This window comes from Saccharopolyspora sp. NPDC050642, from assembly GCF_040654735.1.
GTDB classification, from domain to species: Bacteria; Actinomycetota; Actinomycetes; order Mycobacteriales; family Pseudonocardiaceae; genus Saccharopolyspora; species Saccharopolyspora elongata.
The window spans coordinates 1-57,671 of record NZ_JBFAIN010000007.1; the positions used below are offsets into that span (position 1 = coordinate 1).

The window sequence follows — 57,671 nt, forward strand, 5'->3', positions numbered from 1 at the left end:
CATACATAAGTCAGGGCACCCACAGTCCAGGGAGCCTCTGAGGTTCCGCCACCCGCACCGCCACGCAAAACGAGGTTGGAAAAACCTCAATGGAAATCGAACCTCTGATTTCCATTGAAATTGCGGACATCCGGGTCCTGGAGGATCCGGGGGCGTCAGCGGTGGAGGGTCTCGTGGGGGAGAATCCCAAGAACGTCCCGGCGCCTCGCCAGAGGGCGCTGATGCCGGTGCTTCGTACCGCATCCCCGAGCAGCTTGCCCGCTCCGCGACACGCCACGATCACCGTCCCCACGAGACGACCGGCCGACTTTTCCGGCCAGAGAGGCGAAGAATGCGCATCGACCTCAGCGGGAAGACCGCACTCGTCACCGGTTCCTCGGCGGGGATCGGTTTCTCGATCGCACGCGGCCTCGCCGGCGCGGGCGCCGATGTCGTCGTCAACGGCCGTTCGGAGAAGACCGTCACCGCCGCCGTCGACAAGATTCGGCAGGAGGTCCCGGACGCGGCCGTGCGCGCGGCCGTCGCCGATGTCGCCACCGACGACGGTGCGAACCGAGTCGTGGACCTGGCGGGCGGCGTCGACATCTTGGTCAACAACCTCGGGATCTTCGGCGCCACCCCGGCGCTCGAGATCACCGATGACGACTGGCGGCGCTACTTCGAGGTCAACGTCCTCGCATCGGCGCGGCTGACCCGCCTGCTGCTGCCCGCGATGATGGAACGCGGCTGGGGACGCGTGCTCAACATCGCCAGCGATTCCGCCGTGGTCATCCCCGAGGAGATGATCCACTACGGCACGAGCAAGACCGCGCTGCTCGCGGCTTCCCGCGGCTTCGCGAAGGCCGCCGCCGGCACCGGGGTCACCGTCAACTCGGTCATCGCCGGACCGACCCACACCGGTGGCGTGGAGGACTTCGTCTACCAGCTCGTCGACCGGGCCCTCCCCTGGGATGAAGCGCAGCGCGAGTTCATGCGCACCAACCGACCGCAGTCGCTCCTGCAGAGGCTCATCGAGCCCGAGGAGATCGCCAACATGGTCGTCTACCTGGCCTCACCGCTCGCATCGGCCACGACAGGCGGCGCGGTGCGCGTGGACGGCGGCTACGTCGATTCGATCCTGCCCTGACTGTTCGACCTGGAGCGCCTTCTCCACCGCGGTGTCGAGCATCCCGTGCAACGCGGCAAGCGTGCGCCAGCCGTGGGCGCTCACTTCGACGGCTCGTCGGCGATTCCCACGAGCACCTCCTGTCGGTTGACCTGCGGCACCAAGCTTGCACCCTTATGAGGCGTCTGCAACTATCTCCCACATCACAATGACTGCACATTGAACTAGCACGCGTCTGCAATTATTGTCGACGCTCGTAAGATTCAGACGCAGTCATAACGGAAGGCCGTGCACATGCCTCTCGCGCTCCTGGCCCTCGCCATCGGCGCCTTCGGGATCGGCACCACCGAATTCGTGATCATGGGCGTGCTTCCGCAGGTCGCCGGCGAGTTCGGCGTCAGCATCCCCGCCGCGGGCTGGCTGGTGTCCGGCTACGCGCTCGGCGTCGTCATCGGCGCACCGATCCTCACCGTCCTGGGCACCAAGGTCTCCCGCAAGAAGATGCTCCTGTTCCTGATGGGCATCTTCATCGCGGGCAACGCGCTCTCCGCCGCCGCTCCCACCTTCGGCGTCATGCTCGTCGGCCGGGTCGTCGCCTCGTTCGCCCACGGCGCGTTCTTCGGCATCGGTTCCGTCGTCGCCGCCAACCTCGTCGCCCCCGAGAAGAAGGCCTCGGCCATCTCGCTGATGTTCATGGGGCTGACCATCGCCAACATCATCGGCGTCCCCGGCGGCACCTACGTCGGGCAGGCCGCCGGCTGGCGGGTCACCTTCGGCATCGTCGCCCTGCTCGGCGTGATCGGATTCCTCGGCGTCGCCATGCTCGTCCCGGAGCAGGGCAAGCCCGAGGCCGCGAGGATCCGCACCGAGTTCGCCGCGTTCCGCAACGTGCAGGTCTGGCTCGCGATGGCGATGACCGTCCTCGGGTACGGCGGCGTGTTCGCCGCGATCACCTACATCGCGCCGATGATGACCGATGTCGCAGGCTACTCCGAGGGCGGCGTGACCTGGCTGCTCGTGCTGTTCGGCATCGGCATGTTCCTGGGCAACCTGCTGGGCGGCAAGTTCGCCGACAAGGCCCTGATGCCCATGCTCTTCGCCACGCTCGCCGCCCTCGCGGTCGCCTTGCTGCTGTTCACCGTGACGGCGCACAGCCAGGTCCTCGCCGCGATCACCCTGCCCATCATCGGCGCCTTGGGCTTCGCCACCGTGCCACCGCTGCAGAAGTGGGTCCTCGACCAGGCATCCGCCGCCCCGACCCTGGCTTCCGCCGCCAACATCGGCGCCTTCAACCTCGGCAACGCCCTCGCCGCCTGGCTCGGCGGTGTCGTGATCGCCGCCGGATTCGGCTACACCTCGCCCAACTGGGTCGGAGCGATGCTCGCCGGCACCGCGCTGCTGCTGTCCTTCCTCGCGGCCTTCCTCGATCGCCGCAGCCGGGCGACCGGTCCCAGCACCGCGCCCAGGCCCGCCGAGCCGGTGGCCGCCTGATCCCGCTCCGCGGCAGGGACGCAAATCCGCAACCCCCACAAGGAGTTCCACAGCTCGACAACGGCGCCGAGATCTCACAACCCGGCTTCGGCGCCTTCCCGGACACCCTCGACTGACCACCCACCGCGCAGGTCGCGCGGGCTGATCTTCCTCGCCCGTGCGACCTTTCCTCGCACCGCGCGGTTCCCCGCGGTCTTCTGGGCGGCTTCGCGCGCGGGAGGGCGGATCAACGCAGCGGGTCGTACGGCGCCAGGTCGATCCCCGGGTCGACCTGGCGGGCCAGCCGCGCCGCGACCGAACCCGCGTACGGGCCGATCGTCAGGCCCGAGGCACCCAGGCCGTTGATCACGACCAGCCCGGCGACCTGCGGAACCGCGCCGAGCAGTGGCCGGATGTCGGGTCCCGTCGGGCGGAACCCGATGCGGGTCTCCACGTGCGTCGCATCGGCCAGCCCGGGGGCCACCGACAGCGCTTCGCCGAGCACCTCCGCCATCCCGGCCGCGGTCACCCGGTGGTCGAAGCCGGCCTCGTCCTCGCGGGTCGCGCCGACCACGACCCGCGAGTCGTCGAAGGCCAGGATGTAGTGGCGCGACTGCGGCAGCACGACCGGCCAGTTCGCGGTTTCCACGCCTGGCAGCCGCAGGTGCATGATCTGGCCGCGCTGCGGCATTACCCGCACCTGGACACCGATCGGTTCGAGTAGCCGCGGCGACCAAGCACCGGCCGCCGCGATCACGGCGTCCCCGCCGATGAACTCGTCGTCGACCCGCACCCCGCGGACCGCGCTGTCGGCGACGATCGCAGCCGTGCCGTTGATGATCCGTGCGCCGCGCCGGGCGGCGGCGCGGCGCATCGCGTCGCGGACCATGCGGCCGTCCAGGCGCGCTGCGCCGGGGATGTGGATCGCCTTGCCGTCGTGTTCGAGCGGCGGGAACAGCTCGCGGGCCCGGCGACCGCTGATCAACTCCACTTCGCCGGCCATCTGGGCCTCCGCGGCGCGCTCGGCCACCCGCTGAAACGTCTCGTCCGATTCGTCTTCGGATACCAGCCGCAGCGAGCCGACCCGCCGGTACCCGAGCTCGGTCTCGCCGTCGGCGGCCAACGCCGCCAGCAGCTCCGGGTAGTGCTCCGCCCCGGCGACCGAGATCCGGTACCAGTCCGGATCATCCACTTTGGACGACCACGGGCAGACGATGCCCGCACCGGCCGACGTCGCGCGGCCCGGGGCCGGCGAGTCCACCAGGACCACCTCCACCCCGGCCCGGGCCAGCTCGTATCCGGCTGCCGCACCGGCGATGCCGCTTCCGACGACCACCACCCGCATTTCCCGCTCCTCCCGGTTCGACCGACTTCTCCTCATCGCACACCGCCCATGCGCCGCTGCACCCAGGGCGCGATCAGGTGCATGACGACCCCGGCGGCCATCACCGCCGCGCCGACCCCCGCGAAGTAACCGACCTCGGTCTCCGCGCGGTAGAGCTGCACCAGCTGCGCGTTGATGCCCGCCGCCGCGGCGGAGGCCAAGAACCACAGACTCATCATCTGGGCCAGGAACGCCCGCGGGGCGAGCTTGGTGGTGGCCGAAAGGCCCACCGGCGACAGGCACATCGACCCGCAGATCACCACGAAGTAGCTCGCGACGAGCCACCACGGGCTGGCGAGCGCGTCCACGCCGCCCAGCAGACCGGGCCCGGCCATCAGCACGAACGACGCCCCGCCGAGCAGCAGCCCGGTGGCGAACTTGCGCGGCATGGTGGGCTGCCGGTCCCCCAGCCTGATCCACAGCCAGGCGAAGGTCGGGGCCAGCACGAGCGTGGCGATCGGGTTCAGCGACTGGAACCACGAGGACGGCACCGCGAATCCGAAGATCTCCAGGTCGGTTCGCGTGTCGGCGAACTGCGCGAGCACCGAGCCGGACTGCTCGTTGACCACCCAGTAGCACACCGCGCCGATGAACAGCGGGATGTAGGCGATCAACCGGGACCGCTCGACGGCATCGGTCCTCGGGCTGCGCAACATCATGATCGTGTAAGCCGCCGGCAGCAGCACCGCGAGCACCGAGACGGCGTTGATCAGCACCTGGACGGTCAAGAACCCGGTGGCACCGAGGATCACGACGACCACCGCCAACACCGCAACGCCCACGGCTGCGCGCATCGCCACCTGGCGCCGCTCACCGGCGCGGAGCGGATTCGTCGGCACGTCCCCGGCCTGGCCCAGCCGCACCCGCCCCCGGACGTACACCACCAGGCCCGCCGCCATCCCGACGGCCGCGAGGCCGAAGCCGAGGTGGTAGTCGACCTGCTGCCCGAGCGTGCCCACGAGGTACGGCGCGATGAAAGCGCCCAGGTTGATGCCCATGTAGAAGAGGGAGAACCCGGCGTCGCGGCGGTTGTCCGCCGGCGTGTACAGCTCCCCCACCATGCTGGACGCGTTCGGCTTCAACAGCCCGGTCCCGACCACGATCAGCAGCATCGACACCAGCAGCGCGGGCAACCCGCCGGGCACCGCCAGCGCCAAGTGGCCGCACATGATCAGCAGGCCGCCAAGCAGGACCGCGCGGCGCATGCCCAGCAACCGGTCCGCCAGCCAGCCGCCGAGGATGCCGGACATGAACACCAGGGCGCCGTAGACCGACACCAGCGCCGACGAGGTCGGTTTGTCCAGCCCGAGCCCGCCATCGGAGGTCTGGTCGTACAGGTAGTACAGCAGGATCGCGGACATCCCGTAGTAGGAGAACCGCTCCCACATCTCCAGGAAGAACAACGTGGCCAGGCCGCGGGGGGTGGCCGAAGAAACCTCGGTCGCTCGTGGGGATCTCCGTCTGCTCGCTCATGGCCGCCTTTCGATGGATGGCGTGCACCGGCGGGAGAAGCGCGGTCAGCGAGTCGTGCCGTCGGGTCGCCGCAGCAGCGGGCGGTCGACCGTCCAGAGCACCTCCGCGATCGCGGTGCCGCGGTTGTGGATGGCGTGCGGAATCCTGGACTTGAAGTGGATCGAGTCGCCGGCGCCGAGCACCTCGGTCCCGTCCGGCAGCAAGAACGCCAGCTCGCCGCGCAGCACGTAGCAGAACTCCTCGCCGTCGTGCTGGGTGACCGGTGACGGCTCGGCGGTCGGGTGCACCACGGTGACCATCGCTTCGAGGCGCTGGTCGGGCAGGTCCGCGGTCAGCACGCGGTGCTCCCGCTCGCCCATCACCACCCGCGTGGCGTGCGGGTCGTCGTGCCGGGCGATCGAGTACTCGCGCCGGCCTCGGCGACCGGCCGCGCCGAGCAGCTCGACCGCGTCCACCTCCAGCGCGCCGGCCAACGCGAAGAGCGAGGTCAACGAGATCGAGTTGATGCCGCGCTCGGCCAGCGAGAGGAAACCCGGCGACAGTCCGCAGCGTTCCGCCAGGTCCCGCAACGTCAGACCGCGCTCGGTGCGGATCCGCTTGATCGCCGCCCCCACCAGCCGGGTCGGGCCATCGGCGGCGGGTTCGGCCGGAGGAGCGCTGTCGGCCACGGTTCCTGCCCCCTTCCCTCGGGTACTGGCATTTAGTCACACCAAACAGAGGCAGTCAATACTGAACAGCGAACTCCGCGACCAGCCCCGGCAGAGCCTCTACCAGCGCGGCTCCAGCTACGAATCCGATGTGGACAGTCCAGCGCGACTCGCGGCAGCGGACCGGACGCGGTAGTGGGCTCGAACCGGCGCCGTGCACGGGAGATGAGGGATATCCCCGTCCTGCTGGATTTGCATTCTTTCTCCCGGGCTTGACCGGGATGATGCTGTTATGACGACTGAAATCGCGCGCAGGTTCACCTGGCTGGGCAGGCTGCTGCCCGGCTGGTTGCGCGCGCCCGGCCGCAGCACCGTCAGGTACCGCTACGAGCTGGAACGAGAGCTGCACGACGGGCCGGCGGCGGGCCTGTCGGCACTGGCCCTCCAGCTCGGGCTGATCTCCGCCACGGCCGGCGACCCGCAGCTCTCCGCCCGCATCGACGCACTCCGGGACACCGTCTGCCTGCTCGTCGAACGCATGCGCCTGCTCGGCGCGACCATCCACCCACCAGCACTCGCCGCCGGTCTTGAACCGACGTGGACGTCCGTCGCCGAGCACGGCGACCTACGCCTACGGCTCGACCTGCCGGGGCACGATCTCGGCACGCAGCTCTCCGGCCGGACGGGTCTCCTCGTCGCCGATCACCTGCGTACGCTGGAACCCGGCACCACCGTGCAGGTGCGAGTGCGAGGCAAGAGGCTCGTGCGCGTGCACATCACCGAACAGCGGCCGGGTTGGGAGCAGCGCCGGCATTTCCGGGCGGTACTGGGATGAAGGCCGCCATCGCCGAAGACGGCGCGCTGCTCCGGGAAGACGTGCCCCTGGAGGCAGGTCGCCGAATGCTGAACCTGTTGGTGAGCAAGGGAATCAGACCCCACCGCGGTGTCCACCGCACGTAACCGAAGGGCTGCCTGAAGCGATCGGGCGGCCCTTCGAAGCGACGGCCGGCGAGGGGCAACGATGCGGCCGGGACGTTGCCCGAAAGTCGCGGATTCCTGCCCGTTCGCCGACTTCGCGGCCCGGCCGGTTCGTCCCCGCCCGCCGCACGGGCGAAGCTGATACCGGTCGGTGAAGTTCGGGAGGCTCAGGAGAATGGTTCTAGGTTCCAGCCGCGATCTGGTGCGAACCCAGACCGAGGACAAGGTCGTCCGGCTGGTGAACGTGGAGCGGGCGAAGCGGCGGCTCGGCCCGTTGCACGTCGACGAGCGGTTGCGCCGCGCCGCGCGCGGGCACAGCGCCGACATGGCGCGGCGCGGCTTCTTCGCGCACCAGGCGACGCGCGGCCCGTCGCCGTTCGAACGGATGCTGGCCGCGGGTTTCGAAGACCCCGGCGGCGAGAACATCGCCGCCGGTCAGGAAACGCCCGCCGCGGTGGTGCACGCCTGGATGCAGAGCATCCCGCACCGCGCGAACATCCTGAACGCGGACTTCCAGTTCATCGGCGTGGGGCTGCACGTCGACGCCACCGGCCCGTGGTGGACGCAGAACTTCGGCTACTGACGACCTCAGGCCGCGGGCAGCGGGAGACGCACCTCGAAGCAGCAGCCGCCCGGAACGTTGCGCACCGACACGTTCCCGTTGTGCGCCTGCACGAGACCCTGCACGATGGCCAGGCCGAGGCCGCCGCCGCTGCTGCCGCGCGTCCTCCGGTCCTCCCCGCGCCACCCCATGTCGAACACCGAGGCCAGGTCGCCTTCCGGGATTCCCCCGCACTCGTCGCTCACCGCGACGGCCGCCCAGCCCGCGACCGCGCGGATGTCCACGGTCACCGTCGAACCCTCCGGGGCGTACCGGATCGCGTTCCCCAGCAGGTTGTTGAACACCCGCGTGAAGGCGCGGTCGTCCACGTTGACCACGATCGGCTCGATCGTCCTCGCCCGCAGGCTGATCCCCCGGTCACCGGCCACCACTTCGAGCGCCGCCACCTCGTCGCTGATGAGGTCGTCCAGCGCCACCATCCGCGGTGCCAGGCGCAGCGTCCCGGACTGGATCCGGGAGAGCTCGAACAGGTCGTCCACCATCTCCGACAGGACCTCGGTGTCGCCGCGGATCTTCCTGCAGTAGTCCGGCAGGTCGTCCACCACACCGTCCTCAATGGACTCCGTCACGGCGCGCAGCCGCGCCAGCGGGCTGCGCAGGTCGTGCGAGATCCAGGCGACCAGCCGCCGCCGGGACGCGTCCATCGCCTGTTCTCGGCGCCGCGACTCGGCGAGCTTGTCGCTGGTGGTCCGGAGCTCCTGCGCGAGCTCGGCGAACTCGGCGCTCGGCAGGTCCGCCGGCTGCTGGAACCGATACCGCTGACCGAGCGAGCGCGTGGCGTCGGTCAGCTGCCGGCTGCCGTTCATCACCGACCGGCCGAGCACCAGTCCGACGCCGATGGCCACCGCCCCGGCGATGAGGACGACCGCGAGGAGCAGGTCGGCGGGCAGCTGCGCCGACCGCGCGACGAGCACCACGGTGAGGGCGCTCGTGTTGATCGCGTACACGGTGATGATGATCACCGCCACCAGCGAATATCCCACCGGGTACTTGCGGAGCAGCCGCAGGACCACCATGCCGACGAGGCCCACGCCGACCGATTCGCACACCGCGATGAACGCGACCAGCAGCGGCGTCATGCTGATCCGGCGCCGGTCTCGGGGAGGTCGAGCCGGTAGCCGACGCCCCAGACGGTCTTCAGCAGCGCGGGGCGGGACGGGTCGTCCTCGATCTTCTCCCGCAGCCGCCGGACGTGCACGGTGACCGTGGAGGCGTCGCCGAAGTTGTGCGCCCAGACCTCGCGCATCAGCTCGTCCCGCCGCACCACCCGGCCAGCGTTGCGGATCATGAAGACCAGCAGCTCGAATTCCTTGATCGGCATGTTCAGCTCGCGTCCGGCCTTGCTGACCACCCGCGCCGACCGGTCCACCAGGAGGTCGCCGACGCGCAGCACGCCGTCGACCCGGGCCGGCGGCATGGCGATCGTCCGGCGCAGCACGGACTGGACCCGCAGCACCAGCTCGCGCGGGCTGAACGGCTTGGTGAGGTAGTCGTCGGCGCCGGATTCCAGGCCCCGCAGCCGGTGCTCCTCCTCCCCCAGCGAGGTCAGCATGATGACCGGCACCTGGTTGGACGCGCGCAGCTCGCGCAAGACCTGGATGCCGTCGAGCCCCGGCAGCATCACGTCGAGCACTACGAGGTCCGGCGTCATCTGCCGCGCCAGCTCCAGCCCCATCGCGCCGTCCGAAGCGTGCACCGGGGTGTAGCCGGACCGGCGCAGGTAGCCGGTGACCACCTGGGCAACCGTCGGATCGTCCTCCACGACCAGGATCCGCGGCTCTCGCCCCCGGAATCGGTGATCCGCGCCAAGATCAGCCTGCGTCATCGTCGAAACCTGCTTCTTGCCGTTTTCATGCCACCCTAGTCCGAACCACCGAGCCGCGTGCAGGCGGTCGAAGTGCGCCGTGCCGCGAGATGCCTGCGCTCCCGCAACCGGAAACCGCGGTCGAGCATGGGCGCGCTCGTACGAGCGACCGCGAAAGTCGTTCTCCCGCACGGACGACGTCCGTGCGCATCGCGGCATCTCAGGATCGCTCAGATCACGCCCGTCCGCACACAGTAGGCCACCAGCTGCGGCCGGTTGCGCAGCTTGAGCCGACTCGTCATGGCGTGGATGACGTTCTTCACCGTGCGCTCCGAGTAGCAGAGCTTCTTGCCGATCTCCTCGGAATCCCAGCCTTCCGCCAGCAGCCGCAACACGCCGATCTCCCGGGAGGTGAAGCCTGCGGAGTTCAGGCCGCGCGGCTCCAGGACCTCGTGGTTGAGGTTCTCCACCTGCCGCAGCAACTCGCCCAGCAGGTTGGCCGGCAGCACACCACCTCCCTCGGCCACGACGCGGATCGCCTCGGCCAGCCGCTCGCCCGTGGCGACGCCGCGGTGCAGCACCGCGACCACGCGGCACTCGACCACCCGCAGCAGCACGGTGCGCTCCAACTGCCTGGCCACCAGCACCGCGGGCGCCGTCGATTCCGAGGCCGCCTTGCTCATGCTGGCGAGGACTTCCGGGGTCACCCGGTCCGCGGCGAACACGAGCACGTCGACGTCGGCGGGAAACGCGTCCGCCGCGACGAACACGTCCGCAGTGCCCAGGAGCATTCCGGTCAGCCCGGTCAAGGTGATGGGGTCCTGCGCCCACACCGCGACCCGAACCTGCTCGCCGGGCTCCCGCGCTGCCGAGTTCACCGTGTGCGTTGCCGATTCGACCTCAGTCATCATCGCGCTCTTCCTCCGACCTGCATTTCGAGCGTGCTGTTCGACGCGACGCCCGATCTTCCGTTCCGCCCCGGCGCTCTCGGCGGCACAACGCGCGAGCCACATGATTCGAGTGTCCGGCGCCGGGAGGGCCGATCACGGCCTCGGGGCGGGCTCGCGGGAATCCCCTCACCGGGTTTCCCCGACGACCGCGCCGATCCACTTGTCCCAAGGCGACACCGCATCTCCTGCGACGCCGCGAACGAACGTCCTTGGGGTACATGACGAATCCGCAATGCATTGTGGGTGAAACTCATTTCGAGACAAGGAATTCGCCCGTCCACGTCAGGACCCGACCAGTTCATCAACACAGCTTTGCGCCTGATGTCCACTTCGGACCCGATCAAGCCGCGGACCGACCGCGCAGCGCGGCGCCCCGCAGGCTTCCGGCCGAGTTCGCGGCCGCCACGAGCGCTACGCGGGAGCGGCAACCGGTCTTGGCGAACAACCGGGTGAGCTGGCTCTCCACGGTCTTCTCGCTCAACCCGAGCGCCGAGCCGATCCGCCGGTTGGTGAGCCCCATGCCGATCAGCTCGACGATGCGGGACTCCGTGGCCGACCAGGATTGCGCGGCGGACGGGGGCTGCGCCGGGGCCGCCGCCAGCGGCGAACCACCGGTTTCGCGGAGCAGCGCCGGTTTCGGGAACTCGGCGGACGGGCCCGCCAGGCACCGGACCGCGGCGCGCTCCTCGGCCACCGCGGAGACCGCGAGCGCCGGGCACAGGCAGCACAGCCGCCCCCGAACATCCCCCACCAGCAAGCCGTTCTCGACGAGCCGGTCCACGGTCCGGCCGCACTCGGCGACGTCCTCGCCCAGCGCGTCCGCGACCGCAGGCAGGTCATCGATGCCGAACGCGCCGAGCCAGGCCGTCGTGGCGAGCAGCCGCGGGCCGAGGCTGCCGAGCCGCCGGGCGCGCAGCAGCAGGTCGTGGTCGTAGGGCAGGCAGATGGATGCCTGGTCATCGAGGCGGAGGCGGTCGCCATCGGTGACGAGCCGTCCCCTGTCCCGCAGCGCCTCGACCGTCGCCAGCACCGTGCCGGGGTTGCCGTACAGCGGCCCGAGCGCCGCGCGCAGAGCCGTGTGAACGCTCTCGTCCAGATCATCGCCCACGAGAGCCTCGATGTGCTCGTCGGCGAGCGGATCCAGGTCGATCACCTCGTCCGCCAGGTCGAGCATCTCGGCGGATACCGACGCCGCCGCGTCGTCCGGCCGGATCGACGCGACGACCAGGCAACCGGGGCGGCGGGCCGCCTGCAGCAGCGGGACGGGATCGGCGATGTCCAGCACGTCGTCGACGAGCACCACGACGGGACCGCGGCTGCTGATCCGGCCGAACACCCAGTTCAGCTCGGCCGCCACGGCGGGGAACCGCGCGGCCGGCTCCTCCGCCTGGTGCTGCTGGAACCGGGCCAGCGCGCTGATCGCGTCGACCAGCCCGCAGTCGCCGAACCGGTCGAAGTCCTGCCGGAGCGCGTCGACGACCGCGCCGACCCCGTACCGGTCGGTGCCGGTTTCCGCTGCTGTTGCGCGGGATCGGCCGCGCACCTGCGCCACCCGCGTGCCCCTGGCACGCCAGCGGCGGCCCGCCGCGTCCAGCAGTCGCGTCTTCCCGATGCCGGCATCGCCGCGGACGATCAGCAGGCGACCGCCGGGCGCGCTGGTCCGCAATGCGGACCGCAGCGCCGCCAGCGCGTCATCCCTGCCCTCGATCGCCATCTGTTCCCGCCCCATTGCCGTCCGTCCCCGTTCCCGGCGCGTCGCGCCAGACTCGATGCACTTGCCGCGTCGGAGCGGACGCTAGCGCCGGACGGGCCGGGAAACGGGACGTGGAAAGGCTCCTGAACGACAGAATTCAGAAATGCGCAAGGATTCCGAACCAGTGGATGACCTGGCAAGAAAAGCTTAAGAATCTCCTCACGACTTGGAACTCGATGCGCCGGGGCAGGCTGGCAATACTGGGATTCGTGCTGAACTCCCGACGGACGATTCCCACGCCGAACCGGACGATCCCGACCCTGCCCGAGGCCGCGGTCCGGCGGACACCCCGCGCCGCCAACGCTGCCCGAGAAGCCGGGCCGGATGCCCGTTCGTCCGGCCGCGAGGAACTGATCGCCCGCGTGCTCGACGCCTGCACGAGCCGCCCGGGGCGGCCGCTGGTCGTGATCACCGGCCCGGCCGGGATCGGCCGCAGCCGGGTGCTGGCGGAGCTGCGGGCGCGGCTGTCCGAGCTGGACGTCTCCACTGCGGACGTCAGGGTTTCCGCCGGGGATCGCGATTTCCCCGGTCTCGTGGGCAGGATCGCCGACGAGCTGGGCGCGCCGCCGGTCCGCGGCGAGTCCGGCGCGGCCGCGGTGCGGCGGCTGTCGGCCGCCCCGATCCGAGGAGGCCGGCTCGTCGTCCTCATCGACGACGCACACCGGCTCGACCCCGAATGCCTCCCCACCGCGCTCGACGCGCTGGCCGGCGACCGGATCACGTTCGTCTGCACCGCCACCACGCCCAACGACGGCAGCGGCGCCGACCTGGCGTCGCTGCGCGCCCGCGGCCTGGTGCACGAGGAACGGCTCCGGCCGCTGCCGGTGTCCGCAGTGGACCAGATTCTCACTTCGCTCCTCGGGGCCAAGCCCGCGCCAGGGCTGGCCGCCGAACTCCGCGACGCATGCCGGGGCGTGCCCGCCCTGGTGCACGCCGCCATCGAGGGCTACCTGGCGGCCGACCGGCTGCGGGTCGTCGACCGCCGGGCGCACCTGATCGGCACCGGTGCGCCCCGGCTGCCGATCACCCACCCGCTGTTCGCGGCCCTGCGCGATCCGGCGATCTGGCCCGTGGCCAAGGCCCTGTCGGTGCTGCACCCGCTGGGCGAGGCGGCCCCGGCGTTGATCGCCGCGACGGCCGGGATCGGTGAAGACGAGGTCCTCGACGTCCTTCGCGAGCTGCGCGCGTCGGGAGTGGTCGCGTTCCGGAACGGGTGGCGGTTCCGCGTGCCGATGCTCGCCGCGTTGCTGACCGCGTGCCTCGGCCCCTACGAGCGGAGCAGGAGCGCGCAGCTGGCCGTGACCGCGATTTGGGAACGTGCCGCGACCTGCCCCGATGACGGCTACCTGCCGGATCGGATCGTGGACGCGGGCAGGCTGGTGGACGCCGAGCGGGCGGCGGCGGAGCTGCTGGCCCACGGCGAGGCGGCACCGGAGGACGCTCGCGCCGTCCGGTGGCGGTGGGCGGCGTGCGGGCTGATCGCCGATCCCGCCCGCCGCGCCGCGGCGCTGCACCGGCATTCCGTCCTCTGCGCCCAACACCAGAGGTTGGCCCCCGCCGCCGAGGCGGCCGAGGCGGCGCTGCGCGACCACCAGGACTGGCTCACGACGGATTCCTTGCAGGAGCTGCAGATCATCGCCACCGCCGGGCTCGCGAGCAACGGGAACACGGCCGCGCTACGCGACATCGCCGCGACCGGATGGCACTCGGGTGGCGACGCGACCCGGCTCGTGACCCGCGCCGCCGCGCTCTGCCTGCTCGACCGCTGGTCCGACGCGCGCGACGAACTCCTCGCCGGGCACGGCACGTGGCACGCGGGCGGCACCGGCCCGGCCGCTTTCGGGCAGGCTCTCACCGAGGCCGCGGTGGCGGTCGCGGGCGGGACGGCACCGACGGCCGCCCCACCCGCCGTCGAAGCGACCCGGACCCTGCTCCAGGCGCTCGGCTTGGGCTCCCCCGACGCTCCGGCGGATGGCGGGGCGGTCCGTGCCGCCAGGTCCGGGCAGTGGGACCGCTCGCTGGACCTCGCCCGGTCGGCCATCGCCACCGCGTCCCTCCACGGCGATCCGCCCGGGCAGGCCGCGATGTTCCGGGAGATGGCGACCATCCTCACCGCGCGCGGCCGGCTGAACCGGGCCCGGGCCGCCATCGAGGACGCCCGCTCCCGGCACCTGCTGCTGCCGCACCGGTTGGCCCTCCCGGAAGCGTTGCTGGACCTGACGATCGGCGAGCACCAGCAGTCGCGCGCCGTCGTCGAGCAAGCGCTCACCGCGGCCGCCGAAACCGGTGCCATCGCCGGTACCGAGGAGTTGTGGCTGCACATCGCCGAGCTGGAATCGCGGCGCGGGAACCAGGACGCGGCGAAGCTGTGCGCGGAACGGATCGAGCAGATCGCGGACGAGCTCGGCACCCCAGAGGCCCACCAGAACCGGCTGCTCGCACGGGTATTCGTCGAGGGCGCCTCCGACGCCGCGGCAGAAGTGCTGCAACTCGCGGCGGAGCAGGACCGGCCCTTCGCGTTCGCGACCACCGTCACCGCCGTGGCGGAACGCGGGTTCGCCGACCGGAAGCTCCTGCTCGCGGCGTACGAGGCATTCGGCGAGCTCGGCGCCCTGATCCCCCGCGCGCGGCTGCGGTTGCTGATGCGGACGCGCAACGTGGCCGTCCCCGGTCGCAACGCGACGGTCGCGGAGAACGAGCGGCTGCTGGCCACCCTGATCACCGAGGGCCTGACCAATTCGCAGGTCGCCACCGTGCTGGGAACCAGCGAGAAGAGCGTGGAAGGGCGACTGACCAGGTTCTTCCAGCGCACGGGTTACCGGTCGCGCGCCGAACTCGCGACCGCGACGCTCCGCGGCTGCGCCTGACCGGCGGCTCAGCGGATCAGGGGCAGCCGGACGTCGAAGCAGCAACCGCCGGGCACGTTGCGCACCGACACGTGGCCGCCGTGGGCTTGCACCAGCCCGTGCACGATGGTCAGCCCGAAACCGCCACCCCCGGCCGCCCCGGTCTTCGCCTTGCGGCCACGCCATCCCATGTCGAAGACCGAACCGAGGTCCTGCGGCGGGATCCCGCCGCACTCGTCCGACACCGACACCACCGCCCAGCCGTTCACCGCGCGGACGTCGACCACCACCGTCGTCCGCTCCGGGCTGTACCGGATCGCGTTCGACAGCAGGTTGTTGAACACCCGGGTCATGGACCGGTCGTCCACCCGGACGGTGACCGGTTCGACCGTCCTGGCGCGCAGCCGGATCCCGCGGCCGGCGGCCAGCACGTCGAGCCCGGCCGCCTCGTCGCTGACGAGATCGTCGAGGGCCACCTCCCGCGGGTTCAGGCGCAGCGTCCCGGTCTGGATCTGGGAGAGCTGGAAGAGGTCGTCCACCATCGCGGTGAGGTGCTCGGTATCCGAGCGGATCCTCCCGAGGTAGTCGTCCAGGTCGCCGACCACACCGTCCTCGATGGACTCCGCCACGGCCCGCAGCCTCGCCAGCGGGCTGCGCAAGTCGTGCGAGATCCAGGCGACCAGCTGCCGCCGAGACTGCTCGACCGTCCGTTCCCGCCGCCTGGACTCCGCCAGCTTGTCGCTGGTGACCCGCAATTCCCGCGCCAGCTCGGCGAACTCCGCGCTCGGCGGGTCCTCCGGCAGCCGGAACCGCTCGGCCACGCCGAAGGTGCGGGTGGCGTCGGCCAGCTGCCTGCTGCCCTTCATCACGGACCGGCCGAGCAGCAGGCCGATCCCGAGCGAAACCGCGCCGGCGACGAAGTTGACCAGCAGCGTCACCACCACCGGCACTTCGGCGGACTGCGTCACGAGGACGACTGTGATGGTGCTCGCGTTGGTCCCGCAGACGGTGATCACGATGACCGCGATCAGCGAGTTCCCGACCGGGGACCGGCGGAGCAAGCGCAGCACCACGGCGCCGACGAGTCCCACGCCCACCGACTCGCACACCGCGATCAGCAGGATCAGCGACGGATTCACCGCAGGCCGCCCGCGGGGCCGGGCGGGCCGACCCGGTGGCCGATGACCGCCCGCGGCACGAGCTCACGAGAGCCTGAGCGTGACCGATCATCCTCGGCCGGCTCCTGCCCCGCGCCCGAAACGGCGACCGGCGGGAAGCCGGTCCGTCCCGGGCGGCCGGTGAGCACCTGAGCGACCACGAGGTCGTCCAGGATCCTCTGCCTTTCCTGGTGGGGGCGGGGATCCGCGGCGTGATCCGTCTGCGTCATGTTCCGAACCTGCTTCAGAGCGTTGATCGGTCCACAATAGTCACCGATCAACACGACCCGGAAACGCTCTTGCCGTTGTGGCAAGTTCGACCCGCAGCGGGGCGGTTCACGCCGTCACGATCGAATCGGGCGAGGACGGCCCGTCAGCGGCCGGTCGTCTCGGCCAGCGCGGTGTCGAGGATCGCCAGGCCGCGATCGATCTCGGCGTCGGTGGCGGTCAGCGGCGGCGCGATCCGGAACGTCCCGCCCATGCCGGGCAGCTGCACGATGTTCATGTGCAGCCCGAGCTCGGTGCAACGCCGGGTGACGGCGGCGCCGAGCTTGTCGGCGTCCTCGCCGCCCGGCCCGTCGACCAGCTCCAACCCGACCAGCAGGCCGCGCCCGCGCACGTCGCCGATCACCGGATGCCGCGCAGCGAGCTCCTCCAGTCCGCCGCTCAGCCGCACGCCGAGCTCGCGGGCGCGCACGTCGAGGCGGTCGCGGCTGAGCACGTCCAGGACGGTGTTGCCGACGGCCGCCGGAAGCGGGTCGTTGACGTGCGTGGTGAAGAACAGGAATCCGCGGTCGTGGGCTTGCTGTTCGATCTCGGCGCTGGTCAGCACCGCCGCGAGAGGCAGCCCGGCGCCGAGTGTCTTGGACAGGACCAGGATGTCCGGGACGACGCCGTCTCGCTCGAACGCGTACCAGTCACCGGTACGGCACAGCCCGGTCTGGGCCTCGTCCAGGATCAGCAGCATGCCCCGCTCGCGGCACTTGTCCCGCAGCGCCGCCAAGTAGCCCGGCGGGAGGTCGATGACGCCGCCCGAGCTCAGCACGGGCTCGACCAGGCAGGCCGCGAGGCTGCCGACCGACTGGGCGTCGATCAGCTCGAAGCCGAGGTCGAGCTGCCGGCGCCAGTCCAGGTTCCCGTCGGCGTCGACGATTCCCGGCCGGAACCGGTCGGGGACCGGCAGGGCGAAGTTCCCCGGGGCGGTAGGCCCGTACCCGACCCGTCCGGCGCTGTAGGTGGCGTTCGCCGCGGCCTGGGTCATCCCGTGCCAGGACCGGGCGAACGAAACGACCTCGTGCCCGCCGGTGACGAGCTTGGCCATCCGCAACGCGGCCTCGTTCGCCTCGGCACCGGTGGTCAGGAACATCGCCTTGTCCAGCGGCTCCGGCAACGTCCCCGCGAGCCGCTCGGCGAGGTCGAGCACCGGGCGGCTCAGCATCCCGCTGTAGAGGTGGTCGAGCCGGGCGACCTGCTCGCGAACGGTCGCGACGATCTCCGGGTGGGCGTGGCCGAGGATCGCGCTCATCTGCCCCGACGTGAAGTCGAGCAGCTCGCGCCCGTCCTCGGTGAACACCGAACTCCCCTCGGCGCGGGCGATGATCCCGGGGCTGAAGGCGCCGCGCCCCGAGTAGCGGACCAGGTGGCGTTCGGGTTCGGTGCCCGCGATGTCGTCCAGCATGGCCCCGACGCTACGAAGGGACGTAGCTTCGCGTCCATCACACGATTTCGACGATGCTGTTCGATGGAACTGCACAATGGTGGCATGCTCAACCCGTGGCGCCTGCGCCTGCTCGGGCTGCTCGACAGCCTCGGCACCGTCCGAGCGGTGGCCGAGACGCTGCACATGAGCCCGTCGACCGTGTCCCAGCAGCTCGCCGTCCTCGAAACCGAAACGCGCAGCCGGCTCATCGAGCGGTCCGGGCGCCGGGTGCGGCTGACCCGGACCGGGATCGCCCTCGCCCGCCGGGGCCGCGAGATCCTGGCCCAGATGGCCGAGGCGGAGGCCGAGCTGCGCGCCCTCAACGACGAGCCGATCGGCACCGTCCGGCTCGGGGTGTTCCAGAGCGCGATCTACACGCTCGCCGTGCCGGCGGCGGCCCGGCTGGCGGACTCGCACCCGCACCTGCACGTGGAGCTGATCGAGTCCGAACCGCACGAGAGCGGGGCCGCGCTGCGCACCGGCGAGGTGGACGTGATCGTGACGACCACGGACTACGTCAAGTTCCCGTGGGACCGGGACCTCGAAGTCGTCCCGCTGGGGACCGATCCGGTGGTGCTGGTCCTGCCGCCGGACCATCCGCTCGCGCGGCGCCGGGTGATCGACCTCGCCGCATGCGCGGAGGAGACCTGGGCGTGCGACCGGCCGGGCTCGTACATGGCGGAGCTGACCCAGCGGCTGTGCCACGAGTCCGGCTTCGAACCCCGGGTGGCCTGCCGGTTCAGCAACTACCTGCTGCTGCTCCAGCACGTCGAGTCCGGCCGGTCGGTGGCGCTGCTGCCCGCGCTGGCAGTTCCGCCCGGCACCCCGGTCGTCACCCGCGAGCTCAGCACGCCGGTGCACCGCAACGTCGCGATCGTGCGGCGCCGGGAGGCGGGGCTGCGCGCGGCCGTGGACGCCGTCGTCGAGACGCTGCTCGACCACCCGGACATCCCGGCCCTGTCCGCCCCCGTCTCCGCCGGACACCGGTGACGCCCCGCTTCGGCCTCCCCATCCCGCAATTTCCATTGAAATTGAATCTTCGATTTCAATGGAAATTGCGGAAAAACAGGGCTCCTCCGCGAACTCCTGGTCCATTGTGGATGATTGGCTCGAACCCGACGAGGTCTTCGCCGATCTCGGCAAGGGTGGCATCGGCCCTCGCGCTACCGCAGGCCCGGGCGATATGTGCGGCCCGACGACGGCGGCTACTGCGCGATACGCGCGAAGGTGTCGAGCTGGGCAGCGTTCAAGTACTGCTCCAGCAGCTGGCCGATGAGCGGGGCAGCTCTCGCAGGCAGCGAAGAGCTCGTGCCGGACCTGATGGCCTGCACGTGGGTCCGCAACTCGTCCGCGACGCGCTGCCTGCGCTCGTCGGTGGCGTCCGGAGGCATTTCGGCCAGGCATCTGAGCGCATCCAGGAACTCCGTGCTCTGCGCGTGCTCGCCCACGGCCGCAAGCTCCTCGCGACGCGCACGGACGCCGGGCAGGTGCCCCATCAGCGTGGCGACGTCGAGGTCCAGTCTCGTCGCATCGGGAGGGAGGCGGGCGACGTCGTGCAGCCGGGCGAGGTCGCCGTGGACGTCGGCCGGGATGTCGGGGCTGCGCCCTTCCACGCGCAGGGCGCGCACGAGATCGCGTTGCGCCTTCAACCGCTCGATCTGCGAGTCGATGCCGGCTTCGACTCGCTCGAGAATCGTCGCGCTCGTGTCCGTCGACTCATCGTCCAGCATGGCCGGCACATCGGCGAGGCTCACCCCGAGCTCGGCGAGATGCCGGATGCGCAGAAGCCGTACCAGGTGGACCGCGGTGTATCGCCGGTAGCCGTTCGAGGACCTGCGCGGCTCGGGGAGCAGACCGATCTGGTGGTAATGCCGCAGTGTCCGCACGGTCACACCGGCAAGATCCGCGAGTTCCTGCGACCTCATGGGAGGCCCTCCGCTCCAGTCAGCCAATTTGACTCCGACGCTACGTCGCAGTTTTTCCTCGGTCCAGGCATCACGCGCGATGACGTGAGCACGGACCGAGGAGACGACATGAACCACGCACCGCCGACCCGCGACGGCAACATCGACGAACGCGGCAAGATCCCGCAGGCGTTGTCGTACGTCCAGGCGTATCGGGACCGGCAGCAGGTGTGGCGCACGATCCTGGCGATGGTGGCCGGCCTTGGCGCGCTGCTCGCCGTGCTCTTCGCCGCGGTCGTGCCGGTCGGAACCGCGCTCGACCGCCTCCTCGGCGTGACACCGTTCGATCCGGCTGCGCCCTCGTTCACCATCGGGTTCTGGATCGCCGGAAACCTCCTGCTCGCCGCGCTGAGCCCAACGGCGGGGTTGCTGCAGTGGTCGATCTACCGGCAGAAGCCTCGATGGCTGTCGTCGTTGGCGGGTGGCTTCCGGTGGCGGGTTCTCGGGCGTGCCGCTGTCGTCATCGTCCCGTTGTGGGCCGCGTACATGGTCGTTCTGCAGTTCGTCATGCCGACCGGACCGATCCGGCTGACCGCGACGACGATCGCGCTCTCCGCCGTCGCGATGATCACCGTGCCCCTGCAGTCCGCAGGTGAGGAGTACCTCTTCCGCGGCCTGCTCTCCCGCGCGATCGGTGCGCGCTTCCGCCGCCCGGCCACCGCGTTCACCGTTGCCACCGCCGTCACCGCTGTGCTGTTCGGTGCGATCCACGGCGCCGCGAACGGCTGGACCCTCGCCTACTACATCATCTGCGGGGTGGCCCTCTCTGTGGTGGTGCAGCGCACCGGTGGCCTCGAAGTCGCCGTCCTCGTCCATGCGGTGAACAACACGATGCTGCTCGTCCCGACGATCCTGGCCGATCGCCTGGGCACGCTGTCGGCCCCCACCGGTCCGGTGCTGATCATCCCCATGGCCGTCATCGCCCTGGCCGCCGCCGTCGTGTGGCGGTTGGCACCGCGGATCACCTCGCCCAGCTGATGGCACCACCGGGGCCTGCGACCAGCGACCGCGGTCAGGTTTCGTCCTCGACCGACATGCGGCGGAACGCAGTGGTGGACGTGTAGCTCTTGGCCGGGCCGGTGACCGTCCACACCTGACACCAGGCATCCGGGCCGTGGATGACGACCTCGCCACGGTAGAGATCATCGCGGCAAGGATGGCGTACCGACCACCGGCCGTCTCGCAGGTCGAGATCGTGGAAGAAACCGCCGTGGTCGAAATGCACGTCGGCCAGCCCCGGGCCACGCACCCGGAAGTGCAGGACCCGGGTCGCCGGTCCCTGGTACTCCCCCATGACCAGCGTTCCACGTTCCCGGTAGACGAGCGCGTCATCGTCAGGGGTGAAGCTCGCGACGCCGGTGAGCGTAGCCATACCCGCACCGGTGGAATCGACGATCTTCCGGTCCAGCCCCCACCGCCCGGCGAAGTAGGCGATGAGGTCGGTAACCCGGAAACCGGTAGCGGTGTGCGCGGAGTCCACACGTGCATTCTGCCGCACAGGAGCGTGTCCACTTGCTGAGCCGGGTGGCCTCGCTCGAACCGGTCGTGAGTGCGTGCCGGGGCTCCGGCCCGGGTGCGCGCTCACGACTACATTGTGGACGGTGGTCGGCGCGGCGCGAACCGCGCCGACCTGTCACGAGCCGTAGCGGATGACGTGCAGGGCCAAGGGGTCCTGGTCGAAGGACGGTTGCCCGTTCTCCGCCAGCGAGTCGATGAGCCGCACCTCGCCGCCCTCGTTGACCGCCACCAGCAGGTTGCCCACCGATTCCCGACCTCGGAAGTCCGTGCGGCGGATCCACACCAATGCCTTCGCGCCCGTCGGGGCGCTCGCGATCTCGGTCAGGACCTCGCCCCAGCCCTGGTGGATGGTGGCGCTCAGCGGCGGGCCGAGCTCGCGCATCGTGGGCTCGAACCACGCCGCGGCGGCGGGGCCCGGGGGCGCGGAAAGCCCCTCCTGGCGCGCGTCCCACCCCATCAGGTAGCTCCACGGGTCGTTGTTCGGCAGCCCGAACGGGGCCTCGCCCGCTTCCTTCGGCACCACCAGGGCGGCATCCAGCATCTGGTCCCGCCAGTCGCCGGACTCCTGGAAACGCCGGGTGGTGCAGGCGAACAGCCAGCCGCGTTCGGTCTCGTCCGCCTCGTCCGGGTGCACCACGACGACCGGTTCCTGGTAGGTGTGGTCGAGCCAGCTGTTCGCCTTGTCCAGCGCGGCCTGCAGGTCCGGCGCGGCGTTCTCCCAGGGCGCCCGGAGCACCTCGACGCCTCCCACGGCGGGCCGGTGAAAGCGGGCCACCACGAGCTGCCCGATCTCGTCGTCGTCCAGTCGCGCCAGCGAACCCTTTTGCCCGTCCAGGAAAATGGCCTTGCCGTCGTCGTTGAACGCGTAGAGCAGGTGACCGGTGATCTCCACCCCGGAGTGCTGCCTGCGCAGCCACACCGCACTGCGCGTGCCGGGCCCGCCCTCGAAGAGCATCGACGTCACGTCCGCCCAGGTGGAGCAGGTGGACACCTCCGCGGTCGGGAAATGCGCGGTCAGCATCCGGTCCCACCAGCCGGGCGCCTCGTCCAGCGGCTCCCACGGCAGCGCCGAAGCCGGGCGGCGGTCCACCGCGGCGTCCGTCGCGACCAGGCAGCTGCGCGCGTTGACCCGCCAGCGCCACGGCTGTTGGTCGGAGAATCCCGCCGCCGCGTTGAGCTCCTCGTCCAGCGGGTCGGCGTTGGCGACCGGGAACGGCTGGCCGCCATCCTTGGGCACCGCGATGGTGGCGGCCAACAGCGGCTCGGCGGAGCCGCCCGCGTAGTCGCAGCCGAACAGCTGGGTCCGGTCGCCGTCGACCAGGGGCTGGTCATCGGTCAGGGTGACCAGGTCCCCGTACGTGCGGTCCAGCCAGTCGGCGGCCCTGCGGGAGAGATCGTCGCTCATCGTTACCTCGGTCAATGCTCGTCCGACAGCTCGGACCTCTTGGATCTGTTCAGTACACGGCGGAAGCCACTTGCAGCGTGGGCCACCACCGCCGCCGAGGGACGCGATCGGCCGCCGCGCCCGGGAAATCCCCCACCACCGCGCAGGCGCCTTGGGAGCTCGCCACGTCGTCCGGTCATCCCAGCAACGTGACGTCCGCCGGCGCCAAGTCCGTGATGCGGGAGGATTCCGCCGGCCCGGCGGCTCCTGCCTGTTCGGCCGCGGGTCCGGGTTCGCCTTCCCCAGGCGCACCGGCCGTGTCCGGGTGGTCGCCGCCCGGACCGCGCACCGCATCTCGGAACTCCTGCGCCCCGATGCGCGTCGATGCGGGCGCGCCCGGGTTGAGCAGCACGTCGACGCCCTCTTCGGGCAGGGCATCGGCGACCTCCTCGGCGGTGATCTCCGCCCACGCCGGGACGGTCAACCGCTCCGCGTGCGCGAAGGCGGTCAGCACCAGCACCGACGGCTTGCCGTCCGGTGCGCGGGTGACGATCGGGGTGTGCTCCTCGTCCAGGCCGATGACCAGGTGCGAACCGGGCAGTGATGCCAGCAGTTCGGGAACGGGCAGCTCACCGCGCATCACCAGCCGCAGCGTGGCGTCCACCGGGTCGGTCGGCGAGTCCGGGCTGGACGGCTGGTAGGCACGGTTCGGGCGGAAGTCCCGCAGCGAGCCGTCGCCGTCGATGTACCAGGAACCGACGATCGCGGTTTCCGGCGGCTGTTGCTGCTCCTGCTCGGGCTCCCACTCGGGGTCGATGAGCACGACCCACTGGTCGACGGGCTCGCCCTCGGCAACCGGGGCGGTTTCGGGCGTCTCGTCCTCGGACATCGAAGGCTCCTCGCTGCTTCCTGTCGGCTTCAACGTTGTTCCGCCGGTGGCTCGGGCGGGGTTCCGCCCGCGTCCGGATCGCCGGTTCCGGCGTCGGCCATCGCGTGCTTGAGCGAGCTCGCCAGCACCCGCATGGACATCGGCGCGCCCGGGTTGAGCAGCACGTCGACCCCCTCGCCGGGCAGCGAGTCGGCCAGCGCCTTCGCGGTGATCTCGTGCCAGGTCGGCACGTCGACCCGCCGGGCGTGCACCGGCGAAGTGGCGACGAGCACTGACGGCACCTCGTCCGGGGAGAGTGTGACGACGGCGTTCCCGTCGTCGTCCAGCGCGATCAGCAGCAGCGCATCGCGCATGGCCTCCAGCAGCGCCTCGCCGCTGTAGTCGCCGCGTGCCACCAGTTGCAGCACCGCGTCCACCGGGTCGGTGGCGGAATCCTCGCGGGAGGGCACGTAGTCCGGGTTGGCCTGGAACGCGCTGACGGTTCCGTCGGCTCCGATGTGCCAGGAACCGAGGACGGCCTCGTTCGGCGGTTCTTCCTCATCGGACTCGGGCTGCCAGGCCGGGTCGATCACGAGGGCCCACGCCTCCTGGTCGGGACCGGCGGGTGTTTCGCCCTCCTCCGGAGTGGGGTGGTCACTGGTCACTGGTGATTCCTTTCTGCATGCGCTGTGCCTGATAACGCCGTTGAGGCGGGAAGGCTAGCGCGGTTTGGGCTTGGGGAGTTTCTTGAGCTCTTTCGCGCTGTACTGGGTTTCCCCGTGCACCTCGATGTATTCGCGGCCGTCCTTGAGGTAGCTGCTGGCCCAGCCCGCGTTGTTCGAAGCGGTGACCGGAATGGTCGTGAACACGTCATCACGGCCGGCGTCGTAGATGTTCTCGAAGCCAAGCTCACGGGCTGTTGCGACCGAGTCCCGCAGCAGCGTCGCGGCTTGCTTGGGTTGGCGGTTCGCGAAACCGGTCTCCGTGCCCTCGGCGGCCCGGCAGAACATGAACAGCATGCGGCCGTTCGGGTTCGCCGCGTGCATGCGGTGGAACTCTTCCCGCTGGAACAGCACCTTGGTCAGGGTCGCCCCGGACACCGACAGCTTGATGCCGCGTTTCAGGCGGAGCGCGGCGGTCTTCCTGTTGCCGTGGCCGGTGAAGAGGTTCGGGCCCGCCTTCACCCGGACCTGAGCGCCCGTGTCTGGGTGGGTGAGAGTGGTGGTGACCGGCGCGAACGGACTGGGCACCAGCCGCTTCAACGGATCCCGGCGGTGCACGTCTTCGTGGCGGAGGGCGGTCGGGCCGTCTTCCATCGGCCTGGTTCGCCCCACGGAACCCATGCTGTCGAGTTTCTTGGCGAGCAACTTGTCGGGCAGCTGCTGGCCGAGATCCAGCGCCAGGCCGTTGACCCGTGCCCATCCGGTGCTGGTGCTGGTGAGCTCGAAAGCCTCCACTTCGCGCGCGTAGAACTCGACCTCCTTGCCATTGGCCTGGTCGATTCCGGTCAATGGCTGGTCGGCGTCCAGGATGTGCGAGGCCTTCGGGAGGAAGCGCTCGAAGAACTTGATGTTGGCGATGTTGCCAGGCGAGTACTTGTTGTTGACCTGGCTCGTCCAGCGATTGGTGTGTTCGATCCAGCCCTGGTTGTCGGACGCGCCGAAGCGGCCGTCCGGCAGCTGGGACACCTCCCCCTCGGTTCCTTCGACCGAGCCGATGAAGCGCGAGTCCGCCAGCTGCTTGGCAGTGGCGTTCAGCTCCGCGTTGTGCGAGGTCAGCAACCGGACCTTGACGCCAGGGGCACGGACGGCGAGTCGGAACTTTCCGAAGTTCATCAGGATGGCGGCGAGGCCGTCGCTGCCGATGCGCACGTCACGACCATCCCGCAACGGCATCGCGTACTTCCGCCTCGGCCCGGCGCTGTCGATGTCGACGTGGAAGACGTCCTCGGTCTGCTCGGTCGCCGGATCCGGGCGCTTGGGGTGCCGTGCCGCTTCGGCCGGCGTTTCGCCGGGCATCGTCGCGATGGTCCGACGGTAACCGCCGGTCAAGTCGAACTTGTTGGCACGGGTGAACGACACCCCGTGCCCGTCCCCCCGCATCATCGCGTACGCGAGGTCGGTCATCCGGATGGTGGTCTCCCGGTCCCCGTCCCACGCCCGCACCGTGACATCGGGGTCCAGGAAATCGGAGCGCACCGGGACAGTCCGGCCGGGATTCGTCGAGCCGCGGTGGGTAGAGCCGATGAGGCGGGAAAGCAAGCCCGGTTTGAGCTTGGGGAGCTTCTTGAGTTCTTTCGGGCTGTACTGGGTTTCCCCGTGCACCTCGATGTACTCGCGGCCGCCCTTGAGGTAACTGCTGACCCAGCCCGCGTTGTTCGAGGCGATGACCGGGACCTTCGCTGCCACGACATCTCGGCCGGCGTGGACGACGTTGTCGAAGCCGAGTTCACGGGCCGTTGCCACGAAGTCCCGCAGCAGCGTCGCGGCTTGCTTGGGTTGGGTGTCCGCGAAACCGGTTTTCGTGTCCGTGGCGGCGTGGCAGAACAGGAACAGCATGCCGCCGTTCGGGTTCGCCGCGTGCATGCGGTGGAACTCTTCCCGCTGGAACAGCCACTTGGCCAGAGTCTCCCCGGACACCGCCAGCTCGAGGCCGCCGATGTAGAGCTCGGCGCTGTGCTTGTAGCCGTGTCCGGTGAAGTAGTTCGGGCCTACCTTCACCCGGACCTGAGCACCGGTGTCGGGATGGGTGAGAGTGGTGATGACCGGCGCGAACGGACTGGGCGCCAGCCGGTTCAGCGGATCGCTGTCATGCAGATCCACGGAGCCGATTCCGTTTTCGTTGCGGAGAGCGTCCACGCCGTCTTCCATTGGCCTGGTTCGCGCCACGGAATCCATGCTGTCGAGATTCCCGGCGACCAACTCGTCGGCCGGCCCCTGGCGGCGAACCAGCGTCAGGCCGTTGACCCGTTCCCATCCGGTGCTCGTGCTGGTGGTGAGCTTGAGATCCACCTCGTCTGCGTAGAACTTGATCTCGCGAACGTACCCGGCCTCGTCGCGAAAGCGCGTGGTCAACGGCTGGTCGGCGTCCAGGATGTGCGAGGCGTCCGGGAGGAAGCGCTCGAAGAACTTGATGTTGGCGGTGTTGCCAGGCGAGAACTTGTTGTTGACCTGCCTCTTTCCGCTGCGGTCGTACTCGGTCCAGCCCTGGTTGTCGGACACGCCGAAGCGGCCGTCCGGCAGCTGGGACACCTCACCATCGGTTCCTTCGACCGAGCCCTTGAAGCCCGAGCGCGCCAACTGCTCGACAGTGGCGTTCAGCTCCGCGTTGCGCGAGGTCAGCAACCGGACCTTGAGAGCGGGGGCGACGCTGGAGAGATATCGCAACTCGCCGAAGTTCATCAGGATGGCGGCGAGGCCGTCGCTGCCGATGCGCACGTCACGACCATCCCGCAACGGCATCGCGTACTTCCGGCCCGGCCCGGCGCTGTCGATGTCGACGTGGAAGACGTCCTTGGTCCGCTCGGTCGTCGGAGCGGGGCGCTTGGGGTGTCGTGCCGCTTCGGCCGGCGTTTCGCCGGGCATCGTCTTGATGGTCCGACGGTAGTCGCCGGTCAAGTCGAACTTGTTGGCGCGGGTGAACGACACCCCGCGTTTCTGCTGCATCATCGCGTACGCGAGGTCGGTCATCCGGATGGTGGTCTCCCGGTCCCCGTCCCACGCCCGCACCTTGAGACCGGGGTCCAGGAAATCGGGGCGCACCGGCACGGTCTGGTGGGCGGAGCCGTGCCTGGTGAAGCCGATGAGGCGGGAGAGCGAGCGTGGTTTGAACTTGGGGAGCTTCTTGAGTTCTTTCTCGCTGTACTGGGTTTCCCCGTGCACCTCGATGTGTTCGCGGCCGTCCTTGAGGTAGCTGCTGGCCCAACCTGCGTTGTTGAAGACGGTGGCCATTTGAGCCACCCCCACGTCATCCCGGCCGGCGTAGTAGATGTTCTCGAAGCCGAATTCGCGGGCCGTTGCCACCGAGTCCCGCAGCAGCGCCGCGGCCTGCTTGGGTTGGCGGTTCGCGAAGCCGGTCTCCGTGCCTTCGGCAGCGCTGCAGAACAGGAACAGCATGCGGCCGTTCGGGTTCGCCGCGTGCATGCGGTGGAATTCTTCCCGCTGGAACTGCACCTTGGTCAGCGTTGACCCGGACACGTACAGCCCGATGGTCTTGCCACCGCGGTTGATGCGGAGCTCGGCGTAATCCTCGTGGCTGTGTCCGGTGAAGAGGTTCGGGCCCGCCTTCACCTGGACCTCAGCGCCCGTGTCGGGGTGGGTGAGAGTGGTGGTGACCGGCGCGAACGGACTGGGCGCGAGCCGTTTCAACGGATCCTTGCCGTGCAGCTTGTCGAAGTTCTTCCCGCTGTCGGCGTACGCTTGCTCGCCGCTCTCGTTCGGCCTGGTTCGCACCACGGTTTTCGTGATGTCGAGCTCGTCGGCGAACTCCTGGTCGCTGGCCAGGTTTTCGCTGGCCAACGTCATGCCGTTGACCCGTTTCCATCCTGCGCGCTTGGTGGTGAACTCATCCACCTGCACCTCGTGCGCGTAGAACTTGACTTCCGCGCCGCTGTCCTGGTCGATTCCGGTCAACGGCTGGTCGGCGTCTGGGATGGACGAGGCTTTCGGGAGGAAGCGCTCGAAGAACTCGATGTTGGCGATGTTGCCCGGCGAATACCTGTTGTGGACCTGGCTGTTTCCGACGTGGTCGTACTCGGTCCAGCCCTGGTTGTCGGACACGCCGAAGTGGCCGTCCGGCAACTGGGACACCTCACCCAGGGTTCCTTCGAGCGAGTTCTTGAATCCCAGTCCCGCCAACTTCCCGATGGTGCGCTCCAGCAGCACGTTGCGCGAGGTCCACATCCGGACTTTGAGGTGCTGACCGTGATCGGAGAACGACCGGAACTCCTCGGAGTTCATCAGGATGGTCGCGATGCCTTCGTCGTCGACGCGAACGTCACTACCGTCCCGCAACGGCGTGACGTACTTCTCCCCGTCGATTTCGATATCGATGTTGAAGACGTTCTTGGTTCGTCCGGGCGCTATTTTGGGTCGGTTGCGGTGCTTTGCGGCCTCGGCAGCCGTTTCACCGGGCATCGTCGGAACGGTTTGGTCATCACTATCGCCCACATTGAGCTTGTTGTCGCGCGTGAACGAGACACCGAGTCCGTACCCCCGCATCTGGTGGATCTCGAGGTCGGCCAACCGGACTCTGGTCTTCCGGCCCTTGTCATCCCATGCCTGCACCGTGACATCGGGGTCCACGAAATCCCATGACACCGGTACGGACCCGCCCCGGGCTGTGCTGCTGGGGCCGGAATTCGGTTTCGGCACGAACTTGGGGATCTTCGCCAGTTCTTCTGCGCTGTAACGGGTTTCCTCCTGGACCTCGATGTGTTCACGGCCGCCTCGGAGGTAGCTGGTGACCCAGCCCGCGTTGTTCGAGGCGAGCGGAATCTTGTTCACCGACACCATGTCACGGCCGGCGATGTAGGGGTTGTCGAAGCCGAGTTCGCGGGCGGTCGCCACCGAGTCCCGCAGCAGCGTCGCGGCTTCGTCGGGTTGGCCGTCGGCGAAGCCGGACTGCGTGTCCTTGGCGGAGTGGCAGAACATGAACAGCATGCGGCCGTTCGGGTTCGCCGCGTGCATGCGGTGGAATTCCTCGCGCTGGAACTGCATCTTGGTCAAGGTCGCCCCGGACACCGACAGCTCGTAGCTCCTGCCGCCGCGGTTGATCTTGAGCTTGGCGGACTTCTTGAGGCCGTGTGCGGTGAAGAGGTTCGGACCCGCTGTCGCCTGGACCTGAGCACCGGTATCCGGATGGGTGAGAGTGGTGAGGACGGGTACGAACGGACTGGTCACCAGCCGCTTCAGCGGATCGTGTGCGTACAGCTGGCTGAACTTCCTGTCGGTTCCTCCGAAGGCATCCAGGTTGTCCTCGTTCGGCCTGGTTCGCAACACGTGGTACGCGTAGTCGAGCCTGGCGGCGAAACGCTGGTCGACCTGCAGCATTTCGGGGACCAGCGTCAGGCCGTTGACCCGCATCCATCCGGTGCTGCTGCTGGTGAGCTCGTAGGCCTCCACTTCGTGGGCGTAGAACTCGAACTCCGACCCATCCAGGATTCCGGCCAATGGCTCGTCGGCGTCCAGGATGTACGAGGCGTTCGGGAGGAAGCGCTCGAAGAACTCGATGTTGGCGATGTTGCCGGGTGAGTACTTGCCGGTGACCTGGTGCGAGAGCTTGGAGGGGTTCTCGATCCAGCCCTTGTTGTCGGAAACGCCGAAGCGGCCGTCCGGAAGCTGGGACACCTCGCCCTGAGGTCCTTCGACCACGTCCCTGAAGCCCGACTTCGCCATCTGCTGGACAACGCGCTCCAGTTGCCTGCTGTGCGGAGTCAGCAACCGGACCTTGAGGTCGGGATCGTTGTAGCCGAGATCGCCGATCCCCCTGAGGTTCATCAGGATCTTGCCGAGGCCCGTGCCGTCGATGTTCACCGAGCGACCGTTTCGCAACGGCATGGCGTAGTACCGCCCAGAGCTGTCGATGTCGTTGTCGACGTGGAAGACGTTCCTGGATTCCCCGGCATCGGCTCCGGGTCGGTTGGGGTGCTGTGCGGCACTGGCGGGTGTTTCTCCGGGCATCGTCTTGATGGTGTGGAGGTAGCCGCCGCTCAGGACGTACCTGTTGTCGCGGGTGAACGCTATGCCGACCCCGTCCCCGCGCATCCGGTGGTACGCGAGGTCGGCCATCCCGATCCGGACCTTCTGGTTTCCGTGGTATGCCGCCACCGTGAGGTTGGGGTTCAGGAAATCGGCCTGCACCGACACGGTCCGGTGGGGGTTCGCCCGGCCGCGCCGGTAAAGGCTCGGGTCGAAGCCTTCCGGCATGGGTCCGCCGTGCCGCTGCGCGGAGCTGGATCCGGTGTTCGAGATCGGCGTGTACTCGGGACGGCTGTTGAGTTCTGCTGCGCTGAACTGGGTTCTCGTGTGCACCTTGATGACGTCGCGGCCGTCCTTGGCGAGGTAGCTGCTGGCCCAGCCCGCGTTGTTCGCGGCAGTGACCGGGTTGTTCGCGAATACGACACCCCGGCCGGCGTCGTAGATGTTCTTGAAGCCAAGCTCGCGTGCTGTTGCCACCGAGTCCCGCCACAGCCTCGCGGCTTGCTCGGGTTGGCGGTTCGCGAAACCGGCCACCGTGCCCTCAGCGGCGTGGCAGAACATGAACAGCATGCGGCCGTTCGGGTTCGCCGCATGCATGCGGTGGAACTCTTCCCGCTGGAACTGCACCTTGGTCAGCGTGGATCCGGACACCTGCAGCTCGATTTCCTCACCGTCGCGGCTGATGAGGAGCTCGGCGTAATCCGCGCGGCCGTGTCCGGCGAAGAGGTTCGGGCCTACCTTCACCTGGACCTGAGCACCGGTGTCGGGGTGGGTGAGCGTGGTAGTGGCCGGTGCGAACGGACTGGGCGCCAGCCGTTTCAACGGATCGCTGCTGTACAGATCGTTGAGGCTTCCGTCGTTGCGGACGAAAACTCCCACATTGTCTTCGTTCAACCTGGTTCGCGCCACGGAAGGCATGCCGTCGAGCTCGCCGGCGAGTTCCTCGTCGATGTGCCGCTCTTCGGGAGGGGACAACGTCACGCCGTTGACCCGTTCCCATCCGGTGCTGTCGCTGGTGAGCTTGCGGGCCACCACCTCGTGCGCGTAGAACGTGAACTCCTTGCCATCCGAAGACCTTCTTCCGACGAGTGGCTCGTCGGCGTCCAGGATGTACGAGGCGTCCGGGAGGAAGCGCTCGAAGAACCTGATGTTGGCGAGGTTTTCCGGCGAGTACTTGCCGGTTCGGCGCTTCTCGCCGTTGCGGTACTCGATCCAGCCCTTGTTGTCGGAGACGCCGAAGCGGCCGTCCGGGAGCTGGGACACCTTGCCGTGGGTTCCTTCGACCGCGCCGGTGAACCCGGATTTCGCCAGCCTCTTGGCAGTGCTCCCCAGGTCCACGTTGTCCGAGGTCAGCAACCGGATCTTGAGGTCGGGATCGCTGGCGGCGAGGTCTTGGACATCCCTGAGGTTCATCAGGATTGCACCGAGGGCCTTGTCCTCGACGTCCACCGAACGACCGTTCTGCAACCTCATGACGTAGCTCTTCACGTCGTGCTCGATGTCGACGTGGAAGGTGTTCTGCTCAGTCGTGGTTCCGGGACGGTCGGGGTGTTGTGCCGCTTCGGCGGGTGCTTCCCCGGGCATCGTCTTGATGGTCCGGAGGTAGTCGCCGCTCAAGTCGTACTTTTTCTCGCGCCTGAACGACACGCCATGGCCGGTACCCCGCATCCGCTGGTACGCGAGGTCGCTCATCCGGACCTTGATCTCCTGGCCCGTCCTCCTGTCCCGCACCCGCACCTTGGCATCGGGATCCACGAAACCGGTCCACACCGGGACGGTCCGGTGGGGATTCACCGAGCGCCCGGAAGACGACGGTTGGCCGGATCGGCTCGACCCGGGCGCGCCGGCCGGTGCTCCGACCAGGAGATTCCGGTCCAGCCGCACCCGGTCTTCCATCTGCGCCGCGCCGGTCTCGGCGAGCGGGATGTACCCGATGACGTTGCCCGGGTTGAAGTTCGCCATCGTTTCGCCGTGCTGGTCCGCGAAGAGGATCTGGTCGTCCGCACCTCGCTTCACCATCACGGTGTGCACCAGATCGCTGTCCGCGCGCTCCTGCAGGATCACGGCTCCGTAGGAGCCGGGTGGCTGCATGTTCGTGTGGCTCAGGACCTCGTCGTACGTCGCTTCCACCGCTTGGACGTCGGCCCCGAGGCGGGCCTCCAACGCCCTGATGTTCATCGGGCTGCCTTCTTCGGCGATGACCTTGACACCACCGGCGAGCCTCCGCGCGGCCGCGATCAACGCCAGAGCGCAGTTCTGGCTTCGCCCGGGCACGCCCGGAGCGGGACCGCCCCTGTTCACACCCCGGAGTCGCCGGAAGTGTTTCTTGAAGAACGCGGCAGCGCTCTCCTCGTCGGGGAACCTGTTGGCCGCGACCACGAATTCCGAGTTGTACGACCAGTCCCAGCCGTCATCGGACTCGGAATCGGACTGCGCGTCGTCATCCGCGTCGTTCTCGAACTCCGAATCGGACCGCATGCGGGTGTCCGCGTCGTCCTCGGCTGGTTCCGGGTCGGGCTGCACGTCGCTGTCCGCATCGTCATCGGAGTCCGAAACCTGCAGCAGAGGAACATCCGGATCGTCATCCATGTCCCAATCGGAATCCGAATCTGAATCGGACTGCAGACCGGCATCGAACTCCGAATCGGACTCCACATCGGTATCCGCCGGCACGTGATGGGCGTAGTTGACGTGGGCTTCGGCCTGCCGGCGGGTGATGCCGAACAGCGCGACGAGTTCACCCGCGGTGCTGGGGTTCCCCGCGTTCCGGGACTCGCGCGCATAGGCGAGCGCAGCCTCGGACATCTCGTACTCGGCCTCCCGACGGCCGATGCCGTACCGCTCGGCGAGTTGCGTCGGGGTGTACGGCTCGCCGCGATCCGCCGCCGCGCGCACATCGGCGCGTGCCGCTGCAGCGATCACGCCGCGCGCCCACCGGTAGTTGGAGAGGGGGGACCTGAAGGGGCGGAACCTCGCGGCCACTTCCTCAATGGAGTACGGGGCGCCGTTCTTCGCCGCCTCGCGTGCATCGGACTGTGCGACCTCCCCGATCAGGCCCAGGATCTCGTCCGTGTTGATCCGGTACCTGCCTTCGACGGCGTCGATTCCGCACGGTTCGCCGCGATCCGCCGCCGCCCGAATACCGGCCAGCGCGGCATCGCGCCTGATGCGCTTGGCCCATCCACGGTTCTGCCCGAACCTCTCGACCAACTGCGCAATGTTCGGACCCATCCCGGTCGCCGCGAGATCTGCCACGTGTTCGAGCGCGACGGCCTCGACCTGCGCTATGACCCGCTGATGACTCACACCGTACTTCGTCGCCAATGCCGCAATGGTGTAAGGCGCACGGCGTTCCGCAGCCGCGCGCACATCGGCCCGCATGACGCCATCGATGTGGCGTTCCACCGTCTCGGGGCTGATGCCGTACCGCATGGCGAACGTCTCGACCTCGCCCGGCTCGCCGCGGTCGCGGGCCGCGTGCGCATCGGCGAAGACGGCCGCCACCACAGCCTCCGCTGCTTCCTCCTGACTGATGCCGTACTTCCGGGCGAGCTCATCAGTGGTGTACGGCTTGCCACGATCCGCCGCCGCACGCACATCGTCCTGCACGACCTCCGAGATCCGATCGGCTGCCCACCGGGTGACCAGGCCGTACCTCATGCCCAGTTCCGCAGCCGTGTACGGCTCCCCGCGATCCGCCGCCGCGCGCACATCCGCCCGTGCGGCGGCATTGACCAGGTCCAGCGCCCGCTGGTTGTCCACCACCCCGGACCTCGCGGCCACTCTGCTCAGGTACGTGGCCGGTTCCGGGACCTGGACCGGGACCTGCGCACCCTTGTGGCGCAGCTCGTTGACCACCGCGGTTTCGATCCGCTCGGTGGCCCACTCCGAACTTCTGCCGTACCTCTCGGCGAGAACGTCCGGGGCAACCGGACGACGGGACAGCCACGCATTCGCGATCTCGGCCTCCGCGGCGGCGTTGATCAGGACTTCGGCCTCCGCCGCGCTGATCTCGTACTCCGCGGCGAAGTCCGCAGCGGAACTCTCGCGCTTGAAGTTCCCCTTGGCCAAATTGGACACCAGGTTGGCCGCTACCGGGAAGATCGCCTGCTCGCGAGTGAGACCGTGCCTCTTCATCACGGAACTGAGCCGCAACGGAGTACCAGGCGCAACGCTGACCTGCGCGACCTCGCCACCAGTTCCCGTTGCCAAGCCGTCCTCGAAGAGGATCCAGTCCCGCGCGGCGCGCACGTCGGCCACGCCGGCCGCGCCGATCTGGGTCTCGGCTTCCTCGACGCTGATGCCGTGCCTGTCCGCCAGGTCCGCGGCACTGGTGGTAGCGCCGCTGTTGTGCGCCTCGCGCGCATCCGTGAAAGCCGCCGCCGGGCCACGCTGGTACTCGACCGCTTCGCGGCTGATGCCGTACCGCTCGGCCAGTTCCTCGGTGGTGAACAGACCGGTCTCCGCGTCGGAGCGCACGAGCGAGGCGAGCCGGTCGACCGCCCATCGCCGACTCTTGCCGTACCGCTTGGCCAGATCGTCCGGGTTGTGCGGGCCGACCGTCGCACGTACCTCGGCCTCCGCAGCGGACCTGATCTCGTGCTCGGCTTCCATGATGCTGACGCCGAAATTGCGGGCGAGCGCACGAGCGGAGTCCGGCTCACCGATGCCGGCGTAGTGCTCCACCGCGGCACGCACGGCGGCGCGGATCGCATTCCGGGCCGCTTCTTTGCTGATCGCGTACCTCTGCGCCAGTTCCGCCGGCGTGTAAGGCACGCCATCACGCATGGCGTCGATCGCATCGCTTCTCGCGGCGTAGGCGATCTGATCGGCCGCCTTCTCGACGCTGATCCCGTGCCGGTCCGCCAGTGCCTCCGCCGAGTAGGGCCGATCGACGTCGGCAGCCGCGAGGGCGTCGCGAACGGCGTTTGCCTTCACGAAGTGCGCCACGGCAAGCGCGTTGGTGATCTGGCGATGCGCCCAGCGGGTGTTCATGCCGTACTTCTCGGCCAGTGCCTTCGCGTCGTACCGGTGCCCACGTCCCGAAGCCTCGATCACATCCGCGTGCGCGACGGCGTGGATCTGGTCGAATGCCCATTGGAGGCTCTTGCCGAACTCCTCGGCCAGATCTTCCGCGGTCCGCGGCTCTCCGGCGTCCGCTGCCGTGCGCACCGCCGCCCGCACACGCACGTCGTCCGAGCTTGCCGGAGCGGGGATGACGTCCTTCGTGAACTGGAACGCGTGCGAGATCCGCGAATCTCCGAGCGGCCCCGACCAGGACGGCTCCGCGTTGATCACCGCATGCGCCCACTTGCGGCTCCTGCCGTACCTGGCGGCCAGGTCGTCAACGCTGACAGAACCGCCGCCTTTCACCGCCTCGCGCACGTCCGCAAGCGCCGCGACATCGATCAGCTTCTCCGACTCGGCCGGTTCGATCCGGTGTTTCCCGGCCAGCGCGTCAGGAGTGAGCGGCCGACCAGAGGCCGCTGCCTCGCGCGCGTCCAAGACCACCGCGGCGGAAATGCAGGCCGAGACGTCCCAATCGCGATCGCCGAACTTGGCGACCAGATCCGAGCGGCCGTAGGGGCTGCCGGCGTCGGCGGCCGCCCGGATCTCGGCGATGGCCGCGGCCTCGACCAGACCGGTGGCCTGCCTGCGGTCCGTCACACCCCACGTGGACAGGGTGGCGATGGCGGCAGGAACAGCGGGTGGCTCGGCCGCGCGCAACCGCGCACCCACTGCGCGGACGACCACGTCCCGCGCCCACTCGCGATTCATGCCGTGCTTCTCGGCCAATCCCGAAACCTGTTGCGTGCCGCCGGAATTCTCGACATCGAGCAGGTCGGCGAGCGCGGCGGAGTCGATCTGGTCGAACTCCCGCCCGCGGCTCATCTCGGACTCCCGGGCCGGCACATCGACGGTGTGCGGCCCTCCCGCATCCGCTGCGCCGCGGACGTCGGGCTGCACGTCGGCGCTGACCGGTTCGGCATGAGCCCGCCGACCGCCGGTGTCAGCGGTGCTGTCCTGACTCACCCGCTGGGTCAGCTCGCCGAGCACGCTGCGCGGATCGGGGCCGCCCCTCCCGGTCCCGGCCGGCGCCCCGATCAAGAGTCTCGGGTTCAATCGCTTTCCACCGACCGGCGCCGTGCCGGTGTCGAGCAGTGGGATGTACCCGATGACCTTGCTCGGGTCGACGTCCGCGATCGTCTCGCGATGCGGGTCCACGACTACCGGGGCTTCGTTTCCGCGGCTCTCGACCAGCACGCCGTGCGCCACGAACCGGTTCCCCTTCAGAATCACGGCCCCGAAGGAACCCTCCGGCTGGTCCCGCGTATGCGTCAGGACCTGCTCGTACGTCGCTTCCACCGCAGTGGCACCGAGAGCTTCCTCCAACGAGCTGACCTTCATCGGACCACTCGGGTCGGTAACGACCGTCTCGCCCCCGGTGAGGGTCAGCTTGGCCGCGATCAACGCCAGCGCGCAGTTCTGGGTTCGTCCGTCCGCACCCCGCGCGTAGCCGTTCTCGTTCACCCCCCGCAGCTGCGGGTAACGATCCCGGTAGGCCGCGGCAGCGCTGGCCTCGTCGGGGAAGGAAGCGGCGGTGATCACCGACCCCGGGGGCAGCGACGGCCACGCCCCGGCAACCTCAGCGTAGGCGGGTGGGTCCACCGGGCGGGGGCCGATGTCGGCGTACGCGGGTGGGTTCGCCGGGCGGTCCACGTAAGGCGGAGGCGGCTCCACGTCGTTCAACGCCAACGTGCTGAGCTGCTGGATCTCCTCCGGCGTGAACCGGGTGTAGGCGCGGTCGACGAGGGTGCCGTCCGGGCGGTAGCTGAACCAGCCGCCGTTGCGGCTGACCGTGATCGCGGACCGGCCGGGGTTCGGCGAGCGGTCCGGCGGAACGGCCAGCGTCGTGTCGCCTCCGACGTGGATGGTGACGGGATCGTTGTTCTGCTGAGCCGCTTCGGCGAGTTGATCGGTGGCGGCCTGCTCGACGTCGTCGGTGAGCAGGGCGATGTCGGAATTGGAGTTGTAGGCGCGCAGCGACCGGTATTCGGGCATTTCGCGGAGGATCCGGTAGTAGATGTCGCCGGAGACGGCGACGTCGACGAGATCTGGGCCTCGCTCCACCTGGAGGTGGAAGCGATCGCCATCGATGCCGATGGCGAGCCAGACCGGATCAACGGTCCAGGGCGCCGGCACGTTCCCGTTCGTCCGCCCCGGGTGGAGGGCCGCATGCGGGATGGTCTCGTGGGGCATCGTGCGCATCACGTGCCCCACCCGCTCCATGCCTACCGCCCACCTGCTCAGCTCCTCGTGCGATGTGGGCTGGGTGCCGAAGCTGAGGACCCGTGCCTGCCGCTGCGCGTTCACCACGAGCAGGCGGTGGACTTCGCGGCTGCGGAACTCGAACGGCCGACCGTCGTCCAGTCGGTACCCGCTGTGCAGCTCGCCGTCCGCGCTCGGCGTCTCGGGGTACAAGTGCGCGAGCGGTGATCCCGCGGGGCCCGCCTGCTCCGCGCTGGTCAGTGCTCGTTCGATCGCGGAGATCTGAGCGATTTCCTCCGCTGAGAAACGGGTTTCCTCGTGGTTGATCTGCCTTCCCCCGATGCGATGGCTTTCCCAGCCCTGGTTGTCGCCGACGCAGATCGCGGACGGCTCCTCCCCGTTCGCGGGAAGGAGCCCGTACGGACCCCGTGGGCCGAAAACGGTGGCGTCGCCGCCGTCCTCGTGACCGGTGCGGGCGAAGAGCCCGAGCCCCGCGGAGTTCTCGTCGCGGTCGTGGAGCAGGACGATTCCGGGGTCACCGTGGCTCTCGAACCAGCCCCGGTTCTCGGTGACGTGCCAGAGTTCGTCACCCGCGACGACGACGGTTCCGGACTGCTCGCCGCGGCGCAGCGGCACGGAGAAGGTATCGCCGTCCGATTCGACGAAGAACCAGCCGGGACTGCGCCAGGGTGCCTGGACGTAGCTTCCGGGGCGGAACAGCACCGAGGACGCGCGCAACGTGGTCTCGCCCGGGAGGGAGCGCAGGACGTCGTGCATGCGCCCGAACCCGGCCGCCCATTCGCGGACGGCATCGGACTCCTGCGGCCTGAGGTTGACGACGGGTGCCCCGTCCTCGTCGGTGCGCGTCACGTCGGCGTCGACGTCGCGGGCGTCGAAGACGACGGGCACGCCCTGTTGGTCGAAACCGAACCGGATCACCGGAGCGGGATCGCCCGACGCGGGTTGGGCGATGTCGTTGCGGATGGTGCCGTGGACGGTGCCGACCGCCAGGCCCTTGAAGCTGCCGATCATGGTGCCGCGGATGATGGCGTCGTCGACCGAGATACGTCCCTCTACGGACCTGGTGCCCTCCGCGCGGGTCGTGACCACGCCGTAGATCTTGCCGCGGAAGGCGCCGATGAAGGCGCCGTCGACGACACCGTCGCGGACGCCCGCGAAGGGTTCGGCGAAGGTCCGGTCCGCGACCCGCTCGACCGGCGCCGAGTCGTGACCCGACAAGCCCTCGTCCCAGCGCCGCACCAACGGACCACTACGACCGGAATCCGCTGCGGCGGACTCGCCCGGACGATCGGATGGCAGACCCGCGTCCTCGCGCTGCAACGACCTCGGAGCACCACCACCGGTCCGACGCCGATTGCCCCGAACAACGGAATCCTGTGCCGTGGATTCGCCCCCGCGATCGGACGCCAAGCCCGCGTCCTCGCGCTGCAACGACCTCGGAGCACCGCCACTAGTCCGACGCGGATTGCGCCCACCACCACCGGAATCCCGGTTCGGCATCCCGACCAGGAGTTTCGGGTCCAGCTCCGTGCCGCGCAACGGCGTCGCACCGGTCTCGGTCAGCGGCAGGAAGCCCACCACGTCGTCCGGTCCGGGTTCGGCCATTTCGCCTTGGTGCACGTCCGGGTACCTGACGCGGCCGTCCGCGCCGGTCTCCACGAGCACGCCGTGCACCATGCCGCGCGGGCCGCGGAGGAACACCGCGCCCCAGGCACCCGGCCGCGGGCCCATGTGCGCCTCGACCTGGTCGCGGGTCGCCACGACGGCCTGCCCGCCGAATTCCTCCTGCAACGACGCCACGGTGACCGGACCGCCAGCGTCGGCTGTGACCGTGACCCCGCCGGAGCGGGTCTTCGCGGCCGCGATCAACGCCCGTCCGCAGTTCTCGGTGTGTCCCGGCCGATTTTGCCGGTAGTTCTCCGCGTTCACACCCCACAGCTGCGGGTAGCGATCCCGGAACTCCCCGACGGAGGCGCGGTCCGGCGTTTCGAGCCAGACCTCCACCTCCGTCGGCCCCTCGGAGCGCACGAAGTGCGGTGCCACGTCGAAGCCGAGGTCACTGCGGCCCAGCCGGTCGGCGCTCGGCGTCGCCGACTGCGCCAGCTTGAGCAGTCGGTCCAATTCCTTCGCGGTGGCGGAGAAATCGTCGGCCGCACGCGACGATTCGACGTCACCGTGCACCCGGTACCGCACGGTCGGTCGCGCACCGGACTCGTGGGCGGCCAACACCTGCCGCACCAGCGGGTACAGCTTGTCGCGCTCCGCCAACGGGAGCCGGTCCGCGCTGGCGGGGAACACCACGCGCGCGTCGGGTTCCGCGCCGCCGAGGCCCGGGTCCTGCCGGGCGTGCGCCAATTCCTGCTCGTAGACCTGCTTCGCCCGCCAGAACGCCGCCGCGGCGGCCTGCTCGGCTTCGGCGGCATCCCGGAAGGCGGACTCGGCATCCACCTGGGCGCCCAGGTCACCGTCCGGATCGTCCAGCCCGAACGGGTTGGCGGCGCGCCACCGGCCGTGGGCCGCTGCCCACTCCGCGTCCCGCGCGGCGAGCTCCTTGGCAGCCTTGACCAGCGGCTCGGACAGCAGATCGTTGCGGTCCGCACGACGGACCTCGTAACCCTGCGCGAAGTCGACGTCCACGACGGCGGTGCGCCGCAAGCTGATCCTGGACGTCGGCTCGACGACGAACCGGAAACCGGCGCCGTGCAACCAGGCGCTGGTGATCCCGTCCGTGGCGGGCTTCTCACCGGCCTTGGGCAGCTCGCTGCCACCGGTCTCGTCGACGTCTCGGTGCTCGTGCCCGGTTTGCCTGGCGCCAAGCGGCTCCATCATCAGCGCCCAGCCGCTCATCGAGCCGAACGGTTTCCGGTCGGGGTAGTTGGCCGAGTCCGGGTGCTGGGGCACGCCCGCCGCGAACAACGGGACCGCCGCCACCATGTTCGAGTTGCCCGAGCCGACCTCCGTCTCCGACGTGCCGTGCGGCGTCTTGGCGCCGGCGATGCGGATGCGGTCGCTGACGCCCCTGAGCTCGCCATGACCGGGCAGCTTCGGGTACACGCCCAGTTTCAGCCCGAGACCCGGCGGCAGCTCCAGCTGCGCCGCCTCGGTGCCGGTGCCGTACATGCCCTGGATCGCGTTCACGCGGCTCGGGGTGAGTTCGGCGCGCAGCATCCGGCGGGTGTGCGAATCGACCTTGCCGCCCGCCGCTTCGATGGCTTGCTCCGCCGCGCGGACCAGGTCCGCGACGTCGCCCTTGAAGTCCATCACCCGGAACTGGTTCGGGTCGTCCGGCAGGGCCGCCGGGGTGTCGGCGGCGCGCCACTCCGCGAGGCGCTGCTCCTTGGCGTCCTCGGCGGAGCGCCGGACGACGTTGCCTCCGCGGGATTTCTCCCCGGTATCGGAAACCGCGGTGTCCTCGATCGGGGTGTGCGCGGTGACGGTGCGGAAGGCAGGTGCCGCCGCGATGCGCTCGCCGTGGCGCTCGATGCGCACGTCGAACAACACGTCCGCGCGGTGCTCGGCCAGCGCGGCGTCCTTCACCGTCTCGGTGTGCACGAGCTCGGTGGAGCGAACGCTCCTAGTCCCCCGGGTCTGCTTGAGCCATGCGAACACGTGCCCGAGCCCGAAGCCGAGGTTCGCGTAGGCCGCGCCGTGGTCGCCGGGCTTCGCCGCGGCATCCGCCACGGCGGACTCGTTCTGGAACGTCCCGGCGGGCAGCAAAACGGTGAAGAACTCGGCCAGCACCCTGGTGAACTTGCGGCTGGAGCTCTCCTCGAAGGTCGCCTTGGTGGCCCTGGCCAGCCCGCCGTGCTTGATCCCGGCCGGCGTCGGCGTGCTCAGCAGCTCGGCGTCCACCCGCAGCTCGTAGGTCTCACCGGTGATCCGGTCCTGCAACCGCAGCGGGGTGCCGGTGCCGCCGTTGGCGAGATCGCCCAGGGATGCCTGGACATGCGACAGGTACCGCTTGACCTCGCTGGGGTTGTCGTGCTCGGTCGCCAACGAGAAGGAAGGCAACAACATGTCGGCCCGCTCCTGGCCGAGACGCTGCACCAGGCCCTCGCGCAGCCTGTCGATGGTTTCGGAGAGGTCGATTGGCTCGGTGACGCCGTCGGCCCACTTCGGGGCGCCGAGTTCGTGCCCCTCCGGCACGGGGCTGAGCCCGTCGGCATCGGTCGGCGCGTCCGGTTCCGATGGCGCCGGCGGTTCCTGCCCGAGCGCTTCGGCGGCGCGCCGCGCGTCCTCCTCGGCCTGCCTGATCCGGATCTCGTGCAGTTGCTCGTCGTCGACCCAGGCCTCCACGGCGCGCGGCAGTTCGAAGCGCTCGGCGGCCCGACCCGTCTTCGGCTTGAACAGCGCCATGATGGGCGCCAGCGCAACGGACATGGCCGAGCGCGCGGTGACCTCGCCGACCTTCGGCTTGAACAGCTTCCAGCGGTCCAGGTTGCTCCAGTCCACCGTCTCGACCGCCATCGTGGCCTCCGCGGTGGCGACGATCCGGTGCATGCGGCGGGGCTCCCCGGACACCGAGCGCCCGTGGGAAACGGTGGTGCGGTGGCCTTTCTCGCGGCCGAAGCTGACCACCCACGGGCTCACCTCGTGCAGGACCAGGCCCATGCCCTGGGTGATCGTGCCGGGGATGTCGTCCGAAGTCTCGCTGGTCGGGCCGATGAAGGGTTCGATCTGGGTTTTCGCCGTCCAGGTGCCGCCTTGTTCGCTGCTGGTGGTGCTGCCGCCGGCCGCCGACCGGTTCGACGGCTGCCAGACGGTCTCGAGCACCTCCGGGTCGCGCAGCATGAAGGACACCGCGGCCTTGGCCTCCGCGTCCGTCCGCCTGCGGCTCCAGTGCAGCAGGAACTCGTTGCCGCTCAACGAGAGCTTCTGGTCGCGCAGGCCGGAGTTATCGCCGTCCTCGAACTGGTAGATCGGGTCGTTCGAGGCATGCACCAGCAGCGAACGCAGCTTCTTGCGCACGTGCTCCAGCCCGCGGAACGACACGATCTGCACGCCGTCGAGCTTTCGGGACGCGCCGCGACCGAGTTCCTTGCTCCAGTTGAGCGAAATGTCGTTGAGCTGCGTGTGGTTGACCGGTGCCACCTCGGCGGGCGGAACACGATACGAGGCGGGTAGTTCGAGTACTACGTCGACGATGACCGTGCCCGGTTCGCGACCCTGCTCGGCGGCCGAGGGGTCCACGATCGTCAGCGGGTTCAGCTGCGGGGTTTTCTTCCCGGGAAGGCCGAAGGAGATGCCTCGGATCAGCGCGGTGTGCCGGGCCCAGTGGTTTCCGGAAACGCTGAGCTTGACCCGCGCCCGGTACCGCCGCAACGGTTCGGGCCGCACGTTGCCGGACTCGTCGAGTTCCGCGCCGCGCACGCCGCCGCCGCTGGAAATCTTGGTTTCCTGCGCCATTCCGGACGTCCTCGACCGAAGGTAGGAGATCTTCGGGAGGTTGACGGTCAGCATCGCCCCGAACATCGACATGTACACGCGGGCGATGATGCCGCCGGAGAGCATCCAGTTCCGGCCCTTGGTGTAGCTGCCGCTCGTCACCTCCGAGAGCTCCTCGGCCGTGATGGGGCCGTCGGCAGGGCCGTCCAGGGGTTCCAGGTCGCCTTCCAGGCTCGCCTGCAACTTGAGCGAGGCGTGGTAGTCGTGGGCCAACCCGGGTTCCGGTTCGAGGTCCAGCACCAGTGGGCGGCGGTCGGCCAGGATGTCCGGTGCGTGGCGGGCCAGTTGCTCGGCGGTGATCTCGCCGCGGATCTTCTCGACCCTGCCCAGTTTCCGCTCGTCCTTCGGGGAGATGCCGTCGGCCAGGTCGGGGTCGTCGAGCTCGGTGCCGAACTTGGTGGTCCGCACCCGCTCCGACCGGTAGAACTTGAGCACTTCGGCCGTGGAGTCCCGCATGATCTTGCTCAGCAGTCCAGCGGCCTCGTCGAGCTGCAACGCCGCATGGGCCGCAGTGTCGGCCAGTTCCTGGCGTCCGGGTGCCTTCCCCGCCGCGACGGCGCTGATGCCGGCACGTTCCGCGTCCGCCTGCTCCGCCAAGTGGATGCCGTTCACGGCTCCGGCGAACTTGAGCGGAGAATGCCCGGGCTTGCGGACCTGCAAGTCGTAGCGGGTGTAGTAGCGGGTCACCGAACCGGTGTAGGAGCTGGTGGTCTCGGCACCCTCCGAGCGGTCCAGGTCCTGCGCATGGCTGCTGCCGTACGCCCCGCCCGTGGAGATGCCGGCACCGACCGATATCTCGCCGACGTCGTAGACGGGACCTCCCGCGATCGTGAAGCTCGCGTCGTGGTGCGCCTGGTGGGAGCCCTTGGTGGCGGCGGTCTTCAAGGTGGTTTTCTCGATGTGCGAGCCGTCGATGGTCTGGTCGAAGTAGACGCGCCGGGCGACGAGGCGCATCTGCACCCGCTGGCTCTTGGGGCGGAACAGCCTCTTGAGCGGATTGCGCTTCCGCGGCAATTCGGGCGAGGACACCCAGCCGTCGCCCCGCGCGGCCTGTTCCGGGGTCACCGCCATCTCCGGCAGGCGCTTCTTGATGTTGCGGGAGCCGACGAACTCCCGGAGGGTGCTCAGGCCCTCCTTCGTCAACGAACCGACGTACTTGTGAACCTCGTCGAACGGGTCTTCGTGGAGGTCGGCGTGCTCGACCCCCGAGGTGGGCAGCTCCGAGGGCAGCGACGGAACCTCGGTCCCGCCGCCGTTCAGCCCGAGGGGCACGCTCAGCTCGACCGACATCGGGGTGTCGTCGCGGCCCACGGCCCGGCCGACCCGCACCGTGGGCAGGGTCGGTTTCCCGTCGGCGCCGAGCCGGCTGAGGAAGAACGTCGCCGGGGCGCGCACCGGGAGCATTCCCTGGAAGCCGGTCTCGCTCGTCGGGTTCTCCGGGAACGAGACGCTGGTCCGCACGAGATGCGAGTTCCGCTGCGAGAGGCCGCGGGAGGTCGACGCGCCCGTCGGCGCGTTGGCGGTGCCGGTGAGGAACAGGCCCGGAGCCATCGGGACGAAGTAGAACCACCGCGACATCGCGGTGCGGCCGGCCGAGGTTCCGGCGGTCGAGGCCCGCGCCTGTTCGGCGCTCACCGAACTCGTCCCCGCGTTCGCGTCGATCGGCTCGGCGCGCGACAAGTCCACTTCGGCGCGGACCAGGACGCGTTCCCCGCCCAAGGTCACTACTCGGCCGTTGTCCATGAACGACTCGGAATCGTTCTCCACGGCCGCCCGCAGGTCCTCGAGTTCCTGAGCGGTCGGCTCACCGTTCGCCAAGCTCTTGGCGGCGGCGACCACCCGGTCGGCGCCTTCCGTGCGTGTGAGCTGCTTGCCCACACCGAGACCCTGGTTGCGGCGCAGGTAGCGCGGCAGGAGCCGCCGCCAGCCGCGCGGAGCGGACGACTCGTTCCGGGCGGGCTCGGTGGTGGGGGTGTGCTCCGCCGCGTCGGTGGCGTCGCGGTGCTCCTCAGTCGTGCCGTCACGGTCCTCGGCGACCTCGGTCTCGGCGCGCCGCTCCGCTGACACGCCATCGCGGTTCTCGATGGTCGTGCTCTCGTCGCGCTGCTGCGCGGCGGTGGCGTCATCGCGGCTTCCCGCGGTGTCCTCAGGCGCCTCCGGCCGTGAACCGCTCACCTCGTGCCGGCTCTCCGGCGACCGGGCCTGCTCGTCGGTGTCCGGCTGGGCCGTGCGATCGGCTTCGGTCGTGGCGCTGCCGTCGAAATCCGCAGTGTGCTCCGCCGATTCCAGGACTGCTGCGGAGTCGGGGCGCTGGCGGATCTCGGCGTTGCCGAGCAGCCGGGCCACGTCCTGGACAGCCTGCGGTGCCTCCGCGTCCCCGATCTCCAGCACGACCCTGCGGTCCTGGTCGAAACCGGGATGCAGGCGCACGTAGTTCACGAAGGACCGAGGAGTGTAGTTCTTCCCGTCCCACAGGGTGATCTGCTCGCCGTCCGGGCTGGACGTGAACCTGATGACCTGCTCATCGGGATTCGGCCGGGCGTCCCGGGCCTGCTGGACCAGCCTGCCCACGTCCTCGTGGGGGCTCGGGTAGTGCAACCCGTCCCGGGTGCGCACGGCCAGCGTCTGGAAGTCATGCGTCGCGCCGCTTCGGCGCCACGGCTGGGTGGCGGCGAACAGCTGCACCATCTGCCGCTCCGCCGCCTTGCTCAGCGGCAGCACCTCCAGCAGGTCCAGCAGGTCGTTCAGCTGTTCCTCTTCGGTGCGGGCACTGGTCTCGTCACCGAGCAACCGCGGGTCGGCGAGGAGTTCCTCGATGCGGGCATGCTTCGCCGGGTCGTTCGCTGCGGCGGGCATCGCGGTGCCCAATTCCACGCAGGTTTGCAACTCGCCCATGTGCATGCGGCCGACGGGCAGCCGGTGTTCCCAGCGGTCGCCCGGCCCGCCCTTGATGTGTTCGAAGTTGATGTCCTCGTTGCGGCTGGCGTTGAGCGAGCGAACGTCCTCCGGGGTTCGCACGTCGGTGGCTCGCGGTGGAACCGGCAGCGTGCCTGCCATGCTCAGCTCGCGCTGCGGTCCTCCCATCGTGGAGTTCGCCATCCGGTACCGGGACTGCTCACGTGCCTTCGCGAGGCCGGCCAGTGCCACGTTGGCCTCGGGGCTGAAGTCCTGGCCCTCGAAGCTGACGTTGACGTGCACGTCGCCCGGTTCCACCGAGCCGCCGTACTTCTGCACGACCGAATCGATGACGTCGACGCCGGTGGCGAACCGCTGCCAGGAGTCCGGACGGCCGACCAGCTTCTCCGACACCACCTCGATCCCGTTCTCCAGGGCTTCCTCGTCCACCACTCGCCAGCGGTCGGGTGCCATCTTGACGAGACCGGAGGGCAGCTCCTGACCGTCGCGCCAGTCGGCGAGACCCGCGTCCCGCAACGCGGCGCCGAGTTCCTGCACCGCCGCGTCGAAGTGCTCCTCGGGGATGGTGAACTCGATCTCGGTGCCGAACCGGGCGTCCGGGCGGCTGCTCACGCCACCGGGGATGCCGTCGGCGTGGTACTCGACGGGGTTGACGCCCGCGGCGACGGCGGCCCGCGCGGTCCGGTACGTCTTCACCATCGCAGCGAAGCGCTGTTCGCGGGGCACGCTGTCAGCCGGCGCGTCGTCGGCCAGGTCCTCGTAGTCCCGCTGGCCACCTGGCCCGTTTCCGGCAGGGTCCGGGTCCTGCGCGTCGTTGCGGGTGCCGGAAGCGGTGTCGACCGATGTCTTCGGCTCCGCACCCTCCAGGCGGGAGAACTCCTCCCCAGCCCCGCCGGTCCAGGACTCATCGATGCCGTCCTCATCCGACACGTCCCCGCCATCGTCGCTCACCGGCGACGCACCACCGAAACCGAACCGGCGCTCGTCGTCGTGCTCCTGCCGAGCGTGTTGATCTGCCAAGATCTCCGACGACCGACCACCCAAACCACGAGCCCGCTCAACAGCACGAGCACGGGCAAGGGCCTTTTCGAGCAGCTCGGGACTCGGCCTAAACAGGAACCGACTCTTCAGTCCCGCTTCCAAAAAGCGCTCCCAGCGCTCCTCGTCGTCCTCCCAACGTCCTTCCTCGCGACGAGCCTGCTCCTCACGCCGCTCCGCTTCAAACTCCTCGCGGATTGACGGAAGGACATCATCAACCCAACTCCACTCCTCTTTCGTGGCAAGGGCAAAGACCCTTTCGAGCTTCTTCGGATTCGCAAACCTAAACAGGAACTGACTCGTCAGTTCCGCATCCAAAAAGCGCTCCCAGCGCTCCTCGTCGTCCTCCCAACGTCCTTCCTCGCGACGAGCCTGCTCCTCACGCCGCTCCTCTTCAAACTCCTCGCGGATTGACGGAAGGACATCATCAACCCACCTCCACCAGTCCTCAATCTCCCGGCGCTCCCGACGCTCCCGGCGCTTCTGCTTACGCTCTTTCTGCTCGCGAAGCGCCTCTTCCTCGCGACGCTCCTCCTCCGCGTCCTTCCGTGCGCGACTTGCCTCCTCCTTGCGCGCCTCCTCCGCCCGGCGGGCCTTCTCCGCCTCCCTGCGGACCTTCTCCTCGCTTTCTTCCCGCGCGCGACTCGCCTCTTCAGCCTCGCGGCGAGCCTGCTCCGCCTTGCGGCGTGTCACATCCTCCTTGCGGCCTGCCTCCGCGCGCGCATCCGACGTCCGCGCCGGGCGAGGCTTCTGGGACGGGCCGGACTCGTCCCGCTGTCGGACCACGGAGCCCGAATCCGTTCTCCTAGTACGAGATCCGCGCGGCTGCTCATCCTGCCGCGGCCGACGGGACTCCTTCCGCTGGCCGCTTTTCCGCTCCGCGCGCGGTTCGCGCTGCTCCGCGCGAGCCGATTCACCGTCTCCCCGAACGGCTTCGGGCCTGCTTTCCTCACCGAAGCAGGTCTCGGGCCAGGTGGTCCTCTTCACGACCGTCTCGTCCTTCTTGTTCTTCATCTTGAACAAGAAGCTGCTCACGTCGTAGTGCGTGGTCTTCGTTTGGGTTCTGATGTTCATCAGACCAGCGTCGGCAAGCACGACAATCCGGCCGCGGTCTGCCAGCACCGTCACTCCCTTGGGGGTGTTGACAGTGAGGCCGGGTACCGCCTTGACCAGCTCATTGGCGACCTTGACCGAGGTTCCCGGCCTGTCGGCACCGAGCGTCAGCAGCAGCACCGACGAGCTGTTGCCGCCCCTGATGATGTTGCCGAGGATCTTCGTGGCCGTGGAGTGGTCCACCGCGGCTATTTCGGTCTTTCCACGCTTGCCGATCACCGGGACCGCGAGGGCGCTGCCGTCGGTGTCGATCGCGAGGATGAGGTCCGGCTCGAACGGTGCCGTGATCTCACGGTCGGGCCCGGCCGCCAGAGCAGTGGTCGTCGACTCACCAGGGCGGGTACGCACCACCAGAAGGGGACCATCGATCGAATCCAACCAGCCCTCGAAGGCACCGAGCTCGGAGTCAGAGAGCAGCGCAATGCTCGCGGGCCTGTGACTGGTGGAAGGCCGGTCGGTGATGCGCAGATCGCTGTGCTTGAAGGTGGCCGGCTTCGCAGAAATCGTTCCGGCATACTTCGGTGCCTTCGACTCCGCAACCTCCGGGCGGGAGAACTCCGCCCCAGCCCCGCCGGTCCAGGACTCATCGATGTCGTCTTCACCCGACACATCCGAACGCTCGGCGTCGGTGCGGCCGGGCAGCTCCAGCGAGTCGACGCCATCCTGCCTGGCGGTGTCGAAGAGGTCCCGCAGCATCCGGGCCTCGTCGCCCGGGCGCGAGCCATCGTCGCCTGTCAACAGCCGGATCAAGTCCTGGCGGCTGGCGTGTCCGGCGAACGGGCCACCGCCCGCCAGCCGGTCCAGCTCGCGTGCCACCGCCAGGTCCTGCTCGTCCAGATGCCTGCCTGCGTCCAGGCCGTACAGGTCGCGCACCCGGTTCTGCTCCGCCCGGTCGGCATCACCGGGCTCCCCGATCTCCTTGCCCAGCTCGACGTTCAGGTCCGGGTGGGCGGAGCGCAGGTCGGCGACCAGCTGCTGGGCCCCGGCTCTGGTCAAGACGGGCTGGTCCTCGCCGCTGATCCCGACCCGACCCCAGTTGACCACCACCTTGTCCACGAGGGAAAGGGAAAGCGGGCCGTGGATCTGCGCTTCCAGGAAATTGTGCGTGCTCGGCCCCGGGGCGTCCTTCAGCCCGGGGTCGTAGGAATAGTCGGTGGCTTCGGCCACGAGGTGCCGGAACAGCTCGACGTCGCCGTGGGCGAGCAACGGGTACAGGTGCTCGTTGTCGGTGTAGGTGACCGCGTTCGTGTCCTCGTCCACGCCCAACGAATCGCCGGGCGTGAACGTGCTGCGGGCACGGACATCGTTGTTCCAGTGCAACACGACGGTGCCGTACTGGACGGAAGAGCCCTCGGTCCGGCGCGGCGGGATCACCGCGCCGTAGCGCGGCATCTCGACCGGATCCGCGACCGTCGTGCCGTCGCCGCGTTGCAAGGACGAGGAATAGCCGAACAGCCATTCCGCCTTGGCACGCCGGCTGACGTCGGTGGACCCCTGCGAAACACCCGTCTCCCACAGGTTCCGGATCGGCTGCCCTTCGGAGAGCAATCGCATCAGCGGGGCGTGCCCGCCGTGGCCGTCGGGCACCATCCGGTTCGGGAACAGGTTCGTGACGATGGGCCAGGACTTGAGCTTCTCGTGCGCGGCGGCGGCGATCTCGGCTCGTTCGGCCTTGCTGGTCGGGTATTTCGCGCCGTAATTGTTGAGCATGCGGATCCGGTTGGTGGCCTCGTCGAGATCGCGCTGGTTGAACTGCTCGCCGCGCAGCTCCGCAGCCATCAGGGCCCACGACTGCGCCGGGCTCAGCTCGTCCCAGCCCGGCCGGTAGTTCGGCGAGTCGGGGTTGCGCGCCTCGGCGAGCCGCTCGACTTCCGCTCCATCGGGCACCATCCAGCGGCTTTCGTTCACCGGGTTCCCGTGGTCGTCCAGGTCCAGGTCGCGGCTGTGCACGCTCAGCGGGATCGTGCGTCCGTCGTCGAGGCGGAACGGTGTGTACACCGGGGTCAGGACCTTGTTCGAGGTCACCGGCGAGAACCACACCTCCACCGGAGAACCCAACCTCACAAGCGAATGCGACTCCCCGTCGTAGAAGACCACATCCCCACCACGCTTGTGCACGGTGAAGAAATGGCCACCACGATCGCCGAATTCCGCATACACCAGGCCATACGCGCCATCGGTGTCCTTGCCCGCCACGAAATCCATCACATCGTCATAACCCCGGCCCTGCTTCGCCATCGGCGGCAGACCCGTCTTCGCCACCTCATTCCGATGCACCACACCACTCGGACCGGCCACGAACTCCTTCGCCCGAGCCGGATGCATCTCCCGGTTCAACGCCTGAATCGACGACGGCTGGCAATTCGTATCATGCCCCGCAACACCCGCGACATAATTGTCCCGGTTGATCCCCTCCATACCCGCGAAATTCTCACTCACATACGCATCATGACCGGCCGGATCACCCTCGAACGTCTCCGCCGACACCACGCCCGGCCGCACCGACGCCGCACCCACCGACACCGACGACGCACCACCGAAACCGAACCAACTCGGTCCCTGGCTTTGCCGGCGACTGCGGGACGTCCTGTCGCCGCGATAGTCCCGGCCACTCCCCGGGGCGGTGGGGCGGCGCGGGACACTCCAATCGCTCGGCCCCGGCGCCGGGTAATTCCACGGATTCGACTGCCGCGGGTGCGTCCGCTCGAACTTCGCCCGCAGCTCCTCCAGTTTGCACTCGTCGTCGTACCTCTGCCGCTCTTGTACATCCGACAAGACGTCGTAGGCGCTCTGGACCTTCTGGAAGTTCTCCTGGGCCTCAGGGGCCTTGTTCTTGTCCGGGTGCCACTTCAGGACCAGCTTCCGATGCGCCTTCTTGATCTCGGTTTCGTCCGCATTCGGCTGGACACCCAGCGCCTTGTAGTAGCCCTTCGGATCCGCGAACGACTGCTTCGACCCGTCCTGCTGTCCCTGCTGCTGACTGGTCCCCGGCGTCGCCTGCTGAGCCGACGACTCCGCACCCGGACGAGACCCGGCCTGCTCGTTCCGGCCCGATGGCTTCGGCTCAGAACTCGACCCGGCCGGGCCGGGCCGCGACGTCCCCGCCTCAGGGCGAGGCGCTTCCTTCTCGGGCCGCCCGGTGGGCTTGGGCTTCGGCTCCGCCTTGGTCTTCGATTCCGGCTTCTGTTCCGACTTGGACTTCCGCTCCGGCTTCGGCGGCTGCCCGGTGGGCCGGGAGGTCGGCTCGGGACGCGCCTGCGCGCCGGAGGCCTGCTCGGTCAGCTTGGCGAACGCCTCTTCGATCCGCCGCCATTCAGCGTCCGAGAGATTCTTCAATCGCAGCCGCTCGAACGCCCGCTCAATCCGGTGGAACGGCCAATCAGGATCGACATCCAACACCTCGTAGGGGTCCGTCGGCGGGCTCTCCGGAGCCGGTCGCGCACCGGATGTGCTCGGCCGCGAGCCAGACGCAGCCGGTCGTGCACCGGGTGCGTCTGGGCGCGGGCGCGGCTCCGAGTGGTTCGCTTCACGCCGGCGAATCTCGTCGCGCAGTTCGGCTTTCCCGTAACTGCCCTCCGTCCAGAAGTAGGACAGGACTTCTTGCTCCGAGCCGGTGTAGGACGGGACCGTCTGGTTGTAGTAGCCCAGCCAATTCCCGTTGTCCCTGGCCCCGATTCGCCCACCGGACGCCAGCCCCATCTCGGTGTCCGCGGTGAACACCCGCAACGGAAGCCCACGCCAGTGCAAGCGCGCGGCCAGGTCCCTGACGCCGCTTGCTTGCGAGGCACCGTGCACCGGCAGCAACAGCGAATCGAATCCCCGAAGGCGAATGGCTTCCTGGACCCGTTCGGAATCGGCGAGGAAGTTCGCCAACGTGGTTCCGGTAACCCAGATCTCGGTGGTGCCTCCGTCGGGGTCGACCCGGATCATGAACCCGTGCCTGACGGGCTTGACCGCGAGGACCAGTGAGTTCGCGAAGGGAGAGTCTGCGATCTCGCTGTTGGGCCGGGTCTCGCTCCTGCGCCTTGCTTCGCCGACCGATTCGCCGGGCATGGTGCGCACCACGCGGATCGGGCCCCGGATGCCCTTGGCCCAATCGCGGAACTCCGCCCTTGTGGCCGGATCCGCCAGCAACTCGAAACCACGCCGCCCGTCCGCGTCGCGCAGCGCGCCGAACTTCGCATCCTCTCGAGCGAAAGTGACGGAACGGTTGGAATCATTCAGTCCGGGGTACAACTCGGGCGCAGCCGGCCGGGGTGCGGGCCGATCGTGCGGACGGGAATCCGCGCTAGGCCGGAACTCCGGCTCCGGCCGGGGTACGGGCCGGGGAGCGGGCCGATCGTACGGACGGGAATCCGCGCTAGGCCGGAACTCCGGCTCCGGCCGAACCGTTGACCATCCATTGATTTCGTCGATCTCGGCCCGCGAGAAGCGAGTCGAACCGTAAGCGATGTCCGTGGTGCCGCGGAAGGTCAGCATTCCACCGTTGTCCAGCACGACCAGGCGCCCACCGTGTTGCAGTTCCATCGGGCCGTCACCGGTGTGCACCAAGCGTTCAGGGTTGGCAGCGGCCAGCTCACGACCGAGTTTCACCGGGGCATCGGGCGAATAGGATCCCGATAGCAGCAGTAGCACGGAGTTGGCTCGGCGGATGCTCGGCGATTCGGCCGCGAGCGCCTGCGCGGCAGTCTTCGCATCCACCCAGACCCTGAGTTCCCCGCGATCGGTGCGGACGGGCAGCGCGTACCTCCCGTCCCCCCGGGCGTTGACCGCCAGAGCCACCGCACCGCGGAATGTCATGGTCACTTCGCCGTTACGAGCTGGGCTGTTCTTCACGGCCTTGGCCGCTGATTCGCCGGGCAACGTGCGCACCACGGTGAACGTGGCGCCGCGGACACCTCCCAGCCAGCGCTTCACCTTGTTGGCAAGACCGCCGTCCGGCAGCGCGGAGACCAGCCTCATCTCGCCTGCATCGATCCCCCTCACAGCCACTTCATCACGCCCGAACTTGACCGAGCGCCCCGCGTCATCCTCGCCCCGGTAACGCCGCGAACCACCGCCCCAACCGGACGGGTGCCTGACCTCCGAGCTGACCGGAGCCGATTCGGGCTCTTCAGCCGCGATTCGTTCGGCCGCCGAGCGCGTGCCGACCGGCGAGTACATCGGTGTCAGCACCACGCCCTGGGGAGCCTCCCAGAACTCCACCTTCGACGGAGAATCCCAGAACTGCCGGCTCTCCTCCTGAGGATTCAGGAGAATGGGGCGATCTTTCTTGACAGCCGCGAAGTAGTGGCCACCGTCAGGGTAATACGCGAGCACCATGCCGGACGCGCCGCGCTCCAGGCGTGACAGGTATTCCTCGACATCGGCAACTCCCGAGAACTCGCCCACATACCTCAGACCCGAACCCTCGATCTGATCCCGATGCACCTCCCCACTCGGCCCGGCCACGAATTCCTCGGCCCGATCAGGATGCGCCAGCCGGTTCAAGAACTGAATCGTCGCCGGAGCACAATTCGTCCGATACCCCAGATCGCCGTCGACATCGGCATCGAAATTATCCTTGTTCACCCCGCGCATGAGTTCGAGAAGCTCTTGATGCTCTTGCGCATCAAACCCAGTGGGATGCCCAGACGTGTTCGCCGTGGACGGCGCCGGCCGAACCGCGCGCTGGCCTCCCGCCGCGGGCCTGGACGCACCTCTGCGCTTCGGCTCACGCCGAGCGTGGTCGTCCTGGACAATCCGCGCCTTGTCCCCGCGCGGAGATCGCCGGACGGTCCCGGCACGGACCCTGCTGATGTCGAACCGCAACTGGAAGCTGCCGGAGCCATCCTGCCTGACGCCACCACCCGAGATGTGGAACTTCTGGTCGTCGGGCAGCTTTTTCAACTCGTTGAACGTGTCGACGATGTTCTTCGTGGACTTGCCGTTCACCGTCTTCATGACCTCGGCATAGACATCATCGTGGGCATCGAAGTCCACGCCGTTCCCGCCGGCCAGCAAGTTGCCGAAGACTTCCTTGGCCGCCGTGCCGGAGATGTTCTGCCGGAAGATGGTGTCCGGAAGCCGATCCGGAACTTCCCCGGGTTTCGTCTTCCTGCCGAACAGCTTCGGAGCCCGCTTGTCGATCTCCTTCGCCTTGGTCACCTCGTTGAACAGCGCCTCCGCCTGCGACCACTGGTGGATGAAGGCATCGCTGGCGGTGTACCTCTCCTCCTTGGCCCGGTAGTTCTCCATCATCACCGCGACACTGCCCGCGTCGTCCCGCCCGTAGAGGTTGTGGAAATGCCCTCCGGATTCCGGGGCCTCGCTGTCCGGTTTCGTGGGGTGCGGCCGGTAGTCGGCGGTCTGCTCGTCCACGTCGACCAGCTTCGGGCTGGGGACGGGTCGGCCGAACTCGGCAAGTGCCGCGGACCGGCGCGCGTGCATGGTTTCGCGCTCACCGCCTTCCACAGCGGCGAGGTAGTGCGCCAGCCGCTCCGCCGGCGGATCGAAGCGCTGCCGCCTCGGAGAAACCTGCTGGTTGACCGTGGCGTTGCCGATGCTGTGCCGCTGACCGTCCTGATGGCTGACGTCGAATTCGGCCAGGCGCTCCGCCAGCCCCGACACACCATCGTCGCCACGCCATTGAGCTGCGCCAGCACTGACGTGGAAGTCCCCCAGCCGCTCCGCCAGGTCCGACACATCGCCGTAGCTGGATCCGGCCGGTGTGCCATCTCCCGAATCGGACGACGCCTCAGACAGCCCTCTGGCGTGCGCGTTCCACCCCGCTCCCTCTGGGCGGGAGAACTCCGCCCCAGCCCCGCCGGTCCAGGACTCATCGATGCCGTCCTCACCCGGCACATCCCCGCCATCGATGCTCTTGCCCCGCGGATCCTGCCCTCTCCGGTTGTCCTCGATGACGTTCTGGAGCAGCCGGAAGCCGCTCGCCGCCACGTCGGCTTCCGTTCCGCGGTCAGCTCGGCGGGGCCGCTGGGGGTCGTCCGGATCGACTTGCAGGATCTTGTACGAGCCGAACTCGGAAAGTCCGTCGAAAGCCTGCTCCGAAAGCGCTCTCGCCAGCAGCCCGGGGTTCCCACTGGACGGGTCTTCCTGGCCTCCGAGTGATACGAAAGTGATGCGCTCAAACCACTGACGACGCTCCTGCACCGGGAATTCGTCGTCAGAGAGAACATCGCGAGAAATCTGCTTCAACGAGGAAGTATCGCCGTCCTCGTGGATCCCAAGAGCATGCACCACCGGCGCGTACGATCCCTCGGCTGCGTTCAGGTGTTGCTGAACGTAGTATTGCGCCGCCATCAACGAAAGTCCCGATTGAACGTAGTCGATCAACAGCACATCCCGGCCGTGCGGCAAATCGGCCAAGAACTCGTTGAAGTGCGCGGAGAGCAGCTCCAGTTGCCCATCCGTTGGCGGGCTGAACCCCGTCGCCACGAACTTGCGGTGCAGGACGGAGTCCGGCAACGGCGCCGGCCGGAAGCTTGACAACGGTAGGTTGATGGCGCCGTGGCCACGAGACTGGAGCGCCGCGACGATCGGCACCGGACTGCGACCGATGCCCACGTAGCTGAACCGGTCGGGCGGATACGCCTTGAGGGCGTAGTCCGCCAAGGCGTTGACCGCGCTCTCGACACGCTTCTGCTCGTTCAAGTGGTGCCGGCCCGCCAGGTGCCGGATCGTCTCGTAGAAGCGCTGCGCCTCGTCGATCCCGTAGGTCCGCCCAGCCATGTCGGCCGGACCATCCGTGATGTAGTACAAACCCCCACCGGGAGCCCCGCTCCGGGTGATTAGCGGGCCGCTGAGGTACACCTTCGCGGCCAGGTCGATGCCGCCCTCCTGGGGATAGATGTACCCGCTTTCGGCCAGCCACGCCCGCGCTATTTCCGGAGTCAGCCAGACCCCTTGCTCACCTGCTAGAAGCAACGTGTGCTTGGACTCGGCCGGATGCCTCTGCAGCTCGGCTTGCGACACGTCGACGTCAGAATCGTCGATCTCCATGCTGTCATCGATGATCCGATTGAGTCGAGCCTCGATGTCCTCGGAGTTCGCCTCGAGATGCGAAGGAGACAGCGGCACATCCCCGCCAGGCCCGGGGAGAGAGAACTCCTCCCCAGCCCCGCCGGTCAAAGAATCATCGATGTCGGTGGCAGCCGGTGCGGGACCTGTGTCGCCGACGACTGGGGACGCGGCCTTGAGCGGGCCGGCGGAGTGCCCCGGCGGGGCCGATAGCAAGAAGATCCTGTTGTCGGGATCCTGAGGCAGGAAAGCCGGGCGCCCCTTCTGGTCCTGGGAATCGACATAGGTCACCCGGCCCGCGTCGTTCTTCTCCGCGTAGAAGAAGTGCCCCTTCCCCTTGGCGGACCTGATGTACACGGCCCCCTGCGCACCAGGCTTCCAGGTGTCCAGAATGGTCTTGTCGAGAGTGGACGGTCCGCCCTTCTGCTCCTTGAACCGCGCGCCGAAGTAGTCCTGCATATCGCGCAGCGACATTTCCTCGGACGACGGGTCGGCGTGGAACTGCCGGCCGTGCTTCCTGCTGCGGAATTCCTGAATCGTGGCAACGCCGCAGTTGATCCCGCGCCCAGGCGCATCATCCGCCAACGCGGGGTCGGTGTTGCCCTCCGGCGCCCGGTTCACCTTGCCGGCCTCGGGGAACTCCCGCCGCATGAACGCTTCCGCGGCGACATCGTTCGGGAAGCTCTCCAGCGACACCACCTGGGGCAGCGGGCCCTGCCAGTGCTCGAACTCGGACAGATCGTGCGAAGCGGTCTCGACCGGAGTCTCCGACGGGCTCTGGACAGCTACGTCGGGATCGGACTCATCCCCACTCTCATAACCTTCATCGACGAACGAGTCCTTCACCGGGGCCACCGCCGGGACAGCACCCACCGACTGGTCCGTGACCAGCGCCGGGGCAGTCTCCCCCAACGTCTCCGGCGCGTCCCGGACGAACGACACGTCCCCATCGTGCTGGGACTCGTCCCCGCTCTCATAACCTTCATCGACGAACGAGTCCTTCACCGGGGCCACCGGCTGTGCCGGCGCCACCTGCAGCTGCGGTTCACCGCCGCTCTTCGGCGTTCCGGCCCTGCCGGACGTGGCCGAACTCGTCCGCTGATCGCTGCCGGAGGACACAGTGGACGGCGCGTCGCGCTGGGTCAGGGGCTGGTTCCCGGTCGACGTCTCACCCGTCGGCGCTTCGTAGGACAGCTGCGTCGAAGGCCGGGACGGTCCGACCTGATCGCCGACGGCCGACTGGTCGGACTTGTCCCGGGGCACGTCCTGGGTCGAGGTGTTCGGCGTGCCTGCAGGGTTAGAGGGTGCCTGCGAGTTGCCGGCCTGACCGGACGGCGTGGACGTGGCGCTCGGCGTTCCCGCCTGCTGCCCCGGCCCGGCCTGCTGACCGGTCGGGCGGAGTTGCGCGGATCCGTTCTCGCCCTGCTCCTGCTGGTCCGCTCGCGGTTGGTCGCGCTCTAGCGACACCGGGTTCTGGTCGAGGCCGCGCTGACCGGCGTTCTGCTGGCTTGGCGCCGACTGCTCCGGCGACTG

At 68.9% G+C, this 57,671-nt stretch carries 23 protein-coding genes (1 of these 23 running past the window's edge); 7 read left to right on the forward strand and 16 right to left on the reverse strand.

Annotated elements, in window-relative coordinates; genetic code table 11:
• Positions 1-331: 331 nt before the first annotated feature.
• Both AB0H93_RS13570 and AB0H93_RS13575 read left to right on the forward strand, forming a co-directional pair.
• Entirely contained in the window at positions 332-1,126 is a 795-nt protein-coding gene (locus AB0H93_RS13570) for an SDR family oxidoreductase (RefSeq protein ID WP_358571989.1), read from the forward strand.
• A 273-nt stretch (positions 1,127-1,399) separates the two neighbouring features.
• Positions 1,400-2,596 carry an MFS transporter gene (locus AB0H93_RS13575; protein ID WP_358571991.1) on the forward strand — a complete coding sequence of 399 codons (1,197 nt, stop codon included), beginning with the start codon at positions 1,400-1,402 and terminating at the stop codon, positions 2,594-2,596.
• Positions 2,597-2,822: 226 nt separating this feature from the next.
• On the opposite strand, the gene AB0H93_RS13580 is transcribed toward AB0H93_RS13575, so the two are convergent.
• From AB0H93_RS13580 to AB0H93_RS13590, 3 genes are all read right to left on the reverse strand, one after another.
• Positions 2,823-3,920: an FAD-dependent oxidoreductase gene (locus AB0H93_RS13580; protein WP_358571993.1), complete on the reverse strand. Its 1,098-nt coding sequence runs from the start codon at positions 3,918-3,920 to the stop codon at positions 2,823-2,825.
• A 32-nt stretch (positions 3,921-3,952) separates the two neighbouring features.
• Positions 3,953-5,362 carry a peptide MFS transporter gene (locus AB0H93_RS13585; protein WP_358571995.1) on the reverse strand — a complete coding sequence of 470 codons (1,410 nt, stop codon included), beginning with the start codon at positions 5,360-5,362 and terminating at the stop codon, positions 3,953-3,955.
• Positions 5,363-5,476: 114 nt separating this feature from the next.
• Positions 5,477-6,100 (reverse strand): XRE family transcriptional regulator, encoded by a 624-nt coding sequence (locus AB0H93_RS13590; protein ID WP_358571997.1) that lies wholly within the window; start codon positions 6,098-6,100, stop codon positions 5,477-5,479.
• Between the two features lie 271 nt (positions 6,101-6,371).
• On the opposite strand from AB0H93_RS13590, the gene AB0H93_RS13595 reads away from it, so the two are divergent.
• Both AB0H93_RS13595 and AB0H93_RS13600 read left to right on the forward strand, forming a co-directional pair.
• On the forward strand, positions 6,372-6,914 hold the full coding sequence (locus tag AB0H93_RS13595) for a histidine kinase (protein ID WP_358571999.1): 543 nt from the start codon (positions 6,372-6,374) through the stop codon (positions 6,912-6,914).
• Positions 6,915-7,232: 318 nt separating this feature from the next.
• A complete protein-coding gene (locus AB0H93_RS13600; RefSeq protein ID WP_358572001.1) occupies positions 7,233-7,640 on the forward strand; it encodes a CAP domain-containing protein in 408 nt (135 codons plus the stop codon).
• A 5-nt stretch (positions 7,641-7,645) separates the two neighbouring features.
• Here the strand turns inward: AB0H93_RS13600 and AB0H93_RS13605 are convergent, their stop codons facing one another.
• The 4 genes from AB0H93_RS13605 to AB0H93_RS13620 form a co-directional block, all read right to left on the reverse strand.
• A complete protein-coding gene (locus AB0H93_RS13605; RefSeq protein ID WP_358572003.1) occupies positions 7,646-8,758 on the reverse strand; it encodes a HAMP domain-containing sensor histidine kinase in 1,113 nt (370 codons plus the stop codon).
• Positions 8,755-9,504, reverse strand: a complete 750-nt coding sequence (locus tag AB0H93_RS13610) for a response regulator transcription factor (RefSeq protein WP_358572005.1) — start codon at positions 9,502-9,504, stop codon at positions 8,755-8,757. The genes AB0H93_RS13605 and AB0H93_RS13610 overlap by 4 nt, the downstream gene beginning before the upstream one ends.
• A 209-nt stretch (positions 9,505-9,713) precedes the next feature.
• Entirely contained in the window at positions 9,714-10,391 is a 678-nt protein-coding gene (locus tag AB0H93_RS13615) for a response regulator transcription factor (protein ID WP_358572007.1), read from the reverse strand.
• 382 nt (positions 10,392-10,773) lie between these two features.
• Positions 10,774-12,162, reverse strand: a complete 1,389-nt coding sequence (locus AB0H93_RS13620; protein WP_358572009.1) for a LuxR family transcriptional regulator — start codon at positions 12,160-12,162, stop codon at positions 10,774-10,776.
• Between the two features lie 233 nt (positions 12,163-12,395).
• On the opposite strand from AB0H93_RS13620, the gene AB0H93_RS13625 reads away from it, so the two are divergent.
• A complete protein-coding gene (locus AB0H93_RS13625) occupies positions 12,396-15,053 on the forward strand; it encodes an AAA family ATPase (protein ID WP_358572011.1) in 2,658 nt (885 codons plus the stop codon).
• 8 nt (positions 15,054-15,061) lie between these two features.
• Here the strand turns inward: AB0H93_RS13625 and AB0H93_RS13630 are convergent, their stop codons facing one another.
• From AB0H93_RS13630 to AB0H93_RS13640, 3 genes are all read right to left on the reverse strand, one after another.
• Positions 15,062-16,171 (reverse strand): HAMP domain-containing sensor histidine kinase, encoded by a 1,110-nt coding sequence (locus AB0H93_RS13630; protein ID WP_358572013.1) that lies wholly within the window; start codon positions 16,169-16,171, stop codon positions 15,062-15,064.
• Positions 16,168-16,419: a hypothetical protein gene (locus AB0H93_RS13635; protein WP_358572015.1), complete on the reverse strand. Its 252-nt coding sequence runs from the start codon at positions 16,417-16,419 to the stop codon at positions 16,168-16,170. Before AB0H93_RS13635 ends, AB0H93_RS13630 begins: the two co-directional genes overlap by 4 nt.
• A gap of 143 nt (positions 16,420-16,562) precedes the next feature.
• Positions 16,563-17,867, reverse strand: a complete 1,305-nt coding sequence (locus tag AB0H93_RS13640; protein WP_358572017.1) for an aspartate aminotransferase family protein — start codon at positions 17,865-17,867, stop codon at positions 16,563-16,565.
• An 84-nt stretch (positions 17,868-17,951) separates the two neighbouring features.
• Here AB0H93_RS13640 and AB0H93_RS13645 point away from each other — a divergent pair, with 84 nt between their 5' ends.
• A complete protein-coding gene (locus AB0H93_RS13645) occupies positions 17,952-18,878 on the forward strand; it encodes a LysR substrate-binding domain-containing protein (RefSeq protein ID WP_358572491.1) in 927 nt (308 codons plus the stop codon).
• 215 nt (positions 18,879-19,093) lie between these two features.
• On the opposite strand, the gene AB0H93_RS13650 is transcribed toward AB0H93_RS13645, so the two are convergent.
• Positions 19,094-19,813, reverse strand: coding sequence for a MerR family transcriptional regulator (locus AB0H93_RS13650; RefSeq protein ID WP_358572019.1), 720 nt, complete (start codon positions 19,811-19,813; stop codon positions 19,094-19,096).
• 108 nt (positions 19,814-19,921) lie between these two features.
• Here AB0H93_RS13650 and AB0H93_RS13655 point away from each other — a divergent pair, with 108 nt between their 5' ends.
• Positions 19,922-20,830: a CPBP family intramembrane glutamic endopeptidase gene (locus AB0H93_RS13655; RefSeq protein ID WP_358572021.1), complete on the forward strand. Its 909-nt coding sequence runs from the start codon at positions 19,922-19,924 to the stop codon at positions 20,828-20,830.
• Positions 20,831-20,864: 34 nt separating this feature from the next.
• Here the strand turns inward: AB0H93_RS13655 and AB0H93_RS13660 are convergent, their stop codons facing one another.
• From AB0H93_RS13660 to AB0H93_RS13680, 5 genes are all read right to left on the reverse strand, one after another.
• Positions 20,865-21,332: a DUF6314 family protein gene (locus tag AB0H93_RS13660; RefSeq protein ID WP_358572023.1), complete on the reverse strand. Its 468-nt coding sequence runs from the start codon at positions 21,330-21,332 to the stop codon at positions 20,865-20,867.
• A gap of 153 nt (positions 21,333-21,485) precedes the next feature.
• On the reverse strand, positions 21,486-22,775 hold the full coding sequence (locus tag AB0H93_RS13665) for a YrhB domain-containing protein (protein WP_358572025.1): 1,290 nt from the start codon (positions 22,773-22,775) through the stop codon (positions 21,486-21,488).
• Between the two features lie 175 nt (positions 22,776-22,950).
• On the reverse strand, positions 22,951-23,643 hold the full coding sequence (locus AB0H93_RS13670; protein WP_358572027.1) for a type VII secretion system-associated protein: 693 nt from the start codon (positions 23,641-23,643) through the stop codon (positions 22,951-22,953).
• A 29-nt stretch (positions 23,644-23,672) separates the two neighbouring features.
• Positions 23,673-24,287, reverse strand: a complete 615-nt coding sequence (locus tag AB0H93_RS13675; RefSeq protein WP_358572029.1) for a type VII secretion system-associated protein — start codon at positions 24,285-24,287, stop codon at positions 23,673-23,675.
• Positions 24,288-24,341: 54 nt separating this feature from the next.
• On the reverse strand, positions 24,342-57,671 hold the 3' portion of the coding sequence (locus AB0H93_RS13680; RefSeq protein ID WP_358572031.1) for a DnaJ domain-containing protein. 1,737 nt of this gene lie beyond the right edge of the window; 33,330 of the gene's 35,067 nt are visible here — the last part of the coding sequence; the start codon falls outside the window, past its right edge — the gene reads right to left on this strand; it ends in the stop codon at positions 24,342-24,344.

Coding starts and splice junctions, on each gene's coding strand:
- AB0H93_RS13620 (WP_358572009.1), bottom strand. CDS start 12,162: ATGGGGCGGGAACAGATGGCGATCGAGGGCAGGGATGACGCGCTGGCG.
- AB0H93_RS13605 (WP_358572003.1), bottom strand. CDS start 8,758: ATGACGCCGCTGCTGGTCGCGTTCATCGCGGTGTGCGAATCGGTCGGC.
- AB0H93_RS13615 (WP_358572007.1), bottom strand. CDS start 10,391: ATGACTGAGGTCGAATCGGCAACGCACACGGTGAACTCGGCAGCGCGG.
- AB0H93_RS13670 (WP_358572027.1), bottom strand. CDS start 23,643: ATGTCCGAGGACGAGACGCCCGAAACCGCCCCGGTTGCCGAGGGCGAG.
- AB0H93_RS13600 (WP_358572001.1), top strand. CDS start 7,233: ATGGTTCTAGGTTCCAGCCGCGATCTGGTGCGAACCCAGACCGAGGAC.
- AB0H93_RS13595 (WP_358571999.1), top strand. CDS start 6,372: ATGACGACTGAAATCGCGCGCAGGTTCACCTGGCTGGGCAGGCTGCTG.
- AB0H93_RS13655 (WP_358572021.1), top strand. CDS start 19,922: ATGAACCACGCACCGCCGACCCGCGACGGCAACATCGACGAACGCGGC.
- AB0H93_RS13635 (WP_358572015.1), bottom strand. CDS start 16,419: ATGACGCAGACGGATCACGCCGCGGATCCCCGCCCCCACCAGGAAAGG.
- AB0H93_RS13650 (WP_358572019.1), bottom strand. CDS start 19,813: ATGAGGTCGCAGGAACTCGCGGATCTTGCCGGTGTGACCGTGCGGACA.
- AB0H93_RS13640 (WP_358572017.1), bottom strand. CDS start 17,867: ATGCTGGACGACATCGCGGGCACCGAACCCGAACGCCACCTGGTCCGC.
- AB0H93_RS13645 (WP_358572491.1), top strand. CDS start 17,952: ATGCTCAACCCGTGGCGCCTGCGCCTGCTCGGGCTGCTCGACAGCCTC.
- AB0H93_RS13580 (WP_358571993.1), bottom strand. CDS start 3,920: ATGCGGGTGGTGGTCGTCGGAAGCGGCATCGCCGGTGCGGCAGCCGGA.
- AB0H93_RS13570 (WP_358571989.1), top strand. CDS start 332: ATGCGCATCGACCTCAGCGGGAAGACCGCACTCGTCACCGGTTCCTCG.
- AB0H93_RS13610 (WP_358572005.1), bottom strand. CDS start 9,504: ATGACGCAGGCTGATCTTGGCGCGGATCACCGATTCCGGGGGCGAGAG.
- AB0H93_RS13575 (WP_358571991.1), top strand. CDS start 1,400: ATGCCTCTCGCGCTCCTGGCCCTCGCCATCGGCGCCTTCGGGATCGGC.
- AB0H93_RS13665 (WP_358572025.1), bottom strand. CDS start 22,775: ATGAGCGACGATCTCTCCCGCAGGGCCGCCGACTGGCTGGACCGCACG.